This window comes from Streptomyces sp. CBMA123 (genome assembly GCF_014596465.1).
Taxonomy (GTDB): domain Bacteria; phylum Actinomycetota; class Actinomycetes; order Streptomycetales; family Streptomycetaceae; genus Kitasatospora.
On record NZ_MECK01000412.1, the window covers coordinates 1 to 47,026 of the forward strand.

Annotated in this window: 41 protein-coding genes, 1 pseudogene and 1 riboswitch; of the genes and pseudogenes, 28 read left to right on the top strand and 14 right to left on the bottom strand. The window is 72.8% G+C overall.

Going from position 1 to position 47,026, the window contains the following annotated elements:
* A partial coding sequence (locus BG452_RS32085) for an acyl-CoA dehydrogenase (protein ID WP_317621325.1) occupies nt 1–488 on the top strand: 488 nt, incomplete at its 5' end.
* A gap of 69 nt (nt 489–557) precedes the next feature.
* Here the strand turns inward: BG452_RS32085 and BG452_RS32090 are convergent.
* Both BG452_RS32090 and BG452_RS32095 read right to left on the bottom strand, forming a co-directional pair.
* Entirely contained in the window at nt 558–917 is a 360-nt protein-coding gene (locus tag BG452_RS32090; RefSeq protein ID WP_188307866.1) for a nuclear transport factor 2 family protein, read from the bottom strand.
* 54 nt (nt 918–971) lie between these two features.
* Nucleotides 972–1,592 (bottom strand): TMEM175 family protein, encoded by a 621-nt coding sequence (locus tag BG452_RS32095; RefSeq protein ID WP_317621326.1) that lies wholly within the window; start codon nt 1,590–1,592, stop codon nt 972–974.
* A gap of 341 nt (nt 1,593–1,933) precedes the next feature.
* Here BG452_RS32095 and BG452_RS32100 point away from each other — a divergent pair, with 341 nt between their 5' ends.
* From BG452_RS32100 to BG452_RS32110, 3 genes are read left to right on the top strand one after another with little or no spacing between them, the layout of a single operon-like run.
* Complete coding sequence (locus BG452_RS32100) at nt 1,934–4,132, top strand: glycoside hydrolase domain-containing protein (protein ID WP_188307867.1); 2,199 nt, start codon at nt 1,934–1,936, stop codon at nt 4,130–4,132.
* A complete protein-coding gene (locus BG452_RS32105; protein ID WP_317621327.1) occupies nt 4,129–4,488 on the top strand; it encodes a hypothetical protein in 360 nt (119 codons plus the stop codon). Before BG452_RS32100 ends, BG452_RS32105 begins: the two co-directional genes overlap by 4 nt.
* A gap of 11 nt (nt 4,489–4,499) precedes the next feature.
* Complete coding sequence (locus BG452_RS32110) at nt 4,500–5,210, top strand: hypothetical protein (protein ID WP_223243029.1); 711 nt, start codon at nt 4,500–4,502, stop codon at nt 5,208–5,210.
* 64 nt (nt 5,211–5,274) lie between these two features.
* Here the strand turns inward: BG452_RS32110 and metE are convergent, their stop codons facing one another.
* Complete coding sequence (gene metE / locus BG452_RS32115) at nt 5,275–7,590, bottom strand: 5-methyltetrahydropteroyltriglutamate--homocysteine S-methyltransferase (protein ID WP_188307868.1); 2,316 nt, start codon at nt 7,588–7,590, stop codon at nt 5,275–5,277.
* Nucleotides 7,591–7,768: 178 nt separating this feature from the next.
* Nucleotides 7,769–7,937: riboswitch (cobalamin riboswitch) on the bottom strand.
* Between the two features lie 238 nt (nt 7,938–8,175).
* Here metE and BG452_RS32120 point away from each other — a divergent pair.
* A complete protein-coding gene (locus BG452_RS32120; RefSeq protein ID WP_188307869.1) occupies nt 8,176–8,463 on the top strand; it encodes a hypothetical protein in 288 nt (95 codons plus the stop codon).
* A 179-nt stretch (nt 8,464–8,642) separates the two neighbouring features.
* Here the strand turns inward: BG452_RS32120 and BG452_RS32125 are convergent, their stop codons facing one another.
* Nucleotides 8,643–9,056: a cupin domain-containing protein gene (locus tag BG452_RS32125; protein ID WP_188307870.1), complete on the bottom strand. Its 414-nt coding sequence runs from the start codon at nt 9,054–9,056 to the stop codon at nt 8,643–8,645.
* On the bottom strand, nt 9,053–9,301 hold the full coding sequence (locus BG452_RS32130) for a hypothetical protein (RefSeq protein WP_188307871.1): 249 nt from the start codon (nt 9,299–9,301) through the stop codon (nt 9,053–9,055). Before BG452_RS32130 ends, BG452_RS32125 begins: the two co-directional genes overlap by 4 nt.
* A gap of 68 nt (nt 9,302–9,369) precedes the next feature.
* Between BG452_RS32130 and BG452_RS32135 the strand changes: the two genes are divergently transcribed.
* Nucleotides 9,370–10,041: a TetR/AcrR family transcriptional regulator gene (locus BG452_RS32135; protein ID WP_188307872.1), complete on the top strand. Its 672-nt coding sequence runs from the start codon at nt 9,370–9,372 to the stop codon at nt 10,039–10,041.
* Nucleotides 10,042–10,098: 57 nt separating this feature from the next.
* Here BG452_RS32135 and BG452_RS32140 read toward each other — a convergent pair whose 3' ends face one another.
* Nucleotides 10,099–10,650, bottom strand: coding sequence for a carboxymuconolactone decarboxylase family protein (locus BG452_RS32140; RefSeq protein WP_188307873.1), 552 nt, complete (start codon nt 10,648–10,650; stop codon nt 10,099–10,101).
* A gap of 343 nt (nt 10,651–10,993) precedes the next feature.
* On the opposite strand from BG452_RS32140, the gene BG452_RS32145 reads away from it, so the two are divergent.
* On the top strand, nt 10,994–11,869 hold the full coding sequence (locus BG452_RS32145) for a universal stress protein (RefSeq protein WP_188307874.1): 876 nt from the start codon (nt 10,994–10,996) through the stop codon (nt 11,867–11,869).
* A 24-nt stretch (nt 11,870–11,893) separates the two neighbouring features.
* Here BG452_RS32145 and BG452_RS32150 read toward each other — a convergent pair whose 3' ends face one another.
* Nucleotides 11,894–12,832, bottom strand: coding sequence for an SMP-30/gluconolactonase/LRE family protein (locus BG452_RS32150; protein WP_188307875.1), 939 nt, complete (start codon nt 12,830–12,832; stop codon nt 11,894–11,896).
* 114 nt (nt 12,833–12,946) lie between these two features.
* Between BG452_RS32150 and BG452_RS32155 the strand changes: the two genes are divergently transcribed.
* Nucleotides 12,947–13,417: an Lrp/AsnC family transcriptional regulator gene (locus BG452_RS32155; protein ID WP_188307876.1), complete on the top strand. Its 471-nt coding sequence runs from the start codon at nt 12,947–12,949 to the stop codon at nt 13,415–13,417.
* 203 nt (nt 13,418–13,620) lie between these two features.
* Here the strand turns inward: BG452_RS32155 and BG452_RS32160 are convergent, their stop codons facing one another.
* Both BG452_RS32160 and BG452_RS32165 read right to left on the bottom strand, forming a co-directional pair.
* Nucleotides 13,621–14,520, bottom strand: coding sequence for a phosphotransferase (locus tag BG452_RS32160; RefSeq protein ID WP_188307877.1), 900 nt, complete (start codon nt 14,518–14,520; stop codon nt 13,621–13,623).
* Between the two features lie 33 nt (nt 14,521–14,553).
* Complete coding sequence (locus BG452_RS32165; RefSeq protein ID WP_317621328.1) at nt 14,554–15,891, bottom strand: helix-turn-helix transcriptional regulator; 1,338 nt, start codon at nt 15,889–15,891, stop codon at nt 14,554–14,556.
* Between the two features lie 314 nt (nt 15,892–16,205).
* Here BG452_RS32165 and BG452_RS32170 point away from each other — a divergent pair, with 314 nt between their 5' ends.
* Complete coding sequence (locus BG452_RS32170; protein ID WP_188307879.1) at nt 16,206–16,799, top strand: ATP-binding protein; 594 nt, start codon at nt 16,206–16,208, stop codon at nt 16,797–16,799.
* 186 nt (nt 16,800–16,985) lie between these two features.
* Nucleotides 16,986–18,524: a tetratricopeptide repeat protein gene (locus BG452_RS32175; RefSeq protein ID WP_188307880.1), complete on the top strand. Its 1,539-nt coding sequence runs from the start codon at nt 16,986–16,988 to the stop codon at nt 18,522–18,524.
* 146 nt (nt 18,525–18,670) lie between these two features.
* Here BG452_RS32175 and BG452_RS32180 read toward each other — a convergent pair whose 3' ends face one another.
* Nucleotides 18,671–19,816, bottom strand: coding sequence for a helix-turn-helix domain-containing protein (locus BG452_RS32180; RefSeq protein ID WP_317621329.1), 1,146 nt, complete (start codon nt 19,814–19,816; stop codon nt 18,671–18,673).
* A gap of 3 nt (nt 19,817–19,819) precedes the next feature.
* Nucleotides 19,820–20,248, bottom strand: coding sequence for an NUDIX hydrolase (locus BG452_RS32185; RefSeq protein ID WP_317621330.1), 429 nt, complete (start codon nt 20,246–20,248; stop codon nt 19,820–19,822).
* Between the two features lie 194 nt (nt 20,249–20,442).
* Between BG452_RS32185 and BG452_RS32190 the strand changes: the two genes are divergently transcribed.
* The 9 genes and pseudogenes from BG452_RS32190 (at nt 20,443) to eis (ending at nt 27,734) form a co-directional block, all read left to right on the top strand.
* A complete protein-coding gene (locus tag BG452_RS32190) occupies nt 20,443–21,270 on the top strand; it encodes a TauD/TfdA family dioxygenase (protein WP_188307882.1) in 828 nt (275 codons plus the stop codon).
* Between the two features lie 112 nt (nt 21,271–21,382).
* Nucleotides 21,383–22,153 (top strand): NUDIX domain-containing protein, encoded by a 771-nt coding sequence (locus tag BG452_RS32195; RefSeq protein ID WP_188307883.1) that lies wholly within the window; start codon nt 21,383–21,385, stop codon nt 22,151–22,153.
* The gene (locus BG452_RS32200) at nt 22,146–22,943 is read left to right on the top strand and encodes a 2-keto-4-pentenoate hydratase (RefSeq protein WP_188307884.1); all 798 of its coding nucleotides are present in this window, start codon (nt 22,146–22,148) and stop codon (nt 22,941–22,943) included. The genes BG452_RS32195 and BG452_RS32200 overlap by 8 nt, the downstream gene beginning before the upstream one ends.
* A gap of 52 nt (nt 22,944–22,995) precedes the next feature.
* Nucleotides 22,996–23,883 (top strand): acetylating acetaldehyde dehydrogenase, encoded by an 888-nt coding sequence (locus tag BG452_RS32205; protein WP_188307885.1) that lies wholly within the window; start codon nt 22,996–22,998, stop codon nt 23,881–23,883.
* An 8-nt stretch (nt 23,884–23,891) separates the two neighbouring features.
* Nucleotides 23,892–24,878, top strand: a pseudogene (dmpG, locus tag BG452_RS32210) (4-hydroxy-2-oxovalerate aldolase); the annotation flags it as partial.
* Nucleotides 24,879–24,890: 12 nt separating this feature from the next.
* Nucleotides 24,891–25,151 (top strand): acyl carrier protein, encoded by a 261-nt coding sequence (locus tag BG452_RS46175; RefSeq protein WP_223243040.1) that lies wholly within the window; start codon nt 24,891–24,893, stop codon nt 25,149–25,151.
* The gene (locus BG452_RS32215; protein ID WP_223243031.1) at nt 25,148–26,020 is read left to right on the top strand and encodes an HpcH/HpaI aldolase/citrate lyase family protein; all 873 of its coding nucleotides are present in this window, start codon (nt 25,148–25,150) and stop codon (nt 26,018–26,020) included. Before BG452_RS46175 ends, BG452_RS32215 begins: the two co-directional genes overlap by 4 nt.
* Entirely contained in the window at nt 26,017–26,547 is a 531-nt protein-coding gene (locus BG452_RS32220; protein WP_188307886.1) for a MaoC family dehydratase, read from the top strand. The genes BG452_RS32215 and BG452_RS32220 overlap by 4 nt, the downstream gene beginning before the upstream one ends.
* A gap of 11 nt (nt 26,548–26,558) precedes the next feature.
* A complete protein-coding gene (eis, locus tag BG452_RS32225; RefSeq protein ID WP_317621331.1) occupies nt 26,559–27,734 on the top strand; it encodes an enhanced intracellular survival protein Eis in 1,176 nt (391 codons plus the stop codon).
* A gap of 886 nt (nt 27,735–28,620) precedes the next feature.
* On the opposite strand, the gene BG452_RS32230 is transcribed toward eis, so the two are convergent.
* Entirely contained in the window at nt 28,621–29,199 is a 579-nt protein-coding gene (locus tag BG452_RS32230; protein ID WP_188307904.1) for a LuxR C-terminal-related transcriptional regulator, read from the bottom strand.
* Between the two features lie 706 nt (nt 29,200–29,905).
* Between BG452_RS32230 and BG452_RS32235 the strand changes: the two genes are divergently transcribed.
* The 9 genes from BG452_RS32235 to BG452_RS32275 all read left to right on the top strand — a co-directional run bounded on the left by BG452_RS32235 (nt 29,906) and on the right by BG452_RS32275 (nt 43,910).
* Nucleotides 29,906–31,291: a glycosyltransferase gene (locus tag BG452_RS32235; RefSeq protein WP_188307887.1), complete on the top strand. Its 1,386-nt coding sequence runs from the start codon at nt 29,906–29,908 to the stop codon at nt 31,289–31,291.
* Nucleotides 31,292–31,370: 79 nt separating this feature from the next.
* Entirely contained in the window at nt 31,371–32,429 is a 1,059-nt protein-coding gene (locus tag BG452_RS32240) for a DegT/DnrJ/EryC1/StrS family aminotransferase (protein WP_188307888.1), read from the top strand.
* 31 nt (nt 32,430–32,460) lie between these two features.
* Nucleotides 32,461–33,639 carry a cytochrome P450 gene (locus BG452_RS32245; RefSeq protein ID WP_188307889.1) on the top strand — a complete coding sequence of 393 codons (1,179 nt, stop codon included), beginning with the start codon at nt 32,461–32,463 and terminating at the stop codon, nt 33,637–33,639.
* 70 nt (nt 33,640–33,709) lie between these two features.
* Complete coding sequence (locus tag BG452_RS32250) at nt 33,710–33,904, top strand: ferredoxin (protein WP_188307890.1); 195 nt, start codon at nt 33,710–33,712, stop codon at nt 33,902–33,904.
* 27 nt (nt 33,905–33,931) lie between these two features.
* On the top strand, nt 33,932–34,690 hold the full coding sequence (locus BG452_RS32255) for a thioesterase II family protein (RefSeq protein ID WP_188307891.1): 759 nt from the start codon (nt 33,932–33,934) through the stop codon (nt 34,688–34,690).
* A 73-nt stretch (nt 34,691–34,763) separates the two neighbouring features.
* A complete protein-coding gene (pabB, locus tag BG452_RS32260) occupies nt 34,764–36,887 on the top strand; it encodes an aminodeoxychorismate synthase component I (RefSeq protein WP_188307892.1) in 2,124 nt (707 codons plus the stop codon).
* A gap of 72 nt (nt 36,888–36,959) precedes the next feature.
* Nucleotides 36,960–42,038, top strand: a complete 5,079-nt coding sequence (locus BG452_RS32265; RefSeq protein ID WP_188307893.1) for a type I polyketide synthase — start codon at nt 36,960–36,962, stop codon at nt 42,036–42,038.
* Nucleotides 42,039–42,063: 25 nt separating this feature from the next.
* Nucleotides 42,064–43,065 (top strand): ATP-binding cassette domain-containing protein, encoded by a 1,002-nt coding sequence (locus BG452_RS32270; protein WP_188307894.1) that lies wholly within the window; start codon nt 42,064–42,066, stop codon nt 43,063–43,065.
* Nucleotides 43,062–43,910, top strand: coding sequence for an ABC transporter permease (locus BG452_RS32275; protein ID WP_188307895.1), 849 nt, complete (start codon nt 43,062–43,064; stop codon nt 43,908–43,910). Before BG452_RS32270 ends, BG452_RS32275 begins: the two co-directional genes overlap by 4 nt.
* Nucleotides 43,911–43,976: 66 nt before the next feature.
* On the opposite strand, the gene BG452_RS32280 is transcribed toward BG452_RS32275, so the two are convergent.
* Entirely contained in the window at nt 43,977–44,846 is an 870-nt protein-coding gene (locus BG452_RS32280) for a N5-glutamine methyltransferase family protein (protein ID WP_188307896.1), read from the bottom strand.
* Nucleotides 44,847–45,035: 189 nt separating this feature from the next.
* The coding region (locus BG452_RS32285) for a type I polyketide synthase (RefSeq protein WP_223243032.1) at nt 45,036–47,026 on the bottom strand (1,991 nt) is incomplete at its 5' end.

The following is a 47,026-nucleotide window of genomic DNA, read 5'->3' on the forward strand; positions in this document are numbered from 1 at the left end:
AGGCACTGCTGCGGGCGGCCGCGCGACTGCGGCTGGCCCGCGCCCGGACCCGGCTGCGCGAGGCCCCCGCCGGAGACGGCCTGCGGAGGTGGAACGCGGCCGCCCCCGATGCCCTGGCCGCCGTCACCGCCCGCGCCGAACACGACGCGGGTGCCGCCCTGCTGGCCTGGGCCGAGGCCGCCCGGGACGACACCGCCCGCGCCCTCCTGCACGACCTGCACCGGCTGTTCACCCTGAGCCGCATCGACGCGTACGGCACACTGCTGCTCGCCGCCGGGGACATCGCTCCCGACCTGGCAGCGGACCTGCCCGACCTGCAGGAACGATCCGTCGCACGGCTGGCGGAGCACCCTCTCACCCTGGTGGACGCCTTCGACCTGCCCGAGGCCTTCTACGCCCGCCGGCCCATCGCCGGGCCGAACTACCAGGAGGCCTTCGACCCGACCGTCCCGGAGCCCTGGGCGGCCTCGGAGATCCGAAACGCCTGAAGGCCCGGGAGAGCCGAGCGCCCGCGAGGACCGCCCCGGGCCTCCCGCCGTGTCGTCGACCGACCGCCCCTACACCTCGGGCCCGTACGCGCCGAAGCCCCGGCAGACCAGGCCGTCGCGGAAGGTGAGCACCTCCGCGACGGCCCGGCCGCGCTCGTTGCGGTAGTTGATGACGAGGGTGTCGACGGAGGCCAGCACGGACTCGACGGTGAAGCGCAGGTCGGGCAGGTGCCGCAGGCCCTTCGACCAGTAGACCCGCAGGGCCTCCTTGCCGCGCACCTCACCGGCCGGGTCGCCGATCAGCTCGACGATCCGGGGCGAGGCGAAGACGACGTCCTCGGTGTAGTGGGCGAGGATGCGCTCCAGGTCGTGGGAGTTCCAGGCGGCGGCCCAGTCCTGGGCGAAGCGGGTGGCGAAGTCGTGGTCCATGGCCCAGGACGCTACGACAACCGGCCCTCCCCCGCCCGCCGTTCCACGATCCGGTCAGCTCGCCGGGTCCAGCAGCGGCACCCGTACCTGGTTGAAGCCGTAGTAGAGCGCCAGCAGCCCGTGCACGGCGAGCGCGGCCGGGGCGGACAGGAACGCCAGGGCGACGGTCAGCGGGTAGACCACCAGGCCGACCTCGAACCGCCACCGGGCGGCCCGCGCCGCCGGCACGTCCACCCGCTCGTCGAAGCAGCGGCCGGTGCGGGTGGCGTAGTTCCAGAACACGCTGAACAGCACGGCCTGGCCGACCATCACCCCGCCGTACACGGCGGCGGCGACGTTGGCCGCCGAGCCGTTGCGCAGGTTCTGGGCGACCACGGCGGTCGGGAAGGGCAGCACCGAGATCAGCATCAGCAGAAGCAGGTTGAGGAACATCAGGGTGCGGTCGACCCGGGCGAGGTGGGCGAACAGGGTGTGGTGGTTCACCCACACCACGCCGATCACCAGGAAGCTCACCACGTACGCGAAGTAGGACGGCCACTGGGCGCCGAGCGCCCGCCACAGCTCCGTCGCGCCGTGCGCCTGCGGAATCCTGATCTCCAGCACCAGCAGGGTGATCGCGATGGCGAACACCCCGTCGCTGAACGCCTCGATCCGGCCCGTGTCCGTTGTCTCCACCGGCAGAGCATCCCAGCCGGGCGGCGCCACCCCGCCGCGCAACGCCGCAGCCGCCCGCCGATCCGGACCGCCCGCCGATCCGGACCACCCGGCGGGCGGCGGGCGGCACTGTCATCACGAGTCCAGGACCAATAGAAGGTCAAGCAAAGAAAAAGCCCTGGTAAAGTGACCTGGCCGCGGCGGGAGACCGCGGCCGTCATCAGGGGGCACCACCGCCATCCCGTTCCACCGCACTTGTCACGGTGGCGGATGCCGCACTTCTCACGCCCGGCCACCCGGCGACGACCGCCCGTGCCGCCGCCGAGAGGTGACGGCGCCCCACCGGAAAGCAGGAACGGTCCATGGCTGACGAGATGGTTCGTCTGGCGCAGAAGTTCATCAACACGACCTACAACAGCGGCGCCACGCTCGGCATATCGAAGCTGGAGGAGGACGGTCGGACCGGCTGGCCGACGATGTACGCGCTGACCCGCGCGCTCCAGTACGAGATGGGCATCACCTCCCTCTCGAACTCCTTCGGCCCGACCACCCTCTCGACGCTCCAGGCCAAGTACCCGAAGCTGGACGAGTCGACCGTCCCGTCCGCGAACCTCTGCCGGATCCTCCAGTCCGCCCTCTACTGCAAGGGCTACGACGGCGGCGAGATCAACGGCCAGTACAACGACCGGGTGAAGGCGGCCGTCGCCAGGCTCAAGACCCACATGGGCCTGGACTCGGTGTTCCCGGGCAGTTCCCTCGAACCGAAGGTGGTCAAGGGTCTGCTCACCATGGACGCGTACGTCACCGTCAACGGCGGGACGGACGGCGTCCGGGCCATCCAGCGGTGGCTGAACGGCCGCTACGTCAACCGCAAGGACTTCTTCGTCATCCCCTGCGACGGGCACCACTCGCGGGACGTCGCGAGGTCCATGCTGCTCGCGATCCAGTACGAGCTGGGCATGGCCGACGGCACCGCGAACGGCGCCTTCGGGCCCGGCACCCAGGCGGGGCTGAAGGCCCACACGGTCTCGCTCGGCGCCACCGGCACCTGGTCGACGCTGTTCACGGCGGCGATGATCCTCAACAAGCGGGACGTCCCCCTCGGCGACTTCACCGCCTCGGTGAAGAGCGGCGTCGAGGCGTTCCAGTCCTTCGTGAAGCTGCCGGTCACCGGCACGGGCGACTTCCAGACCTGGGCCTCGCTGCTGGTCTCCTACGGCGATCAGAGCCGCCGGGGCTCCGCCTGCGACGGCGTCACCAAGATCACTCCGGCCCGCGCCCAGGCACTCAAGGACGCCGGCTACCAGTACATCGGCCGCTACCTCTCCAATGCCTCGACCACCAGCCTGCCGGAGAAGCAGATCCAGCCGGGCGAGCTGGCCACCATCAAGCAGTACGGCCTGCGCTGCTTCCCGATCTACCAGACCTGGAGCCGGTCGGCGAGCTACTTCAGCTACCCCCAGGGCAACAGCGACGCCTTCCGGGCGGTCGAGTGGGCGCGCTTCCACGGCTTCAAGCCCGGCACCACCATCTACTTCGCGGTCGACTACGACGCCATGGACGGCGAGGTGACCGAGTTCGTCATCCCGCACTTCCGGGGCATCCACCACACGATCAGCGAGAACTCCCCCTACCGGGTGGGCATCTACGGGCCGCGCAACGTCTGCCAGCGGGTCGCCGACGCCGGCTTCGCGGAGACCAGCTTCGTCTCCGACATGTCCAGCGGCTTCTCCGGCAACCTCGGCTACCCGATGCCGAGCAACTGGGCGTTCGACCAGATCGCCACCATCACCGTCGGCTCGGGCGCGGGCGCCATCGAGATCGACAACGACATCGCCTCCGGACGGGACACCGGCCAGGGCGACTTCGACCCCGGCTCCCCCACCGTCGCCGGGCTCGACGTGGACCTGGACAAGGCCGCCTACCGCGACCCGATGCTCCGCGACGTGCAGAACTACCTCACCTCGATCGGCGTCCCGGAGACCGGCGGCTCCGGCTGGACCGACGACGACTGGGTCACCATCGGCGGGATCTCCACCACCAAGGCCTTCGACCTGGTACTCAGTGCGGACTGGCTGTTCACCGCGCTGGCCCGGGAGTTGAAGCTGCGCAAGGCCCTGATCCAGGCCCCCGTCCTGTGGGAGCTGCGCAAGCTCAACCCGCTCGACCCGGCCGCCGACGCCGCCGTCCGCAACGGCATCCTGGAGGACTGCAGCACCGGCTGGGGCCAGATCTTCGCCCGGGTCGCCATCGCCGCCCGCAACTACTGCCTCAAGGAGGGCCTGATCAACGGCTCCCCGCTGGCCGAACCCAACCTGCGGGAGGTCTGGGACAAGCTCCAGGACCCGGCCTACAACATCCGGTCGGTCGCCTACCTGACGGTCTACAACTCCCACCAGCTCAAGATCGCCCGCCCGGGGCTGACCACCAGCCCGGCCGACACCCAGGCCCTGCTGGCCCGGTACAACGGCCTCGGCGAGGACGCCCAGCAGTACGGCCGCGAGCTGATCGGCCTGTACAACGTGCTGGAGGGCTACAACCTGCTGTCCCGCACCAAGTGAGCACCCGCGCGGACCCGGAAGCCTCGCGGACCCGGAGCTACTCGCCCACGGCCGCCGCCCTGAACCTCCTGCTGGGGGTGCCCGGCGTCGTCCCGGTCTGGCTGCTCTACCACTTCGCCACCAACTGGCCGCTCGCCGCGCTCGGTTGGACCAGCCGTGAGCCGACGGAGAACGACGGCATCGTGCCCTGGCTGATGCTGCCCGGCCCCCTGGTGCTCGGCGCCACGATCCTCTGGTGCCTCGCCAACCGGGCCGTACGGCGCCGCACCGCCCCGCACGGCCGCCGCGCGGTGTACTGGCCGACCAGCGTCCTGCTGACCCTGGTGCCCACGTTCGTGCTGATCATCGTCCTGTAGGAGAAGAAGAGATGGAAGACGTGCAGACCGGAATCACCCGGCGGACCGCGGTCAGGAGCGCCACCGTCATCGGCACCGCCGTGGCCGTGACCGCGCTGCTCCCGGGCGTCGCCTCGGCGGCTCCGAGCGCCTCCCCGAAGGCGACCGGACTCCCGGAGCGCAAGCTCCCGACCAGCGCCAACGGCTGGACGATCGAGAAGGAGACGAACCACGTCTCCACCGTCTGGACCCGCCAGGTGGCCGGTACCGGGCTGTCGGTGGACGTCCGCATCGGCGACGTGGAGGAGATCCTCGTCCACCTGATCCGGCGCTTCCACTACGAGGTCGAGGAACTCCCGAGCGGTGACCTGCTCGGCTGGCAGGAGATCGGCAGCCTGCGCGCGGCACTGCCGGAGTCGAACCTCGCCTCCGGCACGGCCGTGCGGATCCGCCCCGGCGCCTCGGCGAAGGGCGGGCTCTTCCCGTACCAGGAAGTGGTGCTGCGGGACGTCCTCGCCGAGTGCCAGGGCGTCGTGCGCTGGGGCGGCGACGACGACGAGGTGGACGAGTCGCTGTTCTACCTCGCGCTCGGCCCGGAGGACCGCCGGGTGAACCGGCTCGCCGACCGGCTCCGCGGCTGGGGTGCCCGCCCCGGTGAGGGCGCGGGCACCCCGGTGGACGTGCTGTCCCCGGACCGCCGCGCCGAGGCGGACGGCCTGGCCCGCGCCCAGCGCGCGTCCTGACCGTCGTCGGGGCGGATGCGGCACCCGGGCCGCACCCGCCCTTTCCGACTCCGTACCGGCCCGGTCAGCCCGCGAGCTCCTCCCGCAGGCGGCGGGCGGCGCCGACCAGGCTGTCCAGCGAGGCGCGGGTCTCGGGCCAGCCGCGGGTCTTCAGGCCGCAGTCGGGGTTGACCCAGAGCCGCTCGGCCGGGATCGCCGCGAGGCCGGCCCGCAGCAGCTCGACGGCCTCCTCGGTGCTCGGCACCCGCGGCGAGTGGATGTCCCACACCCCGGGGCCGACCTCGCGCGGGTACCCGGCCCGGGCCAGTTCGCCGGCGACCTCCATGTGGGAGCGGGTCGCCTCCAAGGAGATGACGTCCGCGTCGAGTTCGTCGATCGCGGTCATGATCGCGCCGAACTCGGCATAGCACATGTGGGTGTGGATCTGGGTGTCGGCCCGGACCCCGGAGGTCGCCAGCCGGAAGGCCTCGGTGGCCCAGTCCAGGTAGGCCGGGCGGGCGGCGGCCCGCAGCGGCAGGGTCTCGCGCAGGGCCGGCTCGTCGACCTGGACGACGGCGGCGCCGGCCGCCTCCAGGTCGGCGACCTCGTCGCGCAGGGCCAGCGCCACCTGCCGGGCGGTCTCGGCCAGGGGCTGGTCGTCGCGGACGAAGGACCAGGCGAGCATGGTGACCGGCCCGGTCAGCATGCCCTTGACCGGGCGGTCCGTCAGGTCCTGGGCGTAGCGGAACCAGTCAACGGTCATCGGGCGCGGGCGGGAGAGGTCCCCGGCGAGGACCGGCGGGCGCACGTAGCGGGTGCCGTAGGACTGCACCCAGCCGTGCCGGGTGGCGAGGTAGCCGGTGAGCTGCTCGGCGAAGTACTGGACCATGTCGTTGCGTTCGGGCTCGCCGTGCACCAGGACGTCCAGGCCGGTCTTCTCCTGGTACGCGATGACCTCGCGGACCTCGGCCTCCATCCGCTCCCGGTAGGCGGACGCGTCGATCCGCCCGGCGGTCAAGTCGGCCCGGGCGACGCGCAGTTCGGTGGTCTGTGGGAAGGAGCCGATGGTGGTGGTCGGCAGCGGGGGCAGCCCGAGCCGGGCCCGCTGGGCCCCGACGCGCTCGGGGTAGGCCTGGGCGCGCCGGGTGTCGTCCGGGGTGACGGCCTCGGACCGGGCCCGGACGGCCGGGTCGCGGGTGATCGGCGAATTGGCGCGGGAGGCCAGGTCGGCGCGGTTGGCGGCGAGTTCGGCGGTGATCGCGCCGGTGCCCGCGCGCAGGCCGCGGGCCAGCAGGGCGGCTTCCCGGGCCTTCTGCTGGGCGAAGGCGAGCCAGCGCAGGATCTGCGGGTCGACGTCGCGTTCGGCGGCGGCGTCGATGGGCACGTGCAGCAGGGAGCAGGACGGCGCGACGTCGACTCGGTCGGCGAGCCCGAGCAGGGTGGCCAGGGTGGCCAGCGACGCGCCCAGGTCGTTGATCCAGACGTTGCGGCCGTCGATCACCCCGGCGACCAGGCGCTTACCGGGCAGTCCGCCGACGGCGGCGAGGTCGTCCAGGTTGGCGGCGGCGGGGCCGGTGAAGTCCAGCGCCAGGCCGTCGACCGGGGCCTTGGCCAGCACGGGCAGGGCATCGCCGAGCCGGTCGAAGTAGCTCGCCACCAGCAGCTTGGGCCGCTCGGTCAGCGCGCCCAGCTCGCGGTAGGCGCGGGCGGCGGCGCCCAACTCGGCCGGGGTGCGGTCCTGGACCAGCGCGGGCTCGTCCAGTTGCACCCACTCGGCGCCGGCGGCCTTCAACTCCGCGATCAGCCGCGCGTAGACGGGCAGCAGCCGGTCCAGCAGGGTGATCGGCTGGAAGTCCTCCGCCACGCCCGGCGCGGGCTTGGCGAGCAGCAGGTACGTCACCGGTCCGACCAGCACCGGGCGGGCGGCGTGGCCGAGCGCGAGCGCCTCGCGCAGCTCGCCGACGGCCTTGGCCGGGTCGGCGGCGAAGACCGTGTCCGGCCCCAACTCCGGCACCAGGTAGTGGTAGTTGGTGTCGAACCACTTGGTCATCTCCAGTGGCGCGACGTCCTGGGTGCCGCGCGCCATGGCGAAGTAGCCGTCCAGCGCGTCGGCGTCGACGGCGGCCCGGTGCCGGGCGGGGATCGCGCCGACGGCGACGCTGGTGTCCAACACGTGGTCGTAGAACGAGAAGTCGCCGGCCGGCACCTCCTGGACGCCCGCCTCGGCCAGCTGCCGCCAGTTCTCCCGGCGCAGTTCGGTGGCGGTGGCGAGCAGCGCCTCGGCGGTGACGGTGCCCTTCCAGTAGCCCTCGATCGCCTTCTTCAGTTCCCGGCCCCGGCCCTGGCGGGGGTAGCCGTACGCGGTGGCGAGGGTCGCCGCGGCTGCGGACTTCGTGGTCAAGGGACTCTCCTTCGCGAGCCTGGATCCTCAAGTGCCCGGCGACGGGACGAGAACGCGAAGGGATGACGAGACCGGACGGGACACCCGTACCCGGGTACGACTCCGCCTGGTGTGGTCGCCGACCCGCCCTCGAGGTCACCGGATGGCCGCGCGCGAACGGTCGCGCACGGGCAGTGGCAGGTCTTCGGACTCGCGGGCCCGCCCGTCCCCATCGAGGACAGGCACCTACTGGCCGTCGCTTCCCAGACCCGTCCCGGGCCCAGTGCGTATGACGGCGGTCGTTCCCACTCACCGCTGCGGGGCAGTCCCGGACTGGCCAGTTGAAAGGCGTCACCGGATTCCCTCTTGCGACACCCCGCCTGGCGGACGGGGCGAACCAGCTGCACCGGCCAGCCTAGGGGCAGTGCGCCGGTTTCCGGCCGGAGAATCACGCAATCGTCCGCATGGTGAGACGTCGTCAGGCGCCGGCCGGGGCCGCTCCGGGGAAGTGGAGCGGCCCCGGGTGGACGTCAGCGGGTGCTGAAGTCGGCGTTCCAGGAGGCCGTGCCCGTACCTGCCAGGCCGACCTCGTTGTAGTCACCGATCATGATCCCCAGGTGGTCCGGGGAGTCGATCCAGCCGTCGACGGCCGCGTCCGTCTTCCTGACGCCGGCACCCCGGTTCCTCACCCCCCACCAGCCCGTACTCCCGCACGTACTGCTCCTCGCCACCGCACAGGCGCTGCCGGTCGCCGCCTGGCTGACGGCCTGGACCATGGTGATCGGCGCCGCGACGGCAGCCCTCGGATCGGCCACCCTGCGCACCGCACTGGGTCGACGTGCCGGGACGGTCCTGGTCGCCCTCGGGCTACGGACGGCGGCCGCCTGGCCCTGATACGGCCCCGCCGGACCGCGCACCCGAAGGCGCCGGTCCACCACGGCCGCAAAGCCCCCCGGGCCAAGATACGCACCCGGGGGCGGGGGCGTACCTTGGCCCGGGGGCGCCGAAGTCTCGTGCGCGGGCCCGAGAGTTCCCGCCCCCACGCCCACCGGGCTTCCCGTCCGCGACCCGGGTCAGTGCTCGGCGCCGCGCCGTTCCAGCCGGGTCCCGCTGCGCAGGGTGATCGACATCAGGTCGCTGGGGGCGTCGAGTTCGAGCCGGTGCCAGCGGCCGCGCGGGACGACCACGGCGCTGCCGGGCGCCAGCCGCACCAGTTCCTCGGCAGCGCCGGGCTCGACCGGGCGGAGGTAGACCCGGACGCCGCCGGCCAGGCAGCACACCGCCTCCTCCGCCGCCGGGTGCATCTCCCAGTGGTCTGCGTGGACGTCGGCGTCGGTCTCCACGTGGAAGGTCGCGACCTGCCATGCGCCCTCGGTGCCGGAGCCGCCGCCGGCCATCCGCCGTTCGGTGGCGCGGAGTTCGCCGTCGGGGCGGAAGTGCAGCGCCGAGGCGAACAGGTCGACGACGGCGATCGGGGTGGTGGTCATGAGGACGTTCCTTCCAGTTGGGGTTCTACGGCGGCGAGCGGGCGGCCCTCCGGCGTTCCGGGCCGGCGCCGGGGCAGGACGGCGACGGCGCCGACGGCCGCCGGCGCGAACCGGACGGCGCCGACGGCCGGGCCGAGGGCGTACCCGCCGTCGAGGGCGGCCGGGTCGGTGGCCGTACCGGTGCGGTGGGCGGCGAGGGTGGCCAGGGCGGCCGGGCCCACGCGGCCGCCAAGGTTTCTGTACATGTAAAGAAAGTACTCCCGGAAGCACACCGCTGTCGAGCCGCACGAGATCAGCCGGGCATGATGGGCGCATGCAGCAGCCCTCCCCCGCCCCCCGCAAGGCCACCGGCCGCCCTCCCCGCATCTCCCGGGAGGAGGTCGTCGACACGGCCCGCCGGATCGTCGACGAGGAGGGCGTCGAGCGCCTGACCATGCGCCGCCTGGCCACCGCCGTCGGCAGCACCCCGATGGCGCTCTACCACCACGTCCGCGACAAGGAGGAGCTGCTCGTCCTGCTGCTGGACGACTACGCCGCCCGCACACTCCATCCCGTCGAACTGCCCGCCGACCCGCGCGAACGCGTCCTCGCCGCGGCCACCGCGATCCACGACGCGCTCGCCGCCTGCCCCTGGATCGTCGACGTGCTGGCCGCCGACGACCTGTTCTCCACCCACGCCCTCTGGTTCGTCGAGCAGATCGTCGACGGACTGGTCCACTGCGGCCTGACCCCGGAACGCGCCGCCCAGGGCTACCGCGCGATCTGGTACTACACCGCCGGCGAGATCGTGGTCCGCGCCACCGCCACCCGGCGCCGCACCGCCGACGACCGCCCCACCTACCGGGAGCAGGTCTTCGCCGGCCTCGACCCGGACGCGTACCCGCGGCTGGCCCAGGTCGCCGGCCACTGGGAGCCGCTGACCGCCCAGGACACCTACCGGGACGGGCTGCGCGCCCTGGTCAGCGGCCTGCTCGGGGCGAGCTGAAACGCCGAACCGGCCCGCCGGGCGCGAGGCTCGGCGGGCCGGTTCGAAAGGAGTCGCTCAGGCCCACGGGTCGGTGAACGCCCGCCCGGGAACGGGCTTGGCGATCAGCGCGACCGGCACGAAGAAGTTGACCTGCCCGATCGCGAACATCAGGGTGGCCAGCGCCTTCTCGTCGAAGTGCGCGGCCGCCTCGGCGTACAGCTCGTCCGACACCCGCTCACCGTGCGGGTTCGGCTGCAGCACGGCCTCGACCAGGGCGAGCGCCGCCCGCTCAGGAGCGGTCAGGTACGGGGAGTCCTGCCAGGTGGCCACCGAGGCGATCCGCTCCTCCGACTCACCGGCCTTGCGCAGGAATCCGGTGTGCAGGACGGTCAGGTAGGTGCTGCCGACGATCTGCCCGGCCCGCAGCTGGACCAGGCTGACCAGGCCGCGCGGGATCGAGCGGTTGCCGACGGCCCGGAACAACGCGGCCGACACGTCGGCGAGTTCGGGGACGAGCTGCGCCGGGTCGCCGGCCATCCGGGGGCGCAGCGGGATCTCGGCGGTGATCGAGCGGGTGGCGGTCGAGCGGGCGGCGGTCGAGCGGGCGGCGGTCGAGTCGGTGGTCATCGTGGTGTTCCTCTCGGATGATCGGTGCTCTCACTGACCCGACGGATCCCGGCGCACGAGTGTGACGGCCCGGCGACGTTTTTTCGTCCGTCGGTGCGATCCGGCCGTGACCGTCCGCACCGCGCCCGGGAGGAGCCGCGCCTCCAGCACCATGCCGCCGGGCCGCCGGGCCACCGGGCCACCGGCCTGGTGTCCGCCGCCGCCGCGCGACCGGGTGGACGGGCCCCGGCCGCCCCCGAGAGGTGCTCGTGGCCGCCACCGCCGATACTGGGGGTCGCAACCCGAGGCGGCCCCGGCGGCCGGCTACGGCCCTCGCCGCGCCGCGGAACCTGAGGAGCGCGCCGTGACCGATCCCGCCCCGACCGCGGGCTCCAGCGGGCCCGTCATCGTCGGCTTCGACGGCTCGCCCGAGAGCCTGACCGCCACCGAATGGGCCGCCCACGAGGCGCAGCGCCGCGGCCTCCCGCTCGAAGTCGTGGAGGCCTGGCCCTGGCCCAAGCGGGACGTGGTCGGCAGCGACCAGACCTACCACCGCGCCCTGGCCCACCTCGCCGACCGCGAGTCCGCGCTGACCGCCCTGTCCCCGGGGCTGGCGGTCTCCTCCAGCGCGGTGTCCGCCGACCCGGTCGAGGCCCTGGAGGCCGCCTCGCACCGCGCCACCGTGCTGGTGCTCGGCTCGCGCGGGCTGGGCACCCTGCGCGGCTTCCTGGTCGGCTCGGTCAGCCAGGAGGTGCTGCGCCGCTCGGCCTGCCCGGTGGTGCTGGTCCGTGCCCAGCACGACGAACCGGACGGCCCCGTCACCGTCGGCGTCGAGCTGTCCCACCCGGCCGAGGAGGTGCTGGCCTTCGCCTTCCGCGCCGCCGCACTGCGCTCGGCGCCCCTGCGGGTGATCCACGTCTGGTCCCCGCCGGCCGGCAGCGAGTACATGGCCTACGGCGCCATCGGCGGGCTGGAGGGCGAGCTCTCCAGCGTCGAGTGGAACGGCCTCGCCGAAGCCCTCGACCCGCTGCGCACCCGCCACCCCGACGTCGAGGTCACCGCCGACCTCGTCCGGGGCAAACCCGCCGTCGAACTCGTCGACGCTGCCGCCACCGCCCGCCTCCTCGTCCTCGGTCGCCGCCTGCGCCACCTGCCGCTGCGCCACCACCACCTCGGCCCGGTCGCCCACGCCGCGATCCACCACGTCCACTGCCCGGTCGCCGTCGTCCCCTACGGCTGACGAACGGCGGGCCGGCGCCGACGCTCAGCCACCTGCCCGGCCGAACGCCGAGTCGTACGGGCGCGAGCGGCCGGTCACCGTCAGTGCGATCGCGTAGAGCGAGGTCGAGGCGGTGATGAAGAGGCGGTTGCGCTTCGGGCCGCCGAAGGTGACGTGGGAGGTGGACTCCGGGGTGAGGATGCGTCCCAGGAGCGTGCCGTCCGGGTGGTAGCAGCGCACACCCGCGCCGGCGGACAGCCAGATCCGGCCCTCCGTGTCCAGATCGAGGCTGTCGAAGTGGACTCCGGGGGCGCCGTCCGCGGCGGCGAGGACCTCCCGCGGGCCGAGCGAACCGTCGTCCTTGACGTCGAAGACGAGCAGGTGGTTGGCGGCCGAGTCAGCGACGTAGAGCCGGCTGCCGTCGGGGGCGAAGCCGATGCCCGTGGGCTGGGTGAAACCGTCCGCCATCACCTCGCACCCGCCGGAGTCGGGGTCGAGCCGGTAGAGGTTGCGCTCGCCGAGCTCGCTCTCGGCGCGGACCCCCTCGTAGTCGGTGGCGATCCCGTAGGTCGGGTCGGTGAACCAGATCGCGCCGTCGTCGGCGATCACCAGGTCGTTGGGGCTGTTCAACCGCTTGCCGCGGTACTCCTCGGCGAGCACGACGACGGAGCCGTCGTGCTCGGTGCGGGTGATCCTGCGGGCGCCCTGCTCGCAGCTGACGAGGCGCCCGGCGGCGTCCAGGGCATGGCCGTTGGGGTGGCCGGCGGGGGTGCGGAAGACGCCGACGCTGCCGGTGGTCTCGTCCCAGCGCAGGATCCGGTCCTCGGGTATGTCGCTCCAGAGCAGGTACCGCCCGGCGGGGACGTAAACCGGGCCCTCGGCCCAGCGGGAGCCCTCGTGGAGCCGCGTCAGCCTCATGTCGCCCTTGAAGCGGGCGAATCGCGGGTCGATGACCTCGTAGGGGACAGGGTAGGGCCGTTCCATGGCAGTGAACCTCCGACAGCAGGGCCTTGACCGAATGACATCTTGCTGAACTCGACCAGTACAGAACCAGATATGCTGATCATGCGCAATAGCCGAACTGATGAAGGGATTCCCATGGACGACATCGACCGCGGCCTGCTCGCCCTGCTCCTGGAGGACGCCACGCTGTCCTACGCCGCCCTCGGCCAGGCCGTCGGCCTCTCCGCCGGCGCGGCGCACGAGCGCGTGCGCAAGCTGCGCGAACGCGGCGTGATCCGCCGCACGACGATCGAGGTCGATCCGGCCGCACTCGGGCTCACTGTGCTGGCCCACGTCCTGGTCGACTCCAACGCCTGGATGGGCGACCCGCCCACCAAGGAGGCGCTGCTGGCACTCCCCGCCGTCGAGGAGGCCCACATCGTCGCCGGTCCGGCCTCCCTGCTGCTCAAGGTCCGCACCTCGCGCACGGAGGAACTCCAGGACGTGCTGCGGCAGCTCCACGCCGTCCCGGGGGTGACCAGCACCTCGACGATCGTCGTCCTGGAGACCTTCTTCGAGCGCCCCCTCGCCCCGACCGCCACCCCTCCCACCGCCGGGCCCAGGTGAGGCGGGACGGGACCGCACCAGAGAGGAGCCGGACCGGTCCCGGCGCGGGCGTCTCCGGCGGGCAACGACTGGGGCGTGCGGCAGGGCCGCGGCCGTCCGCACGACCACCAGGCTGACCTTGAGCAGCACGACGGTCGACCGCCGACCGGTTGTGCTGGCAGAGGATTTCGCCACTGCTCATCCAGACCTGCGGCACAACTGGATTAGAGAATGCTCCATTTGAGCTCGTCGTGGCCGGAGCGTAGGCCCTGAATGCGGCGACGAACCTCTTCGAACGTCGGGCTTCCAGCGGATGCTCGTTTGGCGTTCGTCGTGATCATCCTCAGTTCCCGCAGACCGGACAGCATCGGAAAGCCCTCCCACGAGGTCACGTCGAAGCCGTACCGGTCGGCGAACTCCTGGTAGTGAGTTGATCCGTAACCGAAGCGGCGGCAGTGGATCTCGACCGTGACGAGGTCGAGCTCGGGCTGCCCGAAGCAGGCGGTGTCCCAATCGCACAACACAGCCGCCCCCTGGTGGTGGAGGGCGTTGCGGTGCTGTGGATCGCCTTGCAGCAACCCGGGGGCCAGGACGTAGCGCATCTGGCGTCGGGCGTCCTCCAACTCGGACAAGCGCCTTTTGAGGAAGGCGAGTTCGTCCTGCGGGAGCGCGGTCGTTTCCGCGATCGAACGCGCGATCGCCCCGACCATGTCGACGGGGCGCACTTCGAAGGGAGGAGGCGGAAGCTCGTGAAGCGCACGGAGTGGACTGGCGAGGTGCGCCGCCGGGACGGGGTGGCCAGGCTGAGGAAGGTAGTGCCAGAACGTCACGGCATGCCCGTCGGCGATGACCGGCTGCTCCACCGACAGCAACTCGACGGTGGGGAAGCCGTGTGCGGTGAGCCACCGCACCAGCTGCACGGTGCGGCGCACACTGGTCAGGGGCGTGCCGGCCCTGGCGACCTTGGCGACCGCCCCGGCAGCCGGCAGGAGGTAGACGGCGTTGGTGTGACCGCGCAGCATGACGGCGTCGGCCGGGTCGAGCCCGACGTGATCACAGGCGGCATTGAGGACGTTGACAACCTCGGACTCGGCGAACCCGCCGATCCGGACCGGAGCACTCATACTTGCCAGGCTGACGGGCGGCAGACCGATCTGTCACGTCGCACCGGTCGGGAGTCCCAGGAGTTCGCCGAGTTCTCGGGCGGCGCGGGGCCGTACGTTCTCCGGCGTTATCTTGATGATGTCGGCCGCTCGGGCGCCGAGGATCTGGGTCCGGTGGTTCTCAGGCACCGTCAAGTAGGTGTCGCGGGCCAGTTGGCACGCCTCGGACACGCTGCGCTGCTTGACCAGGCACATCGCCTGCTCCAGGCGCAGCAGCGCCGGGTCGATGCCGGTGTGGTCGGGGTAGAGGCGCAGCGCCTCATCCTGGGCCCGTCCGGCTTGCGCCGTGTCGCCGAGCGCGGTGTGGGCGCCCGACAGGTACAGCTGGAGGCGCCGGTAGGGGAACGCCCAGGCGTCGTCTCCCTCGACCGTCGGCCGGCTGCGCTCGAACAGGTCACGGGCCTGCATGATCGCCGCGCGGGCGCCCTCCTCGTCGCCCCGGTGCGCCCTCACACGGGCGTCGGCGACGAAGGCGAAGGCCCCGGTGGCAGTTGGGCGCCCGCGGTTGAGCAATACGGCCTCGTGGGTGAGGGCGGCCGCCTCCTCCAGGGGACCGTAGTAGAACGGAAGCATCGCCGCCTGCACCCGCACCCGGGTCCGCAGCTCGCGGTTGCCACTGTCGTCGGCGGCCGACCTCGCGGTGCCGTACCAGTCCCGGGCCTGTTCCTTGCGTCCGAGCTTCATCAGGGCGTCAGCGGTCAGTGTGGACAGCACCGCGAGCATCTCGGACAGCCGCACCTGCACGATCGCGGGCTGTCGTTCCTCGGAGTACTGACGGACTTCCTCCATGGTCGCCAGAAGCCTGGCCAGCATCACCATCGGAGGATCGCTTACGTACTCGCGCCGCAGGGTGAGCAACTTGCTGTCCAGGGATTCCAGCTCACCGCTGGTGAGCGTCGTGGCGGCCAGCGTGCGCTCGATGGCGCGGCGGTGGGAGCGCGCCAGCGCGTCCAGCGGGTCGCCAACACCGATCAGGGCAGGAGCTGCCGTGGAGCGGGGCGCTGGAAGGCGAATCTCGGCGGGTACCTGGAACGCCGCCCCGGAGGAGGGAGGGTCTGTCCGGTAGCCGCCGGCAAGACCCAGCCCCTGCGTGTCGGTCTCGTACACGCGGCAGAGTAGGTCGATGGTCTGCATCCGGGGCATCCGGACACGCCGCTCCCACACACCCAGCTGTTCAGCGTCCAGACGCGGACGGTCGAATCCGGAGGCCGTACACAGGGAGACCAGTTCGGCGACCGCGCGCTCGCGTGTCCACCCCCGAGCGAGGCGGTGAGCGCGAAGCCGGCTGACCTCGCAGCACTCGACGATCGCGGACACCGTGGTGTCGATCACCCAACTCTCCGCTGCGGCAGCAGCCCTGATACGCGCTGCGCAGGACGGCCCGTGAGCCACGGCCCACCTCCCTGTCACCAACAGGAATCCTAGCCACCCGACGTTACTGATCGAGAGTCAAAAACAGTAACTCATTACTGATTTATCCGAATCCGAGGTCGGAACCAGCGAGTTCGAGCAGAAACAGGAACTTCTTCGGTTTGCCGAGCAGCCGTCACTCGGCGAATCTCAGTGGGCACGCGATGAGTACCGCCCGAAAGCCCCCGCCGACGGCCCGGGAGCACCTGCCCCACGTACAGCCCGGAGGAACAGTCATGCACCGCGTCTTCGAGTACAGGACCCCGCTGAGGACCGCCTCGGTGGGCGTCATCCGAAACCAGCTCCGCGACCGAGTGAGCAGCCTCGCCACCGTCGCCCTCGACGACGGTAGGGCCTACGCGCTGCGCGTGTGCAGCTCGGAGTTCGTCACCAACGCGATCAAGTACGGCAGCGGACCCGCCGATGAGACGACCGAGCTGCTCGTCGTGGGGGAAATCCACACCCAGCGAAGCCGGCTCCGGATCACTGTCACCGACCCCCGCCGGACGGTGCCCGACATGGGCAGTCGCGCCGAGGACCTGAACGCGACCGGAGGCCGAGGGATCACCGTCGCCATGGGCTACGCGGACGACACCGGGTGGTACCAGCATCTCGACTCGCAGGGACGGGCCGTCGGCTGGTCGGTCTGGTTCGAGCTCGACGTGCAACTGCTGGAGGACTTCGGCCAGGCCACCGCCATCGCGGAAGTGCAGCCGGAGAGCCTCATGCCGACGGTGTCCTGCCCGGAGGCCGTCGCTGTGCTCAGCCCGCATCACGCAGCCTCGTTGCGCTGCCCGACCCGGCGCGGCAGCGAGCGCACCGCCGCGTAAATGGTGAGGCTCAGCCGAAGCGATCAGCTACCGGTCCGCCCATCGTGAGTCGGGACGCTCGGGTCGCCAAGCCCGCCCCGCCGTCTTCCCCCGTCCCGCAGTGCGGGAAGACGGCGGTCCGCCCGGCCGCCCCCGACCGAGCGTGCCTGCGCGTCAGCGGACAGGTGCGCGGTCCAAGCGGCCAACATGGCCGTGCTGCGCACGGGCGGCGCCCACCACCACCGCCTCGGCCCACTGCCATCCGAGGCCGCCCGCCAGCTGCTCGCCGTCACCGCCGGCCGCGCCGGACACGGACGGGACCTCGCGGTCCTGGCCGACCGGTGCCGCGGTGTGCCGCTGGCCCTCACCCTGGCCGGTGCCCGCCTCGCCGCCAGCCACACCACCCTCCCCATGGCCGCCCCGGTGGCCGGAACACCCATGGACGCCATCGTGACCCACGCCCTCGACCAGGCCTACTCGGCCCTGTCCCCGGAAACCGCCGCCGTCTTCCGCGCTCTCGGCGCTCTGCCCCTGCCGTCCACCCGGATCGACGCAGCGATGGCGGGCGCCGCCTGCGCGCTCGACCCGGCCGCCACCGACGGCCACCTCACCACGCTGGTGAAGCACGGACTCATCACCCCCGCCGACGACGGCCCCGACCTGTACGTGTTCGCCGTCGCGGACGGCCGCCGCCACGCCGCCGCCCTCGGCCGGGACGTGGGCAGCCCCGAGCAGATCGACACCGTCCGACGACGCGCCCTGGACTGGCTGCAAGCCGAAGCCACCGCCGCCTCCCGCGCCGCACACCCCTTCCGCCGCCACGCCGAGCCGCACCTGCGCTACCCGCCGCCGCACCGGGTCGCCCTCACCACCCCCGAGCAGGGCCTCGCCTGGCTCCGCACCCGCGGAACCTACCTGCGCACCGCCCTGGAGACCGCCGACGCCCACGGTCTGGACGACATCACAGCCCACCTCGCCCACGCCTTCTGGCCCTGGCTGCTGCGCGAACGCAACTACCCGCGGTGGCTGTGGACCTACGAACTCGCTGTCCCCGCCGCCCAGCGTCTTACGCAGTCCGCGCCCAGCCTCGCCAGCCGGTTCCTGCTGTCCGACCTGTTCGGCGCCCGCTGCAACGTGCGGCGCGCCACCGGCGACCACGGCGGCGCCATCGAGGACCGCGGTGCCGCCCTCGCCCTCGCCATCGAGGACAAGGACGACATCGGCCGGGCGCAGCACCTGCACGGCCTTGGTGTCGCGACCCACGCATCCGGTGATCCCGAGGTCGCACGGGTCTACCTGAATGAGGCGCTGTGCCGGCGCTCCGCGCTGGGGAACCAGCGCGACACCGGGGTCACCCGCGTGGCGCTCGCCGTCGCACTGTACGACCTCGGCGAAGCCGACACCGCCCTGGCCTGCCTGCGCGAAGCCCGCGCCGAGTTGCACGCCGCCGGCGACGGCCTGAACACCGGCCGGGCCCTCGCATGGCAGGGCCGGATCCTGGCCGAGCGAGGCGAGCACGGCCCCGCCGTCGCCTTCCTCGCCGGGGCGCTGAACATCTTCATCGTCCAGAACGCCCGCCCGTGGCAGGGGCGGGTCCTGCTGTGGGCGGCGGAGAGTGCGGGTGGCCAGGGGAACACGAACATGGCCCGGGAGATGCTGCGCCACGCCCGCGAACCGTATGCGGGTAGTCCGTCCGATCTGGAGGCCGTGGCCGCCGCCGCAGACCGTCTGGGGATCGCCCTGTGACTCCCGACGAAAGCCGTCTGGCCCTGTACACGGCCCCTTGGCGCCAGGGCCTTGACCTGCGCTGTGCCACCTTGCTCAAGGACGGCGCCCACCACTCCTGTCGCCTGCCCAAGTGGACCGTGCCACCTTCGCGCAGCGGTCGCCGCTCAGGCTGCTATGGCCGCCTTCAACTGCGTCAACGCGGCCTGCGCCTCCTCACGGACATCCGGCAGGCCCCGGCTGGCACGCACCACTCGCTGAACCTGGTGCGGCAGCCGGTGTGCCACCGCTCCCCGCACCGCCGCCGTCAGGTTCTCCCGGGCGGCCTGGTGGTCACCCCGCAGCGCAAGGACCTGTCCCGCGGTGATCGCGGAGATGATGCGCCACTGCGTAGTGGTGTGGAGCCGGGGCGTGGGTGCACGCTCCAGAACGCGGACGGCCTCCTGGACACGGCCGGTGGCGGCGAGACCCCGGACGTGGACCTCGTGGTGGCTGAAGTCGGAGAACAGGGGTGTCGTTCGCGCCACGTCCAGCAGCCGCAGGCTTTCGGTGACCGCGTCGTCGAACACGGCCCGGTTTCCGGCGCTGCCGGCGGCGCGGGCCAGGAGGATGACGGCCTCGGCCCGCTCGTCCGCTGTGCGGGCGGCGTCCCGGGCCCGGGTGAGCCGATCGACGGCGGCTCCCAGGAGACGGGCCTTGCGCAGTTCGTTGCCGTGGTGGCGCAGGGCGTAGGTGTGCAGGACCGGATCGCCGAGGCGCCGGGCGACGGTCAAGCCTTTGCCAGTCCATCGGGCCGCGGTGGCCAGGCGTTCATCGGGCAGGACGTGGCCCAGGGCGACGCCGAGTCCGACGCGGGCGCGGGCGAGCAGCCACAGCACGTCCGTCTCGGTGCGGCCGTCGGCGACGCGGGCCTCCAACCGGGCGACCAGGGGCCACAGTTCGTCGACGGCGGCGCTGGCCTGGCCGGCCTGGCGGGCGATCTCGGCCAGCCTCAGGACGCTCTCCGCGAACTGGATCATGGCGTGGTGGTCTCCGTCCACATCGTCGGTGATGCCGAAGCAGTGCGGCGGGAGGCGGAGCCGGTCGGCGATGTGCCGCAGCGCGCCGATGTCGGTGATGGTGCGCGAGCCGGTCTCCACCCGGGACACGTAGCTGGTGGAGTAGCCGAGCAGGTCCGCGAGTTCCTGCTGAGGCAGGCCGTGGAGCTCACGGTAGAAGCTGAGGATCCCCGCCAGGCTGCGCCGACGCAGGATGTCCTGGGCTCGGGGCGTGGTCCAGTGCCACTGGATGCCGTCGCGTGGCGCGAGCTCCACGGGTCAGTCCCGGTCGAGGAGTTCGTACCAGCGGGCGATGGAGTCCTTGTAGCCCTGCGGCATGACGAGCGCGTCGATCTCGTGCCGGTGGAAGAGCCCGGCCTCCTTGTGTTCGTGGCTGACGACGGGGGGCTTGTCAGCGCCGACGGCGGTGCAGCCGTAAGTGACGATGAAGACCTTCCGGCCGGGCAGCGGCTCGTACATCCACGTGTCGAGCAGTGTGCCGGCGCTGGCCGTCCAGCCGCTCTCCTCGCGGATCTCGGTCTCCACCCGCTCGGCGGGGGTCTCGTCGCCTTCGAGCTTGCCTCCGGGCAGCTCCCACTCCTGCCTCTCGTTCTTCAGCAGCAGGACGCGCCGCTCACCGTCGAGGACGACCCCCTTGATCGAGATGGGGAACTTCGCTGGGACGTAGGGCTGTTCGATCTGGGTCACGCCGTCCTCCATGGTGTGTGGTCAGGCGCCGGTGGCCCGAACGTAGCAGCCCCGGGCCGCCCCGACGCGCCCCGTCCCTGTGATCGCGAGTTGACAGTTTGTCACTGTACGGCGGCGGCGAGAGCCGACGACAGTTGTGGTCTCCCATCCCATCTGCCTCCAGGGGGATCCCCATGACTTCGAACACCCTCGGAGTGGACTTCTTCGCACTGGACTCCTGGACGGAGCCCCCCGGTGAGCTGCGTGAGCGTATCGGGGCGACGCTCCGAGAGCGCGGCATAGCCGGCCTGACCGGCGCGCGCGGCCGCCACGACGCCCTGAAAGTCGCGCGCCTGCTGCTGGCCGAGTTGCACCCGCACCGCGACAGCGGCCCGGACGGACTGACCACCATCCGCGACACCGGACGCCAAGGCCACCGCATGGGCCTGGCCGGGCTGGGCCACAGCGATCTCGCCGTCCACACCGAGAGCTCCCAATTGCCGAGTCCCCCTCGCTTGGTCATACTCGTCTGCCTCCAGCCCGGCCGCGCCGGCGGCGAGAGCATCCTCGTCGACGGGCGCGCCGTTCTCGGCGAGCTGGCTGGCTTCCGGCCTGCGGCGCTGGAGGCCCTGTCCGCGCCGCGCGCAGCCTACTTCGGCGGCGCCGACGGACTCTTCGCCCCTGTCCTGGAAGACCTTCCGTCACGACGCTGGCGCGTCCGCCTGCGCCAGGACGAACTGGCCCGCTTCTCGCCGGAGGCGCAGGCTCAGATGCCCGCACTGCGCACCGCGATCGCTCGGCACACCGTCTCGGTGCGCCTGACCGCCGGACAGGCGATCCTCCTCGACAACCACCGCTTCCTGCACGGCCGTGCGGCGTTCACGGGCGAGCGGCTGCTGCTGCGCGCCCTCGGGCCGGCGCACAGTGCGCTCGGCCTCGAACCCGGGTTCGCTGCGCCGTGGAGCGCGGCCGAGGGCGCCAAGGATTCGGCGTGTCCGGCTCCTGCCGGCCGGACTGGTCCAGCAGCCGTGAAGCCGTGTTGAACGATCACGGCCACACCTCCCGGGCCGTCTCCACCGCCACTCCCCACACCTCAACCCGTTGAACAAGAGGCAGGCCAAGATGCGCGAAACCCTCGGAAAGGAACCCCCGGACATGACCGGTTCAGTCCCCGCCCTCGCCCGCTCCGCCGACCGACTCGAAGTCCTCGACACCAGTGTCCTGTGCCTGGTGCGGGCAGCCGTGCCGCAGCTCGCGCCGGAGCACCATACATCCATGGACCAGGTGTGGGCGGAGGCCGTCCAGGCGAACCCGGACCTCTTCGACGGCCCGGCGGTGGTGTGCACCGCCACCGAGCATGACGGCGACTGCCTCGTCCTGTCCTGGGCTCCCGTCACCTACCGGTACTTCGCGCTGCGCCGTGTGTCGGGAGCGCCCCGGGTGTCGTCCATGTTCGTGACCGTCGCTCAGTCGACTGACGTGGGCGGGGTGTTCGTGGGCCGGATGTCCGCCTCGACCGCGACTCCCGGACGGTGGCAGCTGCCCGGCGGCAACGTCGAGCCGCCGGTCGACGGCTCGCTGCTGGACGACGGCGAGCTGCGCCGTCAGGCGTGCCGGGAGCTGGCCGAGGAGGTCGGCGTGCACGCGGCCCCCGAGGACCTGAGACTGTGGGCAGTCACGCGCGGTGAGAACGGCAACATCGGCGTGCACTACGAGGCACCGCCCCTGCCGGAGAGGGTCGTGCGCGAGCAGTTCCAGGCATTGGTCCAGGCGGAGACCGTCAACGGCCACACCCCGGAACTGGACCGGATCACCGTCGTGGATGGGTCGGCTGCCGAACTGGAGGGCCCGCACGCGGACTACCTCGAAGCCCTGCTCCACCGCCGCGTGGGAGGGCCTGATGACGCGGGGAGGACCGATGAGTGACACTGGCAGAAACCCGCGCTGGCTCCTGAACGCTGCCCAGGGTCTGCGGACGGCGGAGCAGTCGGGCCTGGCCACGACCCCGCTGTCCCAGCTCCACCCGGAGCTGACGCTGGAGCAGGCGTACCGCGTTCAGGCGGCGGCGATCGATCGCCGCCTGGCCGGCGGGGGGCGCCTCGTCGGCCACAAGATCGGCCTGACATCGACGGCGATGCAGGAGCAGATGGGGGTGAGCGAGCCGGACTCCGGTGTCCTGCTGGAGAACATGGTGCTGCCGTGCGGCGGCGCGGTGCGCACGGCGGGCCTGCTCGCCCCCCGTGTCGAGGCCGAGATCGGGCTGCGGCTCGGTGAGGACCTCGCGGGGCCTGACGTCGATGGCCGGAGAGCCCGTGCCGCCGTGGCCGAGGTGTTCCTCGCGCTGGAAGTGATCGACACCCGGTACGGGAACTGGGGGATCACTTTGGAGGACAGCGTCGCCGACAACGCATCCTCCGCCCGCTTCGCCGTCGGCGAACCCGTCGCGTTCCACCCCGACATGGACCTGGGCCGCATCTTCGTAGCCGTCCACGTCGACAATCAGCTGACCTGCAGTGGCTACGGCAGAGACGTCCTCGGCGACCCCGTGAACGCGCTCCTGTGGCTGGCCCGCCGTCTCCACGGCCTCGGCACCGGCCTGCACGCCGGTGACATCGTCCTCCCCGGCTCGGTGCACGCCAGCATCCCGCTGCTCGCCGGCACGAGGGTCGAGGCGTCCTCGCCCCGGCTGCCCGCTGTCCTGCTACGCGCGATCTGACCGGCCGCGCTCATTCGGGCACTTCACATCGCCCTTCTTCTGGAGCACCCCTATGCCCTCACACCGCACGACCGGCGTCGCCGTGCTTGGCGCCGGCTTGATCGGCCTGGACCTGCTGGACAAGATCCGGCGTTCGCCGCTGCTGGACTGCCGCCTCGTCGCGGGCCGCAACAGCCAGACCCTCGGCCTGAGGCGGGCAGCCGAGATGGGCTACCCGACCACGGACGGCGGCATCACCGCGCTGATGGAGTCCATCGACGGCATCGCCGTGGTCTTCGACGCCTCCAACGCCGACTCCCATGCCGAGCACTGGTGCCACCTGGAGCCCACGAACGCCCTGCTCGTCGACCTGACCCCCAGCGGCCTCGGCACAGCGACCATCCCCACCGTCAACGGGGCTGACGCGCTGACCGAGCGCCACGTCGGCCTGGTCAGTTGCGGCGGACAGGCCGCGATCCCGATCCTGCACGCCCTCGCCCAGCACCAAACACCCCGCTACGTAGAGGTGGTCTCCACCGGCGCCAGCCGCAGCGCCGGCCGGGCGACCCGGCTGAACCTGGACGAGTACATCCACACCACCCAGCAGGCCGCCCGCCACTTCACCGGCGCCCCCACGGCGAAGGTGCTCGTCAACATCAGCCCGGCCACCACACCACCGTCCTTCCGCGTCACCCTGACCTGCCTCGTCGACGCCCCCGACCCCGAGACGATCCGCTCCCTCGTGGCCGACGCCGCGCACCGAGTCCAGCAGTTCGTCCCCGGCTACGCGGTGACCGCGCTGGAAATCGCGGCCGAACGCGTCACCGCCACCGTGGAGGTCACCGCGACCGGACGCCGCATCCCCGCCCACGCCGGAAACCTGGAGATCATCAACGCCGCGGCGATCCAGGTGGCCGAGGTGCGCGCGGGCACCCACCCGACCAGAGGAGCCCGCTCATGACCACCAACCTGCCCCGGGTCCTGCTCCACGACCCGACCCTGCGCGACGGCCACCACGCCGTCGGCCACCAGCTCACCCGCGAGCAGTTGTCCGCCTACGCGGCCGCCGCCGACCGCGCCGGCGTGCCCGTCATCGAAGTCGGCCACGGCAACGGGCTCGGCGCCTCCTCCCTGCAGATCGGCCGGGCCAAGCTGACCGACACCGAAATGCTCGACGCCGTCCGCGACGTGCTCACCAACGCCCGCATGGGCGTCTTCATGGGCCCGGGCTGGGGTACCGGCGACGACCTGCGACTGGCCGTCAGCCACGGCGTGCAAGTGGTGCGCCTCGCCGCGCACTGCACTGAGGCCGACGTCACCGAACGCCACCTCGGACTCCTCGCCGAGTGGGGCGTCGATGCACACGGCGTCCTACTGATGAGCCACATGGCCAGCCCAGGCCAACTCGCCGAACAGTGCGCCCTCATGGCCGGCTACGGCGCCCAGGCGGTCGGGATCTACGACTCCGCCGGCCACTACCTCCCTCAGGACGTGGCCGAGCGCATCACGGCGATCGCCGAAGCCGTCGACGTGCCGGTCATCTTCCACGGCCACAACAACCTGACCATGGCCACCGCTAATTCGGTCGCCGCCGTCGAAGCCGGCGCCAGGATCATCGACGCCTGCGCCCGCGGCTTCGGAGCCGGGGCGGGCAACACGCAGATCGAGGCCCTGGTCCCGGTCCTGGAACGCCTCGGCTACTCCACCGGCATCGACCGGCCCGCCCTGTTCGCCGCCGCCGACCTTGCCGAGCAGCAGCTGATGAAGGCCCCGCCCCACACCGACTCCGTTGCCGTGATGAGCGGCCTGTCCGGGGTGTTCTCCGGCTTCAAGAACCGCGTCCTCGACATCGCCGCCCGTGAAGGACTCCACCCCGGCGACCTGTTCGCCGAACTCGGCCGCCGCCAGGCCGTCGCCGGCCAGGAAGACCTGATCCCCGACGCCGCCTCCCACCTCAAGGAGATCACCATGCCCGTACACGACCAGCCCGCCCCGGAGATCCACCCCCGCCTCCACGACCTTCTGGTGGGCGAACTGCGCATCGAGCCCGACACCCTGGACCCGGCCTCGACGCTGGAGGAAATCGGCCTGGACTCCCTGGCCGTGGTGGAGCTGTCCGTGCTGCTGACCGAGGAGTTCGGCACCCCGATCACCGAGGACCTGGTCACCGGCCTGCGCACCCTCGACAACCTGAACCGGTACTTCACGTCGAACAGCCAGAAGGGATGACCGAAGCCATGGCCACCACCGCGCACCCGCATATCGGACCGGCCTGGACCATGACACCTGGCACCCGACCCGACCGCTACGCCTCCGCGCTCACCAGCGGTGCCAACGTCGCACTGGTGGACCTCGAGGATTCCGTCGCCGCCGACGCCAAGGACACCGCCCGCCGCGGCGCGCGGGCGTTCTTCGCCCAGGACGGCGGGCTCTGCATCCTCGGCATCCGCATCAACGCGCTGGCCACCCGGGACGGCATCAAGGACCTCGCCGCCCTCGCCGCCTACCCCCGCAAGCCCGACCTCATCCTCCTACCCAAGACCGAGTCCGCCCGCGACATCCACCTCCTGTCCGCCGTCCTCGACACCCCGGCCTACACCCCGGACCTGTTCGCCCTCATCGAGACGCCCCGCGCCATCGACCACCTGCCCGAGATCCTGACCGCGCCCCGCCTGTCCGGCGTCGTCTTCGGCTCCGCCGACTACTCCCTCGAACTCGGAACCGGGACCGGCTGGGAAGCGATGCGCCACGCCCGGCACACCATCGCCAACTGCTGCGCCGCCGCCGGCCTCATGGCCATCGACACCCCGTTCTTCGACCTCCACGACCTCGACGGCCTCATCGCCGAGGCGCGCCGGGCCAAGGAGATCGGCTTCCACGGCAAGGGCGCCATCCACCCCCGCCACCTGCCGCATATCACCGAGGTCTTCCGCCCCACCGACGAGGAGATCGCCGAGGCCCGTGCGGTCGTCGCCGCCGCCGAGCAGAGCGGCGACCACATCACCTCCGTCGACGGCCGCATGCGCGGCACCCCCTTCTTCGCCCGGGCGCGCCGCCTCCTCGCCAGCATCGGCGAACGACCGGAGCAGCCGAAGTGAGCGCCGAACCGCCGCAGGGCTACCGCTACGTCGGCGCGGGACGCGTGCGCGAAGTCGTCGGCCTCGGCTACCGCGACCTCACCGAGGGCCTGACCATCGAACACCGGCCCGGCCGCACCATCACCGAGACCGACAACACCCTCATCACCACGCTCAGCGGCAACGACGCCCCGCTCCACCTCGACGCCGTCTACGCCGCCCACACCCCCTGGGGCCGCATCCTCGTCTGCAGCGCCGTCACCCTCGCCGTCATCGGCGGCATGACCGCCCGCTCCGTCAGCGGCCTCACCACCGCCAACCTCGGCATGGCCGACGTGCAGTTCACCCACCCGGTCTTCGTCGGCGACACCCTCTACGCCGAAACCGAGATCACCAGCCGCCGCACCTCCCGCAGCCACCCGGACACCGGCGTGATCACCTGCCGCACCACCGGCCTCAACCAGGACGGCGCGCAGGTCGTCGCCTTCACCCGGACCTTCCTCCTCCCCCTCGACCCCGGCACCATCCGCACCCTCACCAACTACTAGACGGGAGCACCGTGAGCAGCGAACTCACCTTCGTCCAGGCTGGCGACACCCTGGCCCACGAGTACGAGAAGATGGCCGAACGCAGCTTCGGCCACACCGTCGGCGACATCACCCACCTGCACGGCCACGCCGACATCCGCGTCGCCGTACGCTCCGGCAAGGTCATCGCCGGCGGCCTCGGACTGCTCCTGCCGCAGTACTTCGGCGGCGCCCCCGTCCCCAGCGCACTTCTCGCCGCTGGAAGCGTCGCCCCCGAAGAACGCGGTAACCACCTGGCCGCCCGCATGGTCCACGAACGCCTGCGTCCGCTGCGCGAGCGCGGCGCCGTCATCTCCAGCATCTCCACCCTCTCCAACGGCTATGCCCGACACCTCGGTTGGCAGGCTCCCGTCGCGGTTTACGCCCACGCCGTCCACACCGACGACCTCAAACGCTCCTTCGACGCCGGAGACTTCCGCATCGAGACGGGCAGCGGGCCGGAGGCCCTCGACCTGCAACAGGACCTCGCCCGGCACTGGAACGGCCCCGTCCAGCGTCCCGCCTGGTGGGAGGACTGGAAGACCGCCAAGAACAGCCTGACCACCTACAGCTTCCATCGGCCCGGCGCTCCGATCTCCGGATGGCTCTCGATCACCACCAGCCGACGAGAGCGACACGGTACCGACCTCACCGTCCACGATTTCTGGGCACACGACCACGAATGCGCCGCCGCGATGCTCGCCTTCCTCGGCCGCTACAACAGCCGCGCGGACACCGTCCACTTCCGCCGCGGCGCCCTGCCGCCCACGCCCCTGCTGCTGCACAATCTCCACCGCTACCAGGTCACCACCCGAGCCTGGCATCCGTGGATGCTGCGCATCCTCGACCCCCGAGGCGCGGTCCGCCTGCGCGGGTGGCCCCACGACCTCGACCTGGAACTGCTGATCGAGATCGGCGAAGCAGCCCCCCGCACGACGCACCGCCGCTACCTCCTCCGAATCTGCGCCGGCGCCGCCGACCTCACCCCCGCCCGGGACGAAGGCCAGGTGACGCTCACCAACGGCCAGTTCGCCGCGTGGTACGCCGGAGGCCTCCGGAGCCCCGAGGCCGCCCGACTCTCGGGTATCCGGGCCCGCTCCGACGCGTCCCTCGCCGCGTTCATCCGGGTCACCGCCAACGAGGAACCCTGGCTACCCGACCACTTCTAGGTTCGAGCTCCACCGCACAGTCAGGAACGAGAGCCCCGGTCGACAGCAGTCACACTCCCAACCGGATGTCCGAGCATAGGCGGTGGGCCTCTGGCGCGAGATCCAAGCCGCCACGGGCCACCGAGGAAGGCATCGGCGAACTCTGCCCCAGCACGGCACGAAGTTCCCGGGCTAGGGCCGATAGGCGAGTACCCGCGACGACCTGCAACAGTGATGGATGACAACAGCGAGTTAGTGGTCGTTGTTACATTGTTCGCTCGACCATGCTCATGGATCCGACGTTCGAACCCACCCGCTTCTTCCTGGCCAAGCACCGATCCGCACCGGAAAGTACGTCTACGACAACGGCGTCTACTACGAGGTGGCCGGACTCTGGCGACTCACCGCCGACACGCCCGCCTGACCACGGCCGGCTTCGCCCCCGACCGCGGGCCACCCGTCATACCGGGGAGCAGGAGCGCCGTTCCGGCTTCCGAACAGTGACCGGCCCCGGGAGAGCGGCGGGTGGCTCGGCGCGTCGGCGCGGGCCGCGCCCGCTTCGGTGGCGAGGCCGGTCAGTGGCAGTGCGGCAAGGAGCGCCGTCGTGGGAAGCGATCGAGCCGCCCCGGCCGGCTGGTCCGAGGACCAGCCGGCCGGGCATCCGGTGGATCGTCCCCCCGAGCTCACCAGCAGCCGGCGCCGGTCGGCGATCGTGGCGGCCTCCTGGGGCGTCGGAGTCCGCACAGAACTCGCGTGGACGACCGCCGCTCCTTCCGCGGCGTTCCGGGCGCGGTAGGCGCCGGTGAGGGACGTCTGATCGCGGGCCGCCGCTCCCGGATGGGCGGGGGCCGTCCGGCGGGGGTGGGCGGGGGCCGTCCGCCCCCGCCGGACGCAGGCGCGGGGATGGCTACTTGACGAAGCTCTCGACGACCTTCGGCGGCCAGACCCCGACCTTGAGGACCCCCATGGAGTAGGCCCGGGAGACCAGGGCGGCGCGATTCGGCACCCGCAACTTCCGCAGCAGGCAGGTCACGTGGTACTCGACGCCCTGGCGGCTCAGGTAGAGCTTCGCGGCGAGCGGTACGGTCGAGACGCCGGCGGCGATGCCTTCGAGGATCCTGGCGTCGATCTCGCTCAGCAGCTTCTTCTGGCCGGCCACGACCTCGGACCCGCCCGCCGCCGGACGTCCGTCGGGCATCATCACCAGGATCGACGACTCGTCGGGGAGCCCACCGCGCACCATGACGGCGGTGAGCGGAACGGTGAACGCCTCCTCGTCCGGACCGACCGCTATGACGTCGGTGGCGAAGCGGTCTCGCCGTCCCTCGATCAGGCCGGAGAACTGACGCAGCAGCGGCTGCTGGACACTCGGGTGCACGAGATCGCTGAAGGTCCGGCCACAGAGGTCGGTGGAGGAGCGCCCGAACTGCCAGAAGAAGGCCTCGTTGGCCTGCCGGATGGTGAGGGTCCGGTCGAGCTGCGCCATGGTCAGGCCGGGCTGCCCGGCCAGCGGGTGGTGCTGTGATCCCGCGCCACTGCCAACGGCGCGGTCGGGCTCGATGGTCCGTGCGGCATCGGCCTGGATTGCATAAGTCGCCACGGAAAGTCGGATCCCTTCAAGGCACGAGTGCGGTTTGATCTCCTCGGGACATCCCGGCGCTTCCTCCGACGGCCTGAGCCGCGGTGAATCCCGCACGGAACCCCGGGCACCGGTGAACACCGGTCAACGGCGGCCGGCGCCCGTTTCCGGCCAATTCCATGGGCGTACCGATTCCATGGGCATGCTGAGGAGAGGCTCGATGACAATTCCGATATTCCGGCGCCTTTGCCTGGGACGTACCGCAATTGTGACTGACGGTGAGCCATCGTAGTCAAGCCCCTCGACTAGGAATATATGGGACCCGTCAAGAAGCCCTCAAGCACCCGAACCACCCCGGCCGGGATCGCTCCGATCCCTGGAACCGGTGTGCGACTACCGTATCCGCGGAGCAGTCGGGGGGAACACGTGGAGGAATCATGGACTCCCCTTCGCGGGCCGGGACTTCCCGGCGAATCGGGACACAAGGGACGATCGACCGAGAGGCCGGGTCCGGCCGGGACCGGCCGGACCGAGGACTAAGGAATTCCCGGCGCCGGGCGTGAGACCAATGTGGCGTGCAGTCCCGACCGCCGAACCGCCCCGAGGGAGTCCGATGAGCGCCGCGCAACGGCCGATCCTGTTTGTCAGCCTTCCGGAGAGCGGTCTGCTCAACCCCCTGCTGGTGCTGGCCGGCGAGCTGGCCCGGCGGGGCGTGCCCGACCTCTGGTTCGCCACGGACGAGCCCCGGCGCGCCGACGTGCGCGCCCTGGCCGACCAGTCGGCGGTGGAGTTCGCCTCCCTCGGGGAGGTCTTCTCCGAGCTGTCCGCGGTCAGCTGGGGCGACGAGGTGTACCGCCAGGTGACCCAGCCGTCCCGGTTCAAGGCGCACCGGGCGGTGATCCGGCAGTCCTACCGACCCGACCTGCAGGCCGAGAAGTACCGCCGGCTCGCGACCGTGGTGGACAAGTGCGACCCGGCCCTGATGGTCATCGACTGCGTCAGCGCCTTCGCGGTCGACCTGGCCCTGACCCGGGGCATTCCGTTCGTCCTGAGCGTCCCGTTCCTGCCGAGCAATGTGCTCACCTCGCACAGCCCTTTCGGGCCTTCCTACACTCCGAAGGATTTCCCCGTTCCCCATTCCGGCCTGCCCTACCCGATGGGTTTCGGCCAACGGCTGCGCAACCGGCTCTTCAAGCTCCGCACGCTCGCGCTGTTCTTCCACCCGGCGATGGGGAAGGTGCTCTCCGAGGACGCACGGCTGCGCAAGGAGCTGGGCCTTCCGAAGCCCAGCCCGATGACCCGGATCGATCGTGCGGAAATGGTGCTGTGCAATTCCGTGCGGGAGCTGGACTATCCGTTCGAGATCCCGGGGAAGGTGGAGCTCGTCGGGGCCATGGTGCCACCGTTGCCGGAGGCTTCGCGGGCCGAGGACGGGACCGGTGTCATGGACTGGCTGGACGCCCAGTCCTCCGTGGTCTACATGGGTTTCGGCACGATCACCCGGCTCACCCGGCCGCAGGTGGCCGACCTGGTGGAGGTCGCGCGGCGCCTCGACGGCCGGCACCAGGTGCTGTGGCGGCTGCCGGCCGAGCAGCAGCACCTCCTGCCGCCGCGCGACGAACTGCCGGGCAACCTGCGGGTCGAGAGCTGGCTGCCGTCCCAGCTGGACGTGCTGGCCCACCCCAGGGTCGAGGTGTTCTTCACCCACGGCGGCGGCAACGGCTTCCACGAGGGCGTGTACTTCGGGAAGCCGCTGGTGATCCGGCCGTTGTGGGTCGACTGCTACGACCAGGCCGTGCGCGGACGGGACTTCGGGATCAGCCTGACCCTGGACCGGCCCCAGGACCTCGACCCGGACGACGTCGTGGACAAGCTCAGCCGCGTCCTCGGGGACCGCTCCTTCCGTGAGCGCGCCGAACGCATCGGCACCGCGCAGCGCGCGGCCGGCGGCCGGACCGCCGCGGCCGACCTCCTGCTCGGCCTGCCGGCCCTGGCCTGATCACCCACCCCACCGTCCCCGGGCCGACCCGCGACGCGGCTACCCGCCACGTGGCGGCCCGTCACAGAGTGAGGACCCCATGCCCTTCACCATCCCCGTGTCCCGGCCGAGCCTGGACGGGCGCGAGCTGGACTACGTCACCCGCACGATCGGCGACGGCTGGATCTCGTCCCAGGGGCCGTACGTCCGGCGCTTCGAGGAGGCCTTCGCCGACTACAACGGCTCCGCCCACGGCGTCGCCTGCTCCTCGGGCACCGCGGCCCTCACGCTGGCCCTGCGCGCACTCGGCGTGGGGCCGGGCGACGAGGTCATCGTGCCGGAGTTCACCATGATCGCCTGTGCCTGGGCGGTGACCTACACCGGCGCCACCCCGGTGTTCGTCGACTGCGCGGACGACCTGAACATCGACGTGACGCGGATCGAGGAGCGCATCACCCCGCGCACCAAGGCGATCATGCCGGTGCACGTCTACGGCCGGCGGTGTGACATGGCGGCGGTCATGGAGATCGCCCACCAGTACAACCTGCGGGTCGTGGAGGACTCCTCCGAGGCCCACGGCATCCGCCCGGTCGGCGACATCGCCTGTTTCTCGCTGTTCGCCAACAAGATCATCACGGCCGGTGAGGGCGGCATCTGCCTCACCGACGACCCCCGGCTGGCCGGCCAACTCGCCCACCTGCGGGCGATGGCCTTCACCGCCGACCACAGCTTCCTGCACAAGAAGCTCGCCTACAACTTCCGCATGACGGCCATGCAGGCCGCCGTCGCCCTCGCCCAGACCGAACGCCTGGACGAGTTCCTCGCGGCCCGCAAGGAGATCGAGCGACGCTACGACCAGGGCCTCAAGGACGTCCCCGGGATCACCGTGATGCCACCCCGGGACGTGCTGTGGATGTACGACCTGCGGGCCGAACGCCGCGGCGAACTAAGGGAGTTCCTGACCGGCGAGGGTATCGAGACCCGGCTGTTCTTCCAGCCGATGAGCCGCCAGCCCGGCTACCTCGACCCGGCCTGGCCCGACCTCAAGGCGACCCGCTTCGCCGCCGACGGCCTCTACCTGCCCACCTACACCGCCCTGACCACTACCGACCAGGACCGCGTGATCGAACGGGTCCGCGCGTTCTACGGCGCGTCCTGAAGCGCACCACGCCCGAGGGAGACCCGACGACATGACGAGCGCCGAACCGCGGGTGGTCGAGTTCCCGCTGCGCAGGCCCGGCGAGGCCTTTCCGCCGCCCCGCTACCAGGACTACCGCGAACAGCGCGACCTGGTGGTGTGCCACCTGCCCAACGGGAACCGGGTGTGGCTGGTCACCCGGCACGAGGACGTCCGGGCCGTCCTGACCGACCGCAGGATCAGCTCCAACCCCGACCACCCGGGCTTCCCCAACATCAGCCAGACCATGGGCGTGCCCCGCCAGGAGCAGATCCCCGGATGGTTCGTCGGTCTGGACTCGCCCGAGCACGACCGTTTCCGCAAGGCGCTCATCCCCGAGTTCAGCGTCCGCCGCGTCCGGGAGCTGCGGCCCGCCGTCGAGCAGACCGTGGACCGGTGCATCGACGCCATGCTGGCCGCCGGGACGGAGGCCGACCTGGTCGCCGACTTCGCCCTGCCCGTCCCCTCGCTGGTCATCTCGGCGCTGCTCGGCGTGCCCCCGGTCGACCGGGACTTCTTCGAGTCCCGCACCCGCACCCTGGTGGCGATCCGCGCCTCCACCGAGGCGCAGCGCGACACCGCCTCGCGCGAACTGCTGCGCTACATCAACCGGTTGGTCGCCATCAAGCAGAAGTGGCCCGGTGACGACCTGATCAGCCGGCTGCTGGCGACCGGCGCGATCGAGCCCCAGGAGATGTCCGGGGTGCTGATGCTGCTGCTCATCGCCGGGCACGAGACCACCGCCAACAACATCGCGCTCGGCGTGCTCACCCTGCTGGACAACCCCCGGTGGATCGGGGACGACCGGGTCGTGGAGGAGACGCTGCGCTTCCACTCGGTGGCCGACCTGGTGTCCCTGCGGGTCGCGACCGAGGACGTCGAGATCGCCGGCCGGCTGATCCGGGCCGGCGAGGGCATCATCCCGCTGGTGGCGGCGGCCAACCACGACGAGCAGGCCTTCGCCTGCCCGCACGCCTTCGACCCGGCCCGCACCGAGCGCCACCACGTGGCGTTCGGCTACGGCGTCCACCAGTGCCTGGGCCAGAACCTCGTCCGGATCGAGATGGAGATCGCCTACCGCAGGCTCTTCGAGCGCATCCCGGGCCTGCGACTGGCGGTGCCGACCGAGGAACTGCCGTTCAAGTACGACGGCGTGCTGTGCGGCCTGCACGCGCTGCCGGTCCGCTGGTAGCAGCCGGACGCCCACGACACCGGCCCGCCCCGGCCCGCCCCGCCCCGACACCGCCCCAGGAGAGATGTCCATGCGCGTCACCGTCGACACCGCACGCTGCGTCGGCGCGGGCCAGTGCGTGCTCAACGCCGGCGCCGTCTTCGACCAGGACCAGGACGGCGTGGTCGAACTGCTCGACCCCGCCGCAACCGACGAACACCCGGAGGCGGTCGGGCTGGCCGCCACGCTCTGCCCGTCCGGCGCCATCACCGTCCACCGGGACTGAATCCCGCACCGAAAGAGGACCCGCCCCATGACCAGTCCCGGCACATCGAGCACGCTGTGGCTGCGCCGCTTCCACCCGGGCGCCGACCGCCCCGTACGTCTGGTGTGCTTCCCGCACGCCGGCGGCTCCGCCAGCTTCTACCACCCCGTCTCCGCGGCCCTCGGTGCTCGCGCCGAGGTGATCGCCCTGCAGTACCCCGGGCGGCAGGACCGCCGACTGGAGCCGTGCGTCGAGGACATCGACACCCTCGCCGACCGGATCACCGACGAACTGCTCACCCTGGACGAGCGCCCCACCGTCTTCTTCGGCCACAGCATGGGTGCCGTCCTCGCCTTCGAGACCGCCTGGCGGCTCGAACGGAAGGGCACCCACGCACCCGGGGCCGTCATCGCCTCCGGCCGCCGGGCGCCGTCCACCACCCGGACCGAGACCGTGCACCAGCGGGACGACGAGGGCGTCATCGCCGAACTCAAGCTGCTCAACGGCACCAGCGCCCACCTGCTCGGTGACGAGGAGATCCTGCGCATGGCGATGCCCGCGATCCGGGCCGACTACCGCGCCGTCGAACGCTACACCTGCGGACCGGAGCGCGTCCTCGGCTGCCCGATCACCGCGCTCACCGGGGACGCCGACCCCCGGACCACCGTCGCCGAGGCCCGCGCCTGGCAGGACCACACCAGCGGTGCCTTCCGGCTCCAGGTCCTCCCCGGGGGGCACTTCTTCCTGGCCGAGCAGCAGGCGGCGGTCCTGCGGGAGATCACCTCCGAACTCGCCGCGCTCCGCTGAACAACCGGCGGCCGAACCGCCCTTGAGCCGCCGCCGGCCCCGCCCGGCGGCGCCGGCAGGACAAGGACCACTGATGCGCACTCTCCTGGTCGACAACTACGACTCGTTCACCTACAACCTGTTCCACTACCTCGCCGAGGTCAACGGGCGGGAGCCGGAGGTCATCCGCAACGACGACCCGTCCTTCCGGCCCGAGCTGCTCGACGACTTCGACGCCGTCGTCCTCTCCCCGGGCCCCGGCACCCCGCACAACCCCGCCGACTTCGGCCACTGCGCCGGGATCGCCCGCGAGGGCCGGCTGCCCGTCCTCGGCGTGTGCCTCGGCCACCAGGGTCTCGCCCTCGCCCACGGCGCCGCCGTCGGCCGGGCGCCCGAGCCCCGGCACGGGCGCACCTCGGACGTGCGGCACACCGGCACCGGGCTGTTCCGTCACCTGCCCAATCCGCTGGAGGTCGTCCGCTACCACTCGCTCGCGGTCACCAGCCTCTCCCCCGCGCTGGAACCGATCGCCTGGGCGACCGACGACGGCGTGGTGATGGCCCTGCGCCACCGCGAACTCCCACTGTGGGGCGTACAGTTCCACCCCGAGTCGATCGGCACCGAGGCCGGGCACCGGCTGCTCGCGAACTTCCGGGACATCGCCGAACAGTCCAACCACGCGCAGCGCCGCGGTCGTCGGCGCGGCCCCGCCGCCCCGCGGCCCGGCGGGCGGTTCGCCCCCACGCCACGGCCGGCCACCCGGCAACTGACCGTCCTGGCCCGGAAGATCGACACCCGGTGGGAAGCCGAGACCGTCTTCGACCGGCTCTTCCGCACCGGCAGCCACCCGTTCTGGCTGGACAGCAGCCTCCCCGGCGGGCGGCTCGGCCAGGTCTCCGTCGTGGGCGACGCTTCCGGTCCACTCGCCCGGGTGGCGAGCGCGGACGTCTCCCGGGGGACCGTCACGGTGACGGCCGGGGGCGGCACCCAGGTGCTGGAAGGAGAGTTCCTGCGCTGGCTCGACGCGGACCTGCGCTCGCTGCGCGTGGAGGTGCCCGAGCTGCCCTTCGACTTCGCACTCGGCTGGGTCGGCTGCCTCGGCTACGAACTCAAGGCCGAGTGCGGCGGCGACCGCGCCCACCGGTCACCCGACCCCGACGCCGTCATGGTGTTCGCCGACCGGGCGGTCGTCCTCGACCACCGCACCGGAACCGCCCACCTGCTCGCCCTGGCCGAGGACGGCGTGGAAGGCCCCGCCAGGGCCTGGCTGCGGGACACCGCCGCCCGGCTCACCGCGCCGGCGCCCCGCACCGACCCGCCGGACCACAACCCGCCCGACCTTCCCGCCGGCCTGCGGCTGCGCCACCCCCGGGAGGCCTACCTCAAGCTCATCGACGCCTGCCAGGACGAGATCGGCGCGGGTGAGACCTACGAGGTCTGCCTCACCAACATGATCGACGCCCCGGCCGCGTTCGACCCCTGGCAGGCCTACCGCGCCCTGCGGCGGATCAGCCCGGCGCCGTTCGCCGCCTTCCTGGACTTCGGCGGACTGTCCGTGCTCAGCTCCTCCCCCGAGCGCTTCCTGCGGATCGGGCCGGACGGCGTGATGGAGTCCAAACCGATCAAGGGCACCCGCCCGCGCGGCGCCACCCCGCAGGAGGACACCCTGCTGGTCGCCGACCTGGCGACCAGCGAGAAGGACCGGGCCGAGAACCTCATGGTCGTCGACCTCGTCCGGCACGACCTCGGCCGGTGCGCGGAGACCGGATCCGTCGTCGCCGAGCCGCTCTTCGACGTCGAGACGTACGCCACCGTCCACCAGCTGGTCAGCACCGTACGGGCGCGGCTGCGCCCCGGGTGCAGCACGGTCGACGGCGTGCGGTCGGCCTTCCCCGGCGGCTCGATGACGGGCACGCCCAAGATCCGCACCATGCAGATCATCGACCGCCTGGAGAACGGCCCGCGGGGCATCTACTCGGGCGCGATCGGCTACTTCTCACTGACCGGAGCAGCCGATCTGAGCATCGTCATCCGCACCGCCGTGGTGGCCGAAGGGCGGCTGCGCTACGGGGTGGGCGGCGCGATCATCGCCCTCTCCGACGCCGAGGCCGAGTTCGACGAGACCGTGGTGAAGTCCCGCCCGCTGCTGGCGCTGCTGGGCACCTCGTTCCCCGAGCAGCGACCGGCCGTCCCGCACTCCGCCGCGCGACCGCACTGACTCTCTAGGTCTTTCCCGGCGGCCGTCGGCCGAGGATGACAGCCGCAACCCGCACCGACCCCGGGAGTGAAGGTGTCCGTCCACAGCGATGACTACGCGATCGATCCGGCCGCCGGGACACCCGGCGCGCTGGGCGGTCACACCCTGCCCGGGGTGTTCGCGGCGGCCGTCCGGCGCGCCCCCGACGCCGTCGCACTGGTCGACGGCGATCGCGAACTGACCTGGCGCCAGTGGCACGCGGAGGTGGCGTCGCTGGCCCGGGCGCTCCAGGAGCTGGGCGTGGGCCCGGGTGACGTGGTCGCGGTCCAGCTGCCGAACCGCTGGGAGTACCCGACCGCCCACCTGGCCGTGGCCACCGTCGGCGCGGTCATGCTGCCGGTGCACGCCGGGTACGGCGCCGCCGACGTACGGGCGCTGCTGGGCCGGGTGGACCCGGTGGTGGCCCTGCTCGCGCCGGAGGCGGCGGGCACCGCCCCCGCGCTGTCGGCGGCCGTACCGTCGCTGCGGGCGGTGCTGGTCGCGGGGGATCCGGACGGGCTGCCGCCCGGGGTCCGCTCGCTGGCCCGGACGACGGCCGATCACGCGGGCCGGGAACCGCACCCGGTCGAGGTCCGGCCGGACCAGCCGCTGGTCCTGATCCCGTCCTCCGGCACCACCTCGGCCCGGCCCAAGATCTGCCTGCACAGCCACGACGGGCTGCTCTCCAACACCGCCCCCGTCGCCGAGGAGGGCGGCGCGGCCTTCGCCGGCGCCGTCCTGACGGCCTGCCCGCTCACCCACCTGTTCGGCCTGCAGTCCCTGCACACCGCGCTGTTCCGGGCCTGCCCACAGGTCCTGCTGCGCGGCTGGGACCCCGAAGGCTTCCTGGCCCTGGCCCGGCGCACCGCGCCCAGCGCCGTCTTCGCCGTCCCCGCGCAGCTGCACGACGTCCTCGGCGCGCTGGAGCGCAGCGGGCAGCAGCCCGGCTTCCGGCCGCAGCAGGTGCGCACCGCCGGGGCGGCGATCCCCGCCGCGCTGGCGGCGGCCGTACGGGCGACGCTCGGCGGCGAGCTGGTGGTGGTCTGGGGCATGTCCGAACTGGGCACCGGCACCCGGACCTCCCCGGTCGACCCGGACGGGGCCGCACCCCGCGGCGTCGGACGGCCGACCAGCGGCGCGCGGGTGCGGATCGTCGGTGAGGACGGACGCCGGCTGCCCCCCGGCGAGGCCGGCGAACTCCAGTACCGCAGCCCGAGCATGTTCCGCGGCTACTACCGGGAGCCGGAACTGACCCGCGCCGCGATCACGGCGGACGGCTGGCTGCGCACCGGCGACCGGGCGAGCCTCGACGCGGAGGGCCGGCTCTCCTTCCACGGCCGGTCGGCCGAGCTGATCAACGTGGGCGGGCGGAAGTTCGACGCCACCGAGATCCAGGACGAGCTGGCCGCGATGCCCGGCATCGGTCCGCTCGCCGTCGTCGGCCGGCCGGACGAACGCCTCGGCGAGTACCCGTGCCTGGTCCTCACCCGCCGGGCCGACCCGGGCATCGGCCTGCGGGCGGTGACCGGCTTCCTGAAGGCCCGGGAGATCGCCGAGTACAAGATCCCGCTGGAGCTGGTGACCGTCGCCGAACTGCCGCGCACCCCGGCCGGCAAGCTCCACCGGCGGGCGCTGGAGGAACTGGTCGCCCAGCCTTCGGCATCGGCATCGTCGGCGTCGGCGCCCCCGGCCCCGCTCGACTACGGCGACGCGCTGGACCTCGTACGCGGTTGCGCGGCCGAGGTGACGGGCCGCAGGACGCAGGACGAGCCGATCGGCGCGGACACCGCGTTCCGCGCCTACGGACTCGACTCGGTGCGCACCATCCGACTGCGCAACCTGCTGGTGGAGGCCACCGGGCGGCCGCTGCCGGTGAGCCTCGGCTTCGACCACCCCACCCCGGCCGCCGTCGCGCTCCTGCTCTCGGGCTCGGCCGCGGACCGGCCCGACCAGCAGCCGCACGCCGCCTCCGACGAGCCGGTGGCGATCGTCGGCATGGCCTGCCGGCTGCCCGGCGGCGTCGCCTCCCCCGACGACCTGTGGACGCTCCTCACCGACGGCACCCACACCGACTCGGCCTTTCCCGACGACCGCGGCTGGGACGTCGAGGGCCTGTTCCACGAGGACCCGGACCACCCCGGCACCTCGTATGTGCGCCGGGGCGGCTTCCTGCCCGACGCCGGACGGTTCGACGCCGGGTTCTTCGGCTTCTCACCGCGCGAGGCCCTGGCCGCCGACCCACAGCAACGCCTGCTGCTGGAGACCGCCTGGGAGGCGCTGGAACACGCCCGGATCGACCCGACCACCCTGCGCGGCAGCCGCACCGGGGTGTTCACCGGCGCGATGTACCACGACTACGGCGCCCGTTCGGGATCCGGCGCCCCGGCAGAGCTGGAGGGCCTGCTCGGGATCGGCACCGCCGGCAGCGCGCTGTCCGGACGGATCTCGTACGTCCTCGGGCTCCAGGGCCCGGCCCTCACCGTGGACACCGCCTGCTCGTCCTCGCTGGTGGCCCTGCACCTGGCCGCCCGCTCGCTGCGTTCCGGCGAGTCCTCGCTCGCCCTGGCCGGCGGCGTCGCCGTGATGGCCACACCGGCGTCGTTCGTCGAGTTCTCCAGGTTGCGCGGGCTGGCCGCCGACGGGCGCTGCAAGGCGTTCTCGGACGACGCGGACGGCGCCGTCTGGGCCGAGGGGGTGGGCCTGCTCGTGCTGGAGCGGCTGAGCGACGCACGCCGCCACGGGCACCAGGTGCTCGCCCTCGTCCGGGGCACGGCCGTCAATCAGGACGGTGCCTCCAACGGCATCACCGCACCCAACGGCCCGGCGCAGCAACGGGTGATCCGGCACGCCCTCGCCGACGCCGGGCTCGACCCCGCCGACGTGGACGCCGTCGAGGCCCACGGCACCGGAACGGCCCTGGGCGACCCGATCGAGGCACAGGCCCTGCTGGCCGTGCACGCCGGCCGGCGGCCCGCGGAGCGGCCGCTCTGGCTCGGGTCCCTGAAGTCCAACCTCGGCCACACCCAGGCGGCGGCCGGCGTGGCCGGGGTGATCAAGACGGTGCAGGCGCTGCGGCACGGGCTGCTGCCCCGCACCCTGCACGTCACCGCGCCCACGGCCCGGGTGGACTGGTCCTCCGGCGCGGTCCGGCTGCTCACCGAGGCCCGCCCGTGGCCCCACGAGGCCGGCCGGGTGCGGCGGGCCGGGGTCTCCTCGTTCGGGATCAGCGGAACCAACGCGCACGTGGTGCTGGAGGAGGCGCCCGCGCCGGCCGAGCCCGACGGCGGCGCCCTGCGCGGGACCGGGCCGGTGCCGTTCGCACTCTCCGCCCGCAGCGAGTCCGCGCTGCGGGCCCAGGCGGGGCGGCTGGCCGAGCACGCCGCCGCCCGCCCGGAGCACGCCCTGCCCGACCTCGCCCACGCACTGGCCACCACCCGCGCCGTCCACGGCCACCGGGCCGTGCTGGTCGCCGCCGAGCACGGCGAACTCATCACCGCGCTGCGGCGGTTCGCCGCCGGGGAGCCCACCTCGGTCACGCCGGTGACGGGCCGACGCGGCGGCGGCGGGCGGCTCGCCTTCCTGTTCGCCGGACAGGGCAGCCAGCGCCCCGGGATGGGGCGTGAACTCGCCCGGGCCTTCCCGGAGTTCGCGGCCGCCCTGAAGGAGGTGTGCGCGGAGCTCGACCCGCTGCTGCCGCGACCGCTGCGTTCCGCCCTGTGGGAGGCGCCGGAGCTCCTCGACCGGACGGAGTTCGCCCAGCCCGCGCTGTTCGCCCACGAGGTCGCGCTGCACCGCCTGCTGGGCTCCTGGGGCGTGCGTCCGGACCTGCTGGCCGGGCACTCGGTCGGCGAGATCGCCGCCGCCCACGTGGCCGGGGTGCTGTCGCTGGCCGACGCCTGCACGCTGGTCGCCGCCCGGGGCCGGCTGATGCAGGCCCTCCCCGCCGGTGGCGCGATGCTCGCCGTCCGGGCCACCGAGGACGAAGTCCGCCCGCTGCTCGACGAGTTCGTCTCGCTCGCGGCGGTGAACGGCCCCTCGTCGGTGGTCGTCTCGGGTACGGCGGAAGCGGTCGAGGCGATCGGGGACCACTTCTCGGACCGCAGGACGACCCGGCTGCGCGTCTCGCACGCGTTCCACTCGCCGCTGCTGGACCCGATGCTGGCGGAGTTCCGTGAGGTGCTCGACGGCCTGTCCTTCGGCGCGCCCACCCTCCCCCTGGTCTCCGCCGTCACCGGCCGACCGCTGACCGAGGACGAGGCCCGCGACCCCGGCCACTGGATCCGGCAGGCCCGCGAGCCGGTCCGGTTCCGGGACACCGTCGAACGGCTGCGCGGGGAACGGGTCGACGCCTACCTGGAACTCGGCCCTGCCTCCGCGCTCGCGCCGATGGTCGCGGAATGCCTCGCCGCGGCGAGTGGCTCCACCGCCGTGATCGCCACCGGGGCCGCGGACGAGACCCGAGGGGTGCTCGCCACCGCCACGGCGCTGCACCTGCACGGTGTGCCGGTCGACTGGGACGCCGTCCTGCCCGGCGCCCGGCCGGTGTCGCTGCCGACGTACGCGTTCCAGCGGCGGGCGTACTGGCTGGCCGCCCAGGCATCCGTGTCCGCGCCACCCTCCCCCGGCGACGAACCGTCCCCGGTGCTCGCCCCGGCCGGGACCGGGGGACACGACGGCGTCCTGCGCGAACTCGTGCTCACCGAGACCGCGGCCGTGCTCGGGCGGACCGCCGCCGAACTGGGTACCGCCCAGTCCTTCAAGGACCTCGGAGTCGACTCCGTCAAGGCGGTCGAACTGCGCGACCGGCTCGCCGCGGCCACCGGCGCCGAACTCCCCGCGACCCTGGTCTTCGACCATCCGACGCCGGAGGCCGTGGCCCGCGCGCTCGGCGCCCGCCTCGGCCGAGACGGTGCGGCCGCCCGGCCGGCCACCGCTGCCGAACTGGTCGACCGACTGGCCGAACTGCTCGCCGCCGGCCCGGGCCTCGACCCGGCCACCGCCGGCCGGCTGCGTGACCTCGCCCGACGCGGCGGCCCGGTCGGATCCGGAGCCGGCTCCGGACCCACGTCCGCGCCGGACCTCGGCACCGCCACCGACGAGGACCTGTTCCGCCTGATGGACGCGCTCGACTGACCCGCCCGCCTAGCGAAAGCACGCCATGACCGCCCGCACTCCCCCGTACCCGCCCCCCGCAGCCGACCACGACCTCGTGATCGAGGCGGTCGACGTCAGCATGACCTTCGGCACCGTCCGCGCGCTCGACGCGGTCAGCCTCGCCGTCCCCCGCGGCAGCGTGCTGGCCCTGCTCGGCCACAACGGCGCCGGCAAGACCACCCTGGTGAACATCCTCACCACCGCCCTGTCCCCCACCTCCGGCCGGGCCTCGGTCTCGGGGTACGACGTCGGTGACCGGCCCGCGGAGGTCCGCCGCCGGATCGGCCTCACCGGCCAGTACGCCACGGTGGACGGACGGCTCAGCGGCCGGGACAACCTGCTCCTGCTCGCCCGACTGCTCGGGGCCGGCCGCCGGGCCGCCCGGGCCCGGGCCGAGGAGCTGCTCGAACTGTTCGATCTCGGCCAGGTGGCCGACCGACCGGCCCGCGGCTACTCCGGAGGGCTGCGCCGTCGCCTCGACCTGGCCGCCGGCCTGGTCGGACGGCCCGAGGCGGTGTTCCTCGACGAACCCACCACCGGCCTCGACCCGGTGAGCCGGCTCGGCCTGTGGGAGATCGTCGAGGGACTGGTCGCCGACGGGACCACCGTGCTGCTCACCACCCAGTACCTCGACGAGGCCGACCGGCTCGCCGACTCCGTCACGGTGCTCTCCGGCGGCACCGTCGTCGCCGCCGGCACCCCCGCCGAGCTCAAGGCCCGGGTGGGCCGGCGCACCGTCACCGTCGTCCTCGACGGCGGCGGATCCGAAGACCCGGAGCGGGCCGCCGAGTCGCTGCGCCGGGCCGGGCTGGCACCCGTCCCGGGCCGTGAGGGCACCGCCCTGGTCGTCCCGATCGAGGCCACCCGCGAGATCGCGGCCGTGGTCCGGGCCCTCGACGCGGTCGGGGTCGAGGCCGCCGAACTCACCTTCGGCGAACCCGGCCTGGAGGACGTCTACCTCGCCCTGGCCCACCGCAGCGACCGCCCGGAAGGACCCTCTCGGTGACCACCACGCTCGACACCGGCCGACCGCCCCGCGCCGGGACACCCGCCCCGCCCGCCTGGCGCGGAAGCTCGCGGCCCGCCCAGATCCGCATCCTCACCGGACGGTCGCTGCGCGCGCTCGTCACGGATCCCGCCGTCCTGCTCTTCGGCCTGCTCCAGCCCGTCATCACGCTCGTGGTGCTGTCCCAGGTCTTCAGCCGGATGGGACTGCCGCCGCACTTCCCGCCGGACGTCACCTACCTGGACTTCGTCCTGCCGGCCGTCCTGGTGGACAACGCCGTGCAGTCCGCCGTCCAGTCCGGCGTCGGGCTGGTCGAGGACCTGCAGAACGGCATCGTCGCCCGGCTGCGCTGCCTGCCCGTCGCGCCGAGCTCGCTCCTGGTCGCCCGCAGCCTCACCACCCTGGTGCGCGCGGCCGTCCAGGCCGGGGTGATCCTGCTGCTCGGCACCACCGTGCTCGGCTACTCCCCGCGCGGCGGCGTCGGCGCGATCGCCGGCTCGATCGGGCTGACCCTCTTCATGAGCTGGGCGATCGGCTGGCTGTTCATCGCCGCGGCGGCCTGGCTCCGACGGGCCGAGCCGATCCAGAACCTGGCGATCATCGCCGTGCTCCCGCTGATGTTCGCCTCCAGCGCCTACGTCCCGACCGCCGACCTGCCGGGCTGGCTCGCCGCCGTCGCCCACGTCAATCCGCTCACCTACGCGATCGACACGACGCGCGCCCTGGCGCTCGGCCTGCCCGGCACGGGCAGCGCCGTCCCGGCGCTGCTGCTCGGCGCCGCGGTGGCGGGGATCGGCGGGTGGCTCGCGGCGCTCGGCTTCCGCCGGCCGCTGACGCCGCGCTGAACCGGGGACGCCACCGGCCGGGCCCCTTCCGCGTTTCGGTGCGGAAGGGGCCCGGCCGTCGGCGTGTCAGGACGTCGTCCGGACCGCCGACGAGTACAGCGGCCAGCCCTCGTGGTCCGGGCGGCAGGACACCTGCGCGAACCACCCGGACTTCCGCAGCAGCGCAGGCACCGTCGCGCCGTGCAGGTGGCCGTGCTCGACCACCAGCGCACCGCCCGGCCGCAACAGCCCGGCGGCCGCCTCCACCACCTGCCGGACGACGCGCAGGCCGTCGGCCCCGCCGAACACGGCCTGCCGGGGCTGGAAGCGGCCGAACTCGTCCGGCACCTCGGCCGTGTCCGGCATGAACGGCGGGTTGGCGAGCACGAGGTCCGCCTCGCCGGCCAACCCGGTCAGTGCGCCCGCCCGGACGGCCCCGCCCTCGTGCACCGTGATCGCGGTGTCCCCGAGCGCGGCCCGCCGGGCGGCGTTGCGGCGGGCGAAGTCCGCGGCGACCGGATCGAACTCGACCGCGTGCACCCGGGCGTCCGGCCGGTGGTGTGCCAGGGCCAGGCCGATCGCTCCGGAGCCGGCGCACAGGTCCACCACCGTCGGCCCGGCGACCCCTTCGACGCTCTCCCGACCGGCCGCCAGCACCAGCTCACTGTGCACCCGGGGCACGAACACGCCCGGCCCGACCACGAGTTCCAGGCCGGCGAACTCGGCGCGCCCGGTCAGGTGGCCCAGCGGCACCCCTTCGGCCCTTCTGCCCACCAGGTCACGCAGCCGCCGGACGGCTCTGCCGTCGAGCACCCGCTCCCGGTCCAGTCCGGCCGGTCCGTCCCCGAGCACCCGGGCCGCCAGCTCCTCCGCCTCCCGCCGGGCCGCGGCGCCCGCCGTGACCTCCAGCGCCAGCACCGCGTCGTCGAGCAGCTCCCCGAGCAGCGTCGTTCCCATTCCTTGCCTCCCGGCCCCTGGTACGACGCCCTCCGCCGCACGATGCCGCCCACTGTGCGCCCGGAACGGCTAGGTGACCTTCCAGAACTGGTGACCGGTCGGGGGTGCGTGCGGGAGCGTCGCGGGCACGAAGACCCGTCGCGGGGGCCCAGGGCTGGGCTCCCGCGACGGGTGGAGGGCCGGATCGGGTCAGTCGGACAGGCCCAGCTCGTGGTCCAGGAGGTCGAACATCTCGTCGTCCGAGGCGGACTCGAAGTCGAAGGCCCCGGAGCCCGTGGGCCCGTCGGCGGCGGCGCCGCGGGCGGCGAGCCACTTCGAGCGCAGCACCTCCAGGCGGGCGGCCACCTGGTCGAACAGCTCCTCGGCCGATCCGTTCACCTCGACCGTTCCGAACGCCAGCTCGATCCGGTCGAGTTCGGCCAGCAGCGCCGCCGGTCCGACGGTGGGCTCGGGCGCCAGGCCGAGCCGGTCGAAGAGGTGCTCCACCAACTCCGCCACCGTCGGGTGGTCGAAGACCAGGGTGGCCGGCAGCCGCAGGCCCACCAGCGAGCCCAGGCGGTTGCGCAGTTCGACGGCCGTCAGGGAGTCCAGCCCGAGGTCCTGGAAGGCCCGCTGCGGGTCGACGCCGGAGGCCTCGGTGTGGCCGAGGACCGCGGCCACCTGCTGTCGGACCGCGTTCAGCAACACCTCCTGCCGTTCCGCGCCCGGCAGTTCGGTCAGCTGCCGGAGGAACCCGGCGCCGCCGCCCGCGGCCGCGCCCCGTCGCACCGGAGCGCGCACCAGGCCGCGCAGGAGCGGGGGGATCTCGCCGCGCCGGCTCAGGGCGGCCGGGTCGAGGCGCAGCGGCAGGACGGCGGGTGCCGTCCCGGCCGTGGTCGCGTCGAACAGCGCGAGGCCCAGTTCCGGCGTGAGCGGCGGCATACCGGCCCGGGCCAGCCGTTCGGCCTCGGCCTCGGTGAGGGTGCCGGTCATGCCGCCGGTGCCGGTCCACGGGCCCCAGGCCAGGGAGACGGCAGGCAGCCCGAGGGAGTGGCGGTGGCGGGCGAGTGCGTCCAGGAAGGCGTTGGCGGCCGCGTAGTTGCCCTGGCCGGGGTTGCCGAGCGTGCCGGCCGCCGAGGAGAACAGGACGAAGGCCTCGACACCTTCGGCGGCCCGGTGGAGGTTCCACGCCGCGTCCGCCTTCGGGCGCAGGACGGCACTGACCCGCTCGGGCGTGAGCGCGCCGATCGTCCCGTCGTCCAGGACGCCCGCGGTGTGCACGACCGCGCGGACGTCGTGGCGGGCGAACAGCCCGGCGACAGCCGCCTCGTCGGCGACGTCGCAGGCCTCGACGGCCGTCTCGGCGCCGAGGTCGGCCAGTTCGGCGACCAGTTCGGCCACGCCGTCGGCGGCGGCGCCGCTGCGGCTGACGAGGAGCAGGCCGCGCACGCCGTGCTCGGCGGCGAGGTGGCGGGCCACCAGGCGGCCCAGGCCGCCGGTGCCGCCGGTGATCAGCACCGTGCCCTCGGTGGGCCAGCTCGGGGCCTCCGCCGCGCGCTCCTCCCGAGCCAGCCGGGCGGCGAACAACTCGCCCTCCCGGAGCAACAGTTGCGGCTCGTCGACGGTGAGGACGGCGGGCAGGAGCTCCGTCTCGGCGGTGCCCAGGTCGAGCAGGCCGAACCGGCCGGGCTCCTCCGAGGCCGCCGAGCGGACGAGGCCCCAGGCCGCCGCACCGGCGAGGTCGGCGCCGGACACCGCGCCCCGGGTGACGAACACCAGCCGCGAGGCGGCGAAGGCCTCCTGTGCGAGCCACGTCTGGACCGTTTCCAGGACGGCGGTCACCCGGGCGTGCACCGACTCGGCTCCGCCGCCCGGGAGTTCGGCCAGCACCACCGGCGGCACGTCGGACCGTGCGGCGAGCCCGGCCAGCGCCTGCGCGGTCGGCTCGACGGCGACGAACGCCACGTCCGTGGCGGCGGGTGTCCGCACCGGCACCCAGTCGACGCGGAACAGCGCGTCGTGGCCCGCCGGGCGGGCCCCCGCGCCGAGCTGCTCGGCGGCGATCGGCCGGGCGGGGGGGGCGACCGGGGGAACAACGGCCTGCGGACGGTCGGTTCGGGGGAACCGACCGGCCGCGAGGCCGCCGGTGCGACGCTGCTGCGGCTGAACCCCGCACCGGCCCGCACCACCGAGGCGGGACA

Coding starts and splice junctions, on each gene's coding strand:
- BG452_RS32250 (WP_188307890.1), top strand. CDS start 33,710: ATGCGCGTCACCGTCGACACCGCACGCTGCGTCGGCGCGGGCCAGTGC.
- BG452_RS32240 (WP_188307888.1), top strand. CDS start 31,371: ATGCCCTTCACCATCCCCGTGTCCCGGCCGAGCCTGGACGGGCGCGAG.
- BG452_RS32195 (WP_188307883.1), top strand. CDS start 21,383: ATGACCGGTTCAGTCCCCGCCCTCGCCCGCTCCGCCGACCGACTCGAA.
- BG452_RS32125 (WP_188307870.1), bottom strand. CDS start 9,056: ATGACCACCACCCCGATCGCCGTCGTCGACCTGTTCGCCTCGGCGCTG.
- BG452_RS32110 (WP_223243029.1), top strand. CDS start 4,500: ATGGAAGACGTGCAGACCGGAATCACCCGGCGGACCGCGGTCAGGAGC.
- BG452_RS32245 (WP_188307889.1), top strand. CDS start 32,461: ATGACGAGCGCCGAACCGCGGGTGGTCGAGTTCCCGCTGCGCAGGCCC.
- BG452_RS32120 (WP_188307869.1), top strand. CDS start 8,176: ATGATCCCCAGGTGGTCCGGGGAGTCGATCCAGCCGTCGACGGCCGCG.
- BG452_RS32280 (WP_188307896.1), bottom strand. CDS start 44,846: ATGGGAACGACGCTGCTCGGGGAGCTGCTCGACGACGCGGTGCTGGCG.
- BG452_RS32150 (WP_188307875.1), bottom strand. CDS start 12,832: ATGGAACGGCCCTACCCTGTCCCCTACGAGGTCATCGACCCGCGATTC.
- BG452_RS32130 (WP_188307871.1), bottom strand. CDS start 9,301: ATGTACAGAAACCTTGGCGGCCGCGTGGGCCCGGCCGCCCTGGCCACC.
- BG452_RS32205 (WP_188307885.1), top strand. CDS start 22,996: ATGCCCTCACACCGCACGACCGGCGTCGCCGTGCTTGGCGCCGGCTTG.
- BG452_RS32155 (WP_188307876.1), top strand. CDS start 12,947: ATGGACGACATCGACCGCGGCCTGCTCGCCCTGCTCCTGGAGGACGCC.
- BG452_RS32230 (WP_188307904.1), bottom strand. CDS start 29,199: ATGGCGCAGCTCGACCGGACCCTCACCATCCGGCAGGCCAACGAGGCC.
- BG452_RS32270 (WP_188307894.1), top strand. CDS start 42,064: ATGACCGCCCGCACTCCCCCGTACCCGCCCCCCGCAGCCGACCACGAC.
- BG452_RS32175 (WP_188307880.1), top strand. CDS start 16,986: ATGGCCGTGCTGCGCACGGGCGGCGCCCACCACCACCGCCTCGGCCCA.
- BG452_RS32100 (WP_188307867.1), top strand. CDS start 1,934: ATGGCTGACGAGATGGTTCGTCTGGCGCAGAAGTTCATCAACACGACC.
- BG452_RS32235 (WP_188307887.1), top strand. CDS start 29,906: ATGAGCGCCGCGCAACGGCCGATCCTGTTTGTCAGCCTTCCGGAGAGC.
- BG452_RS46175 (WP_223243040.1), top strand. CDS start 24,891: ATGCCCGTACACGACCAGCCCGCCCCGGAGATCCACCCCCGCCTCCAC.
- BG452_RS32215 (WP_223243031.1), top strand. CDS start 25,148: ATGACCGAAGCCATGGCCACCACCGCGCACCCGCATATCGGACCGGCC.
- BG452_RS32135 (WP_188307872.1), top strand. CDS start 9,370: ATGCAGCAGCCCTCCCCCGCCCCCCGCAAGGCCACCGGCCGCCCTCCC.
- BG452_RS32140 (WP_188307873.1), bottom strand. CDS start 10,650: ATGACCACCGACTCGACCGCCGCCCGCTCGACCGCCGCCCGCTCGACC.
- BG452_RS32255 (WP_188307891.1), top strand. CDS start 33,932: ATGACCAGTCCCGGCACATCGAGCACGCTGTGGCTGCGCCGCTTCCAC.
- BG452_RS32160 (WP_188307877.1), bottom strand. CDS start 14,520: ATGAGTGCTCCGGTCCGGATCGGCGGGTTCGCCGAGTCCGAGGTTGTC.
- BG452_RS32090 (WP_188307866.1), bottom strand. CDS start 917: ATGGACCACGACTTCGCCACCCGCTTCGCCCAGGACTGGGCCGCCGCC.
- pabB (WP_188307892.1), top strand. CDS start 34,764: ATGCGCACTCTCCTGGTCGACAACTACGACTCGTTCACCTACAACCTG.
- BG452_RS32200 (WP_188307884.1), top strand. CDS start 22,146: ATGAGTGACACTGGCAGAAACCCGCGCTGGCTCCTGAACGCTGCCCAG.
- BG452_RS32170 (WP_188307879.1), top strand. CDS start 16,206: ATGCACCGCGTCTTCGAGTACAGGACCCCGCTGAGGACCGCCTCGGTG.